This is a genomic window from Albidovulum aestuarii, from assembly GCF_029961185.1.
In the GTDB taxonomy this organism is placed as follows: domain Bacteria; phylum Pseudomonadota; class Alphaproteobacteria; order Rhodobacterales; family Rhodobacteraceae; genus Albidovulum; species Albidovulum aestuarii.
This window is the reverse complement of record NZ_JASBQQ010000005.1, coordinates 57,672-113,610: the sequence shown is the minus strand read 5'-3', so window position 1 is coordinate 113,610 and position 55,939 is coordinate 57,672. Positions and strand designations below refer to the sequence as shown.

Here is a 55,939-nt window from a genome sequence, read left to right as displayed (position 1 = left end):
GTTTGCCCTGCCCGCTCAGGCATTCCTCCAGACCAGTCAGAAAGGCCGGGTGCCGAAGAAAGGCACTGCAACTGCGGCCCTCAATTGCAACGCCAAACAGATCGGACACGGCCCGATTGGCGGCCAGTACCCTCTGATCGGTGCCGACAAGCATCAACGGCATCGGGACCGCTTCCAGAAAATCCCGTGCAAGACCCGCCTGCATGCCAGTGCTCCGTTAATCGTCTGCCAATACAGCCAAACCTGCGACAGCAAATATTAAAAGTAAATCCGTCGGTTGTGCGACTTTTCTCGGCCCGGCCGATGTGCTAAACTTTTAGTAGGACCGAAGATCATACCATGGCACCACCCAACGCAACGGCGTTGACGGCCATAGTTCCACAAAGAAGGCCGAACATGTCGCGCGCCAAGAGCGATCCGATGCAGCCCGCCTGCGCGGAAGTCTTGTCGTCGTTTGAGAATGACAGCGGTCGAATACTCCGGGTGGTCGCTGTTGATCTTCCGCCACGAGTGGCCGACGTGATCCGTGACCGCGCAAATGCCAGTGTGGAAACCATAAAGTTCGGTGAACTCGATCTGGTTTTCCTGGCCCGCGCCACCCCCGACATCGTCATTGGTCCGCTTTTCGAACGCCAGTGGGACGTGCTCGACCTTGCCGCAAGACTGATCCGGCTGGGATTCGGCGGACGTCTTTACGCCGTGACACCGCCCCTTCCCGACGCCGGGGAGGTCATTGCAGAAATCCGCCGTCAAAACCTTGAAATCACGATTGATCTGATCGTGCTAGACGAGACTGACTGACCGTTTCAGACGGGTTTCAGCCCGGTGCGGAACCGGGCCGCATTGGCGCGGTAATGCGCGGCTGAGGCCAAGAGCCGCGCGCGTGCACTATCATCGAGTTCCCTCACTACCTTGCCCGGCGCACCCATGACGAGGCTGCCGTCGGGAATTTCTTTGCCCTCAGTAATGAGCGCGTTCGCCCCGATCAGGCAGCCCTTGCCGATCTTTGCGCCGTTCAGAACGGTCGCCCCCATGCCGATCAGGCTGCCGTCGCCAATCGTGCAGCCGTGGAGCATTGCCTTGTGGCCGATGGTGCAATCCGCACCGATGGTCAGAGGAAACCCCATATCGGTATGCAGAACGCAGTTTTCCTGAATATTGGAGCCGCGCCCCACGCGGATTTCCTCATTGTCGCCGCGCAACGTCGAGCCGAACCAGACATTCGCCCCCGCCTCCAGCACCACTTTGCCGATTACGTTGGCATCGGGGGCAACCCAGGCGTCCTCGGCTATTTCGGGGGCGATCCCTTCCAGTTCATAGATCATCTGTTGTCGAACTCCGAATTGAGGCTGCGCACGAATTCCGTCAGGCCCGGTTGCCGGTCTGCCTTGGCGCGTTCGGCCTTGAGGATGGTTTTCAACTCATCTTCAGCTACGTCCAGATCGCGATTGATGATCACATAGTCATATTCGCCCCAGTGGCTGATCTCATCCCGGCTTTTTGCCATGCGGCCCGCGATGACCTCATCGCTGTCCTGCGCGCGATTGCGTAGGCGCGCCTCAAGATCGGCGATAGAGGGCGGCAGGATGAAGATGGACACCACATCCTTGGCGAGCGACGACCGGCGGATCTGCTGGCCACCCTGCCAGTCAATGTCAAAGAGCGTGTCTCGCCCCTCTTTCATGGCCTGTTCGACCGGTCCCTTTGGCGAACCGTAGAAATTGCCGAAGACCTCGGCATGTTCAAGCATCTCGCCCGCGGCGACCATCGCTTCAAACTCTTCGCGCGACCGGAAATAATAGTCCTTCCCGTCCACCTCCCCATTGCGGGGTTTGCGGGTCGTGGCCGAGACGGAAAATCGCAGCGTCGGGTCCCATTGCATCAGCCTTTTCGCCAGTGACGATTTACCCGCCCCAGAGGGCGAAGAGAGGATGATTAGCAAACCCTTGCGTTTCATTGTCACTCCACGTTCTGAACCTGCTCGCGCATCTGGTCGATGACGGTCTTGAGGTCAAGCCCGATCCGGGTCAGCACCGCATTGCCCGACTTCGAGCAAAGAGTATTCGCCTCGCGCATGAATTCCTGCATCAGAAAATCGAGCTTGCGGCCGACCGCGCCCGGCTCTGCGAGAAGCTCACGGGCGGCGTCGATATGGGCGGACAACCGGTCAAGTTCTTCGGTCACATCAGCCTTAACAGCCAAGAGCGCGAGTTCCTGTGCGACCCTTGCCGGGTCGGCTTCTGCCGCACCGGCGAGCACCTGGGCGAGGTTCTCGCGCAAAGTCCGCTCCATTTCTGGCCGGCGCGCATCGGCAGCGGCCTTTGCCTCGGTCGTCAAGGTCTCAATACGGGCGATCTGGCCGCTGATCACCTCTCCCAGCGCCCTGCCCTCCGCTGCGCGCATGGCCGCGAAATCCGACAGGAGTGGGGTCAGGTCGTTGAGCAGGGCTTTGAGAAGAGGCCCCGTTTCTTCCGTGTCGCCCCCCTGATCGGTGACGCCGCGCAGCGCCAGAATTTCTGCGGTGCTCGGCGTTGCCAGTTCCAATCCGGCCGCCTCTGCCCGGGCCCGAACCGTGGTCAGCGCGGTCAGAACGGCGTCGAGTCCTGCAGCGTTGACGCGCAGCGCCTCGCTGCCCGTATCGCGCGCCAGCTTCAGTGTCAGCGTGATGTTGCCGCGTCCGGCCACTTTGGCGACGGCGGCACGCACGGCGGGCTCCAGCCCGTCGATCCAGTCGGGAAGACGCAGCCGCAGGTCGAACCCCTTGCCGTTCACCGACCGGACGTCCCAAGTCCAACCGAATCCTTCACCCTCTCCGCGGCGCGTAGCGAAACCCGTCATCGAGACCAGACATGCGTTTACCATTTAATACTTTTGCGCCTCCGTTTGCCGCCGGAGCGGGTATATTAAGAATTGAGTAATCATTCTGCTCGTAGAGTTAACAAAAGCTGACCATGGCGACAACGCGATGGTGGGTCGGGGGACTTTGTGCGCAGACGACCGGTCGCCGCGGTCGAGGGGTGAAATCGTTTGTCGGATAGGGCGTCTCCGGCTTTGTGAAAGCTGTCGGTGATGAGATTTCAGTACATCTCGGAAATTCGCGCCTATTGGGAAGCCTTGCGGGACGGACGTGAGGTTCCGTTCCGGTCAGAGATAGATCCGCGTGGCATTGAACACGCGCTGGAATACGCATTCGTTCTTGAACGCATAGCGCCACAGGTGGCCCGGTTCCGTCTGGCGGGTATGCATCTGAACGACCTGATGGGTATGGAGGTGCGCGGCATGCCGCTCACTGCGCTGTTTACACCGAAGTCCAGAACCGAGGTTTCAGATATCCTTCAGGTGGTTTTTTCGGGGCCGAAGACGGTCGAACTTACGCTCAGGGCAGAAACCGGTTTTGGCAAACCTGAAATGCTGGCGAAGCTTCTGATCCTGCCGCTGAAAAGCGACCTAGGAGATATCAGCCGCGCACTGGGCTGTTTCATGGCCGAGGGGCCGATTGGCCGGGCACCTCGCCGGTTTGACTTGATGGATTGCGTGGTCAACCCGATCGAAATCGCGCCGCAAACACAACGGCGGCCGCTTCGTCATCCGTTTCCCGATGGATTCGCCGAACCGCCGACGCCCTATTCCGGCAGCATGTCGACGGTGATCCGCAGCCGGGGACACCTGAAACTCGTCGTGTCGCACTAGACCTGAGAAAAAAGGCGGCCCCATTGGGCCGCCTGATACTGGATCTGTAACGAGTGACTGCGGCGGGCTACATGCCCGCCGCTTTTTGCATTGCCCGCCGGCCCTGAAGTTCTTCAGCCACGAGAAACGCCAGTTCCAGCGATTGCGAGGCGTTCAGGCGCGGATCGCAGGCCGTGTGATACCGGTCGGACAGATCCTCATCCGTCACAGCGCGCACACCGCCGGTGCATTCCGTCACGTCCTTGCCGGTCATTTCGAAATGCACGCCACCGGGGATCGTGCCTTCGGCTTTGTGAACGCCAAAGAACTCATGCACCTCGCGCAGAACGCTGTCAAAGGGCCGGGTCTTGTAACCCGAGGCCGCCTTGATCGTGTTGCCGTGCATCGGATCGCAGGTCCAGACAACCTTCGCCCCTTCTTCCTCGACAGTGCGGATCAGGCGCGGCAGATGATCTCCGACCTTGCCCGCGCCGAAACGTGCGATAAGCGTCAGCCGCCCGGCCTCGTTATCCGGGTTGAGCTTGTTCAGCAGGATCTTCAGGTCGTCGGTGGTCATCGACGGTCCGCATTTCAGGCCAACCGGGTTCTGCACACCGCGCGCGAATTCGACGTGCGCTCCGTCCGGCTGCCGGGTGCGGTCGCCGATCCAGATCATGTGACCAGAGCCAGCGACGGGCAGGCCCGTTGTCGAATCGATGCGGCAGAGCGCCTCTTCGTATTCTAGAAGCAGCGCTTCGTGGCTGGTGTAGAAATCAACCGTCGCCATCGCATGGACAGTGTCCGAGGTGACACCGGCTGCGGCCATGAAATCCATCGCATCCTGAATGCGGGTCGCGACTTCGCGGTATTTCTTGGCCTCGTCTTCATCGGTGAACCCGGCGATCCAGCTTTGGACCCGGTGCATGTCCGCGAAACCACCGGTCGAGAACGCCCGCAACAGGTTCAGTGAGGCCGCCGCCTGCGTGTAGGCCTGCAGCATCCGCGCCGGGTCGGGCACGCGGGCATCCGCGGTAAAGTCGAAGCCGTTGATGATGTCGCCCCTGTAGGAGGGCAATTCAACGCCGCCGATCGTCTCCATCGGGGCCGAGCGCGGTTTGGCGAACTGACCGGCCACCCGGCCGATTTTTACAACCGGAAGCTTGGCGCCCCAGGTCAGTACGATGGCCATCTGAAGAATGACCTTGAACGTGTCGCGGATATTGTCAGCGGAGAATTCCGCGAAGCTTTCCGCACAGTCGCCGCCCTGCAGAAGGAACGCCCTGCCCTCGGCCACCTCACCCAACGTCCGCTTGAGCTTTCGCGTCTCGCCTGCAAAAACCAGGGGTGGCATCTTGGCAAGCTGAGCCTCGACGGCCTGCACAGCCGAAGTGTCCGGATAATCGGGCATCTGCACCCGCGGCTTTACGCGCCAATCGGATTTTTTCCAGCCCTTCGACATCTCAACCTCCTCGCAGGCTTTAGCGATAACGGGCGGCTTATACGCGAAGCGCCCCGGCCCTTGCAAACCGATATCCCCGCAAATGCAACTTGCGGGCAGACAAAAAATAGTGCTTTTGTCCGTAAAACGACAGAATGGGGTCGGATAATGGTGGTCGGTCCCACTAAAGGTACAAAAGACGCCGGTGGAACACCGAAACAGAGAAGGTTTGTATTCGTCCTTCTTGACCAGTTCACCATGCTTTGCTTCGCCTGTGCCATTGAACCTCTGCGCATCGCGAACCGGGTCATGGGCAAGACCGCCTATACGTGGCTTCTGGCTGGCGAGAACGGCTCAGAAGTGCGCTGTTCGAATGGCGCCGCCTTCAAGCTCGACATGGGACTCGAGGAGGTCAACCGCGAGGATACAGTCCTCGTCTGTGGCGGCATCGACGTGCAACTTGCCACCACCAAGGCCGTGGTCAACTGGCTGAGACGCGAGGCGCGGCGTGGCGTCGCCATCGGCGGACTTTGTACAGCGGCCTATTCACTGGCCAAAGCCGGACTCCTCGACGGAAAGCGCGCGACCATTCACTGGGAGAACCAGGACAGTTTCCTTGAAGAGTTTGACGAGGTGAAACTGACCAAGTCGGTATTCGTCGTGGATGGCAACCGCATCTCCACCGCCGGGGGCACAGCCTCCATCGACCTCATGCTGAAACTCATCGCCGATGATCATGGTGAGGATGTAGCCAACGCCGTGGCCGACCAGCTCATCTACTCCTCTATCCGCACCGACCAGGACACTCAGCGCCTGTCGATCCCGACCCGGATCGGCGTCCGGCATCCGAAGCTTTCGCAGGTCATCCAGATGATGGAGCAGAACATCGAGGACCCGATCAGCCCCGCCGACCTTGCCGAAGATGTCGGCATGTCGACGCGACAGCTTGAACGACTGTTCCGCCGCTACCTGAACCGCAGCCCCAAGCGCTATTACATGGAACTGAGGCTGCAAAAGGCGCGCAACCTGCTGATGCAGACCGATATGAGCGTGATCAACGTTGCGCTGGCCTGCGGCTTTGCCAGCCCTTCGCATTTCTCGAAATGCTACCGGGCCCACTATCAGACCACGCCGTATCGCGAGCGCGGGTCGCATGGCACCTCGGCCATCATCACGCCGCGCCTGTCGTTCTGACCGATCCGTTCGGTAAAATGTGACAAATCACCGGTTTGGGCGGCACTTTGCCGGCCCGATACGGAGCTTTGTTAATGTCGGTTCAGAATCGTTGATTTCGCACTAAAACGCCGCGTAAACCGATGCCAACCTGATGCCGGGAGTGGCTTTTCTTTTCCGACAGCCCAAACTAACGTGCCGTCAGGACAAAGGTCCAACAATGGGAGTAATGAAATGAAAAAAATCCTGACCGCCACCGCGATTGCCGCGTTGACCGCCGGTGCCGCCGGTGCCGAAGACATCAAGATCGGCACGATCCTTGGTTTCACCGGCCCGCTGGAATCGATCACCCCGGCGATGGGTGCCGGTGCTGAACTGGCGATGAAGGAAGTATCCGACTCGGGCAAGCTGCTGGGCGGGTCCACCGTGACCTCGATCCGTGGTGACTCGACCTGTGTCGACGCCGCTGCTGCAACTGCCGCCGCCGAGCGTCTGGTGACGACCGACAAGGTCTCTGCGATCATGGGGGCCGACTGTTCGGGCGTGACCGGCGCGATCCTTGCAAACGTCGCCGTGCCGAACGGTATCGTGATGATTTCGCCTTCGGCCACTTCGCCCGGCCTTTCGACGGCCGAGGACAACGGTCTGTTCTTCCGCACAGCGCCGTCCGATGCGCGTCAGGGTGAAATTGTTCGTGACATCCTGAAGGAGAAGGGTGTTTCGTCGATTGCCATCACGTACACCAACAACGACTATGGCAAAGGTCTGGCCGAAGCGATCCAGCGCAACTGGGAAGAGGCCGGAGGCACGGTGACCATTTCGTCTGCGCATGAGGACGGCAAGGCGGATTACTCGGCTGAAGTCGGCGCGCTGGCCTCTGCTGGCGGTGACGTGCTGGTGGTTGCGGGCTATGTCGATCAGGGCGGCTCTGGCATTACCCGCGCGGCGCTCGATACCGGCGCATTCTCGACCTTCTATTTCCCCGACGGGATGGTTGGTGAGAAACTCAACGAGAACTTCGGCGCCGAGATCAACGGCTCCTATGGCGCCTATCCGGGCACCGACAGCGCCGGTGCCGGCATCTTCCAGGAAATGGCGGCGGCCGCTGGGTTCGAGGGTACAGGCCCCTTTGCACCGGAAAGCTACGACGCGGCAGCACTGATCATGTTGTCGATGGCGGCAGCAAATTCGTCCAACTCGGCTGATTTCGCCGGCAAGGTCATGGACATCGCCAACGCACCGGGTACCGAGATCTTCCCGGGTGAACTGGGCAAGGCGCTCGACCTGATCGCTGCCGGTGAGGACATTGACTATGTCGGCGCCTCGGCGGTGGAACTGATCGGACCGGGTGAATCGGCTGGCAACTACCGCGAGATCGAGTTCAAGGACGGCAAGTACGAAACCGTCAAGTTCCGCTGATATCAGTGACACGAACAGGCAGCCCGGCACGTCCGGGCTGCTTTTCCATATAAAGAACAACAACTTCCCGACCGCAACGACGGTCAGGCGAAGATAGGGGAAACGCATGATCATCGTCGAGGATCTGCACAAGCATTTCGGCGGCTTTCAGGCCGTCAGCGGTGCATCCATGGAGATCGCCAAGGGCTCGATCACCGGACTGATCGGACCGAACGGAGCCGGGAAATCCACGCTTTTCAACGTTATCGCGGGTGTTTACCAGCCGACCTCCGGCAAGGTAATCATGGATGGCGAGGACATCACCGGCCTGCCGCCGCATGATCTCTTTCACAAGGGGCTTCTACGCACCTTCCAGATTGCGCATGAGTTTTCGTCGATGACGGTGCGCGAGAACCTGATGATGGTTCCCGCCGCACAATCGGGCGAGACTTTGTGGAATACCTGGTTCCATCGCGGCCGAATCCGCGAGGAAGAGGCCGAACTTGCGAAGAAGGCCGATGATGTCCTCGACTTTCTCACGATTTCTCATTTGGCCGATGAACGTGCCGGCAATCTGTCGGGCGGTCAGAAAAAACTTCTTGAACTTGGCCGCACGATGATGGTCGAAGCCAAGATCGTATTTCTGGACGAGGTTGGCGCAGGCGTGAACCGTACGCTCCTGAATACGATCGGCGACGCGATCGTCCGTTTGAACAAGGAACGCGGCTATACGTTCTGCGTGATCGAACACGACATGGACTTCATCGGTCGCCTCTGCGACCCGGTCATCGTCATGGCCGAGGGCAAGGTGCTGGCCAAGGGCTCGGCAGACAGCATCATGCAGAACGAAGCAGTGATTGAGGCCTATCTGGGCCGCGGTCTGAAGAACAAGGTCAAGGCGGAGGCCGGAGCATGAGCAAGACCTCCAACCCTTATCAGGATGACCGCGGCAACAAGGACCGCTCCATCACCAAGGAAGGTGGTGGCACGCTGGAAATGCCCAAGTCCAAAGGCGCCGCGCGCCCTGCCCCCGGCGGCCCGTTCCTCGCGGCCGAGAACATGACCGGCGGCTATGGTGCAGCCGATATCCTGCATGACTGCACGCTGACCGTCGAAAAGGGCCAGATCGCGGTCATCGTCGGCCCTAACGGCGCGGGCAAATCGACCGCGATGAAGGCGGTCTTCGGAATGCTCAACCTGCGCAGCGGCCATGTGAAGCTGGACGGCGAGGACATTACCGCCCTGTCCCCGCAGGACCGGGTTGCCAAGGGCATGGGTTTCGTGCCGCAGGTCAACAACGTCTTCCCGTCGATGAGCGTCGAGGAAAACCTCGAAATGGGCGCTTTCATCCGCAAAGACGACTTCAAGGGTACGATGGAGCAGGTCTTTGACCTGTTCCCGATCCTGAAGGACAAGCGCCGCCAACCTGCCGGGGAACTGTCCGGTGGCCAGCGCCAGCAAGTCGCCGTCGGCCGGGCGCTCATGACGAAGCCGAAGCTTCTGATGCTCGACGAGCCGACCGCTGGTGTCTCCCCGATCGTCATGGACGAACTTTTCGACAGGATCATCGAAGTCGCCCGCACCGGCATTTCGATCCTCATGGTCGAACAAAACGCCCGTCAGGCGTTGGAGATCGCCGATATGGGCTATGTGCTGGTACAGGGCGCCAACCGCTACACCGATACCGGCGAGGCGCTGCTGGCCGATCCAGAGGTGCGGCGGACCTTCTTGGGAGGGTGAGTGTCAACCCGACGCAAGTAGTTCACCCGAATTTCAGATTTGTCTGACCCGTCGTATCGTGAGTTTAGCGTCCGTCTGTTTGAAAATTGATCAAATAGGTGGCCGAAGGCGATATTGTCTGCTGCTTGAATCCCAGGCGTAATCATTTGGCGGCTTTCTGAGCCTGGCTATGTCAAAGTATTACGAGCGCCAGTCGCGAGTGATCTTTGAGAGCGTCGACGATTCAAGGGGGAGAGGCGATTCTCATTTGCGCTAAATTTTAAGGGAATCTTCTCATGGTTGCGCCACCCTTTGGGGGCTCTCCTGACCAATGATGTTTGAATGCGAACAATCTGATTTCACGTGGAGGAAACGTTCTCAGTTCATGATTAACTACCCATGAATCCCATGTTCGCGACAGAATCCCGACGAAATTCATGATCATATTCATACCTGACCATGTTCGGTCGTGGAGTGTGTGTAATGAGAGTTCTGGTTTCGACGATTGCCCTGCTTATGCCAATACCCGCTTTGGCAGGAGATCTGGTGTTCAACTGCGGCGCGCCCGACGCCGCCCATCCCGAAATGGTTGCCCAACTGACCAAGTACTATGGTGAAAAACGGGGTCACATCATCACCGGTGATGATGTGATCCCTGCCGAGGTCTATTCCGGCCTTGGGACGCTGACTTTCTTGTATATTGGTGAGGGCTATGCACTGCACTATAGCGTTCATCCCCAAAAAGGCACCTACGATTACTCGCTCTCGGGCAGCATGAGTGGTTATGGTCACGGGACCTGCGAACAGATCTCAGGTTAGGTCTGTCGTAAGGCTCCGCCATCTGGCGGGGTGAAAAGAATGGTGGTGGCACAGTGTTGGACCCGCCCCGGGCTTAGCCCGGCGGCGGGTTCGATTTCTTTCCGCCGGACCAAACGACATGGCCTGCGGATCGGGATTCTCGATTCGTCATATCCCGGTCAAAGTCTTGAGTTTGGCGTGTCCCCTGAATGATGGGGGCCTAAGCAGATTTACCTTTTCATTAGCCTAATCGGTTTCGCAACAATGAAGACGGCATAACCCTAACGGTTCGCGTTTTGGAAACGGCAGCGCAACTCTCTCACGATCCCGACAAAGTCCGGCCTCAATAACCTTCTAGAGCCGCCGCGAAACACATCTATGGAGCCTCTCATGAAATTCCTGGCCATCGCCTTTTTGATGCTGCCTTCCATCGGTTTTGCTGCCGACCTCGTCTTCGACTGCGGCACTCCTGATGAAGCGGCGCCGGAAATGGGCGCGCAGCTCATCCAGTTTGATGGCCAGGACAAGGGAACAATCCGGATCGGCGGCAGCGAGAAAGAGGCGATGGTTCTACGCGGCCTCGATACGCTGACCTTTCTGCATGTTGGTAAAGGCTTCACCATGCAATATGCGGTCCACACCGAAGAAGGATTTTACGATTACTCGGCCTCGGGCACCATGCGCGGTGACAAGCGCGGAGACTGCGTGAAAACGGCAGGGTGAAAACAGGGTCGGTATTAAGCTCGGTATTGAAACAATGCGGTGGCGGCTTTTCGGTTGTTCAGAGAAGTCGCCCAATACCCAACCTCACCCGGATTCTGAACAAACTACAGCCCTATTGGATGGCTAGCTGCGATTGAGTGGATTCGGCAGGAGTGATCAGGTTATGAAGGTCTTCAGTGGTATCTTGGCGATTGCTATCGCACTTCCGGCCAGCGTTGGCGCGAAAGAGTTTGCCTATGAATGCCAGATCGAAAATGCCGCAACCCCGGAAATGAGCGCGACGTTGACACAGCCGGACGAGGCGTCGGTTGGGATGATTTCCTTCGGGGATCAGCAAGTCGAAGCGCTTATTTATGACGGCGAAGGGAGCAAGACGTTTCTCTTCCTCGGTGACGACTATTCGCTGAACTATACGGTCAATACCTCAACAGGCGTTTATGAGTTCTTTGCAGATGGCAGCCGCGCGGCGGAAGGAACGGGTATCTGCGTCGTGGTAAGTGAACCGATCCTTGGCGCTGACGGTTCTTCAGCGGGCAGCTGATCCGCCCGCACGTTCAGCGCGTTTCTCTCCCTTGGCCATAGACACATCCCGACGCGGGGAATGCCTTTTATGACTGACCTATTTGCCTGTGCTCGCCGTTTGCGGTGGGTTGCAGAGACCGGCGGTTGTGGTATTCCGGTATCAAAGAAAGAATAGGGCGAACCCATCGCCCGGCGAGGGGAGATTCATGGACATTCTCAATGCGCTCGTTGCGCTTTTGAATTTTGTCGTCATCCCGGCGACATCTTACGGCGCACAGCTTGCGCTCGGTGCCCTCGGGGTTACGCTGATCTACGGAATTCTTCGGTTTTCAAACTTCGCCCATGGCGACACGATGGCCTTTGGCACAGGCATGGTGATCCTCTTCACCTGGTGGTTCCAGTCGATGGGCATCCATTTCGGGCCCCTTCCAACCGCCCTTCTCGCCCTGCCCTTCGGCATCGCCCTGACAGCCGGGCTCGTGCTGGCGACCGACAAGGCGGTCTACCAATTCTACCGCAAGCAAAAGGCGGCCCCGGTGATCCTCGTGATTGTCTCTATGGGTGTGATGTTCGTGATGAACGGGATCACCCGCTTCATCATCGGCGTCGATGAGATCCGCTTTGCGGATGGCGGTCGTTTCCTGGTGAATGCGAACGATTTCAAGAAGTCGACCGGTCTTGCAGAGGGGCTTGCGTTCAAGTCAACGCAGGCGCTGACCATCGTGGCGGCGGTGATCGTTGTGGCACTTCTCTTCTGGTTTCTCAACAAAACCCGGACCGGAAAGTCGATGCGGGCCTATTCCGACAACGAGGATCTGGCTCTGTTGTCGGGCATCAACCCCGAACGGGTGGTGAAGGTCACGTGGATCATTGCGGCAGGCCTCGCGACCATCGCGGGCACGCTTTACGGCCTTGATAAATCCTTCAAGGCTTTCAACTACTTCCAGCTTCTTCTTCCGATCTTTGCCTCTGCAATTGTCGGCGGTCTCGGCAGCCCCATCGGCGCCATCGCAGGCGGGTTTCTGATCGCGTTTTCCGAGGTCGGCTTCACTTATGCCTGGAAGAAGGTCGCGACCTATGTCCTGCCAGAAAGCCTCGCGCCTGACGGGCTCGCCCAGCTTCTCTCGACCGACTACAAGTTCGCGGTTTCATTTGCGATCCTGATCGTGGTCCTGCTCTTCAAGCCCACCGGCCTCTTCAAGGGGAAATCGGTATGAACACGCGCAACATCCTACTCTTCGCTTTCGTCGCCTTCCTCATCATCTTCGAAGGCATGACGGCCAGTTGGAACACTGCGCTCGGCATCCTCAATATGGGGCTGATTTCGGCGATTCTGGCGCTCGGCGTGAACATGCAATGGGGTTATGCGGGGCTCTTCAACGTCGGCATCGTCGGCTTCGTGGCGCTTGGCGGTCTTGCGCCTGTGCTGATCGCCACTCCGCCGGTGACCGAGGTTTGGACCGCCGGTGGCGGGTTCCGTCTGATCCTTGCGCTGCTGATGGGCGTTGCGATCATTGCGCTTGCCATCGCGCTCAATCACCGGCTCAAGGGCCGTCAGCGGGTCTTGGCGCTTCTGGTGACCCTGATCGGAGGGTTCTTTCTATTCCGTGCGGTTTTCGATCCGGCCGTCGAGGTGGTCGAAGCATTTAAACCCGCGACCTATTCCAACCTTGGCGGGCTTGGTTTGCCGGTCCTTGTTGCCTGGCCGGTCGGCGGGCTTCTGGCCGCAGGGGCTGCCTGGGTGATCGGCAAAACCGCGCTTGGCCTTCGCTCCGACTATCTCGCCATCGCGACGCTTGGCATCGGCGAGATTATTATTGCCGTTATGAAGAACGAGGACTGGCTGGCCCGTGGGGTCAAGAACGTCATCTCCATTCCCCGTCCCGTGCCATACGAGGTCGATCTTCAGAACAGCACGAGCTTCGTTGAACGCGCCGCAAGCTTCGGCACCGACCCGGTGACGGCCTCGACCATCGTGGTGAAGCTGCTTTATGCCGCGCTCTTCACCGTCATCCTGCTCGCGCTCATTTGGGCGTCCGAAAAGGCGCTGAACTCGCCATGGGGCCGGATGATGCGGGCGATCCGCGACAATGAGGTTGCGGCCGAGGCGATGGGCAAGGACGTGACCCGCCGCCATTTGCAGATATTCATCCTGGGCTCGGCCATCTGCGGCCTTGCGGGCGCAATGATCGTGACACTGGACAGCCAGCTGACACCCGGCACCTACAACCCCTTGCGCTTCACCTTCCTCATCTGGGTCATGGTGATCGTGGGGGGCTCGGGCAACAACTGGGGCGCTGTCCTTGGTGGCTTCCTGATCTGGTTCCTCTGGATCAAGGTCGAACCCTGGGGCAACGGGCTGATGGACTTCATCACCTCAGGCATGGCCGACGGTGTGATCAAGAGCCACCTTCAGGACAGCGCCGCCCATATGCGGCTTCTGACCATGGGTCTGGTGTTGCTTCTGGTCCTACGATTCAGCCCGAGGGGTCTCATTCCCGAACGTTAGGAGACAGTAGGATCTATTGTTTGTCGTAACCCGGCCTGATCGAATAGTTTGGGCCGGGTTGTTTGCGGATACTCTTATATGTTTGAATTCTCCGATTTCCCGGAATCCTTCAACAATGTGCCTGCCGACGCGACGGCGTTGATCCAACCCGATGGCCGTAGCATTACCTATGGCGGGTTGCGTGAACGCTGCTCTGCCTGGCGAGCCCTGTTGCGCGCGGAAGCCGATCGAATTGGAACGGAACGGCTGTTGTTAGGACTGGCGCTAACGGCGGAGCCTGAGCCGATTGCCGCCTATCTGGCTGCGCTGCAAGATGGCCATGCCATCGTGATTGCTGCCGCCGAAACTCTGGTCGCCGGTCGGAGAATCGACACAATTCATCAACCGAACCTTGTGCTTTCAGGGAGCGGTGGAGGCTTCGGCATTGATCGACGGTCAGACTCTCCGTCGGAATTGCACAACGATCTTCGTATTCTGCTTTCGACATCGGGCACCACAGGTGACCCCAAGCTTGTGCGGCTGTCGGCAACCAATGTTTTCAGCAACGCCGCGGCGATCCGCACCTATCTTGACCTGAACAGTGATGATCGCGGTGCGACCACATTGCCGCTGCACTATTCCTACGGACTGTCGGTGTTGAACTCGCATCTTGATGCCGGCGCTTCACTGGTCTTGATGGAAATGTCGGTCGTCGATCCGGACTTTGGTCCACAGGCCCGGCGTATGGGGGTGACGAGCCTCGCGCTTGTACCCCATCAGGTTGATCTGCTTCTGGGTCGTGGATTCGACTTCGCGACGCTCCCCGCACTTCGCCGCGTTACTCAGGCGGGCGGGAGATTAGCGCCCGCAACAGTACGGCGGATGGCGTCAATCGCGGAAGCCGGAGGATGGAAATTCTTCGTCATGTACGGTCAGACCGAGGCGAGCCCTCGTATGGCCTACCTGCCCCCTGAAGAAGCACTTCACGCCTCTGACACGGTTGGCACCGCTATTCCCGGTGGCAAGTTCTGGCTGACCAACGATGCCGGTCATGAGATCATTGGTACCGGAATACCGGGAGAACTTGTCTATTCCGGACCCAACGTGATGATGGGATACGCGACGAGTCGCGCCGACCTTTCGCTTGGCGATGTGACACCGAACCTGAAGACAGGTGACTTTGCCGAGAGGACTGAGCAGGGATATTACCGGATCGTCGGGCGCGCTTCGCGCTTCGCAAAGCTGTTCGGCCTGCGTATCAGTCTGGACGAGGCAGAGTATTTTCTGGCCGAATCCGGGATAACGGCATGGGCCGAGGCGGTCGACGACCAGATTGTCGTATTGAACGCCAATGGCGATCCGGACGATGTCCGGTCCATTCTCTCGGACCACCTGACCCTGCCGCAGGAAGCGATCCTGGTAGCCCCACTGGCCGACGCCCCCGTTTTGGACAATGGCAAACTAGACCGGCGCCACCTGTTTGCCCTGGCGCGCGCGGCCGCAAATTTAAACCGTGAAAGGCAACACACCGGACCCGGGCTCGTTACCGCGTATCGTGAGGCGACCCGTGCCCGCGATATCTCTCATGAGCATAGTTTCGTCGATCTGGGCGGGGACTCGCTTGGCTACCTTCACGCGCAACTCGCGATTGAGGAACGCCTGGGATTTGTTCCCGACGGATGGGAACACATGTCTCTTGCCAATCTCGAAGCGATTGAGCCACGCCTGCCCGCGCCAACGGCACATGTTGAGCTGGCAACTTGTCTACGTATCTTCGCAATCGGCTGTGTGGTTCTTTATCACCTAACACTCTGGCCGGTTAGCGGTGGAACTTTCGTGCTGCTTCTGCTCATGGGCTATTCCCTTGCCCGCTATCAGAAGAACGCGATGGCAGAGGGTAAAGCAGTACTGCTCGCGCGATCATTGTTGATCCCGATCTTACCGATCTATTATCTGCTGCTCGCCGTGTACGACGTTGTTCGGGGTTACATCCCCGTCGAGATGTATTTGCTTCTCGGAAACATACCGCAACGTCTTGATCATGATCTGTTCGAACCGTTCTGGTTCATCAGCCTCTATGCTCAGATTGTCCTCTCCCTTGTACTACTGACCCGTATGGCAGTAGTGCGACGCGCAATCGCCACATCCCCCTTCAAATTTGGTATTCTGGCGACGTTGATTTCCTCCGGCCTTTCTGTCGTCGTGCAGCTTTTCGGTGCGCATACTTCCCTCTTGGGCAACATGCTGGAAGGCGGCTTGGGGTTGCCGCTGGCACGTACTCTCTTCACGCTATTGCCACTGGTGTTCCTCGGCTGGTCTATTTCACTTGCCCACGATGCCCGGCGCAAGCTTTGGTGCATTGGGGCACTGGTGCTGACATGTATCGTCTTGCCAGTCTGGACGTTGCATGAGCGGGTGATGATCGTCGGCGCTGCATTAACATTGTTGCTTCCTCTGACACCGCAACTGCCCTTCTCGTTCGCTCGCGCTGCACGGCACCTCGGGACCGCCACCATGTTCGTCTATCTCACGCACACCACGGTCATCCACTTCTGGAAATTTTACACCGGTCTTTACCAGTTGGCCGGACCAGTTCTCTCTGCCCTGATCGTTGTGCCCGGCGCATTTGCCATCGGATTGGCCACTCGGTACGCGTTTGCAAGGTTCGAGGCGTTGTTCCAACGGTCGAATTCCGATCTGACCTATCGCAATTGAATGGATGACGGTCTTTCGGCCGCAGTTTCGACGCTAGAAATACCGTCCAATGATCTCTTCTACATCCGAGTTGAAGGCAGATTGAATTACTTGCACGCCGTCATTTCGTTCATGAGTCAGCAGGTAGAGCCAGAGGTAGCCGTCCCCGCGCCACGCCACAAAAACACGCTGTGAAAAACCGCTTTTCAACTGACGCGATTTGACGAGTGAAAACTCGGCAAAGTCATTGCCAAATACACCAAATACTTGGCGCTGAACGGTATCTATCTGCGCATCCGGGTATCATCCGCGCCGCCCAGTTCGCGCAAAAGCGGGCCAATGTCCCTTTTCTTGGCATGCTCCTCGATGAAAGCGATCAGTCCTGCATCGGTTGCAAACAAACCGTCCCGGTTCTGGGCCGCAGCGCCCCCTGCTGCAAGTGCCGGTGTGAAAATCAATGCGGCCAGGTTCCTCATATACCCGTTCCTTCATTTCCCTGGCTTTCGGTGTGCCTTTTCGGATGGGCACGACGACACCAACCAATGAATACAAGGGAACACGCTCACGTACGCTGTTTTCGTTTACGACGATTTCTGTCGCATTTCGGCATGCCACGCGACGGATTCCGAAATTGAGTGGTGAAAATTCCTCGGGAGGAAAACGATGAAGACCCAGGCACAGGTTGTGGTCATCGGCGGCGGCGTCGTCGGTTGCTCGGTGCTCTATCACCTGACGAAATACGGCTGGAAGGATGTGATGCTGATCGAAAGATCGACACTCACCTCTGGTTCCACCTGGCACGCAGCCGGTGGTTTCCACACATTGAACGGCGACACCAATATGGCCGCCCTGCAGGGTTATACGATCCAACTTTACAAAGAACTTGAGAAGATCACCGGCATGTCCTGCGGTCTTCACCATGTCGGCGGTATCACGCTGGCCGACAATCAGGCGCGGTTCGAGATGCTGAAGGCGGAACGCGCAAAGCATCGCTATATGGGACTTCATACCGAACTTTTCGGCCCCGAAGAGATAGAAAAATACACTGATGGCCTTGTAAATACCAAGGGTATTGTCGGTGCTCTTTATGATCCCCTTGACGGCCATCTTGACCCGTCCGGCACCACGCATGCCTATGCCCGCGCGGCGAAGATGGGCGGTGCGGAGATCGTTGAACACAACCGCGTGCTGGAGACCAATCCCCGCTCGGATAGCACGTGGGACTTGGTAACCGAAAAAGGCACCGTCCACGCTGAACATGTCGTTAACGCCGGTGGCCTTTGGGCGCGTGAAGTGGGCGCGATGGCGGGCGTTTACTTCCCGCTTCTGCCGATGGCGCACCAGTATCTCGTCACCGACGAGATCCCCGAAATCATGGACATCCTGAATTCGGGCCGCGAATTTCCGCATGTCATGGACCCCGGCGGCGAAAGCTATCTGCGTCAGGAAGGCCGCGGCCTCTGCATCGGCTTTTATGAAAAGCCCTGTGAAGGTTGGTCGTTGGATGGCACACCCTGGACTTTCGGGCACGAGCTTCTGCCCGACAACCTCGACAAGATCGAGGATTCCGTGGCCTTCGCGTACAAGCGGTTCCCCGTGCTTGAGAAGGCCGGCGTCAAAAATGTCATCCATGGCCCCTTCACCTTCGCCCCGGACGGCAACCCCCTCATTGGACCAGTGCCGGGTCTCAGGAATTACTGGTCTGCCTGTGCGGTCATGGCGGGCTTCAGCCAAGGCGGCGGCATGGGCAAATCTCTCGCCGAATGGATGATCCACGGCGAGACCGAGGTCGACCCGCGCGGCTTTGACGTGGCCCGCTTCGGCAAATGGACGACACCCGGCTACACCGTTCCGAAGGTGATCGAGAACTACCAGATGCGGTTCTCGGTCAGCTATCCGAACGAGGAACGCCCCGCTGCCCGCCCCTTCCGCACCACGCCGATGTACGACATCTTCGACGGCATGGGCGCGGTCTGGGGCCAGCAATACGGTCTTGAGGTCGTAAACTACTTCGCCCTGCCCGGCGAGCCGCGTTACGAGACGCCATCGTTTAAGCGGTCCAACGCATGGGAGGCAACGGCGGCGGAAGTCCGCGCGGTGCGTGAGGCGGTTGGCATCAACGAGGTGCAGAACTTCGGCAAGTTCCGCGTGAAGGGTCCGAATGCGCGCAAATGGCTCGACCGGATCATGGCGGGCGCGATCCCGAAACAGGGCCGACTGTCCCTGACCCCGATGCTCAGCCACAAGGGCAAGATCATCGGCGACTTCACCGTAACGTGCCTTAACGAAACCGAATTCCAGATCACCGGCAGCTATGGCGCGCAGGACCAGCATCTCCGCTGGTTCGAAAAGAACCTTGAAGATGGGGTCACGGTCGAAAACGTCTCGGACCGTGTGACCGGCTTCCAGATCGCGGGTCCGAATGCACGGGAGCTTCTGTCCCGTGTCACCCGATCGGACGTTTCGGCCGACGCGTTCAAGTTCATGGATGCCAAGCGCATGACGATCGGCATGGCGGACTGCCTTGTCCAGCGCGTGAGTTATACCGGCGACCTTGGCTATGAAATCTTCACCGATTTCATGAGTGAACGTAGCCTCTGGCACACGCTCTGGGCCGCAGGACAGGACCTCGGGCTGCGCCCCTTCGGGATGCGGGCGATGATGTCGCTGCGCCTCGACAAGCTCTTCGGGTCCTGGGCACGCGAATTCAGCCCCGATTACTTTCCGGGCGAGACGGGCATTGACCGCTTCATCCGCTGGAACAAGGAAGCCGACTGGATCGGCAAGGCCCCCGCGACCAAGGAAAAGGCCGAAGGGCCCAAGCGCAAACTCTGCGCCTTCATCGTCGATGCGACGGATGCTGATGTCGTGGCCTACGAGCCGATCTGGATCGGCGACAAGGTCTTGGGTTTCTGTACATCGGGCGGCTATTCGCATTGGACCGGGCAATCCGTAGCGCAAGGGTTCGTGCCGACAGAAATGATCCGCGCCGGGCTGGAAGTTGAGATCGAAATCCTCGGCGAAAACCGTAAGGCGCGGCTGATCGACGGCCCGCTTTGGGATGCGGATGGCGCGAGAATGCGGGGCTGACGGCCCCAACCGGTTAACGCATTGACCTTGCGTTAACCGGTCCTCCACTCGTAAAACCGGTTATGCGCTTGATTGGATCAAGTGTTTTTCGAGTTTAGGGGCGACGCCATGCCCGACCTTGCAATTCTCATTCCGGCGGCCGGTGCTTCGCGCCGGATGAGAGGGTCAGACAAACTTCTTGAAGTGGTCGATGGCCAGCCGCAGCTGCGCCGTGTCACCAGGATGGCGATGGATACCGGTGCCAAGGTTCTTGTGACGCTACCTGGAAGCGGCCCACTGCTTTTGGCGCGTCAGTCCGCGCTGTCCGGGCTACGTGTCACACAGATTATGGTCGATGACTGGCATGACGGTATGGCGGCGAGCCTGCGCGCCGGGGCCGGTCAGGCCGGATTGGTTGAGGGACTCATGGTTCTTCTGCCCGACATGCCCGGCATTACCCGCGACGATCTCGACGGCATGATCGCGGATTTTGCGACCGCTCCGTCCCGCCCACTGCGCGCGACAACGCAAGGTGGTCAAGCGGCGGGACATCCGGTCATCTTCCCACGCCATCTGATTCAGGAACTGACAGTTCTGACCGGAGATCGGGGGGCGCAGATTGTTCTTGAGGGGGAAGCGATAAGGGCCCATCCGCTTCCCGGAAACCGTGCCATCGAGGATCTGGACACACCGGAAGACTGGGCGAACTGGCGCCAGCGGACCGGTCGGTGACGGTCAGGCGACCAGTGTCAGTTGTGGTCGGATCGTCAGCCCACCACGGGCCGCAGGATAGGCAACCTGACCAGAATCGGTATCAAGTTCAGGGAATATCCTGAGAATTTCTTCACGCTGCACTGAATGCAGTCCCTCCAGCGCCACCGACTCTGGCAGAAAACTTTCTGACCAGCACCCGTTGGCCCATATGATTTCGTGCGCATCGAACATGATGTGGTAGTAGATCACGCCGTCGACATCAGCCGGTTCGGCTTTCAGCACCGACATCAGGTCAACCGCCGCGGCAAGGATTTCGGTCTCGCCACCGAGTTCAACCGCATCTGCGCCGCTCAGGAGCAGCCGATGCTGGGGACTAACCGTGAGGTCTCGCTGCGGGATACCCCGCGCGAAGGAATTCGCGGCAATACGGATCGGCCGAAGCTCAGGGAAACGCGCGAGGTCCGCCGAATCGAAGCGGCGGCCCCCGATCCAGCGAACCTCACGATATCCGTTGTCCCGCGTCAGAACCCGGTCACCGACCCGAAGGTGCTCAATCGGAACAGCACCGCGATCAGTTGCGATTTCGGTGTCGCCAGTAAAGCAGGGCGTATGGGGGACTTTTGTCGCTGCCCCCCTTTCTGCAACACAGCAAATGGCAGAGGGAGCCAAGGAATCCGCTGCTCTGTCGTCAACAGATACATCGGTCATGACACACATCTCTAAGCCCCGATTCATGCTATCCGGTCCGCCGATATACGGCTTTCGCGAATTGGGATAGAGATTAAATTGGACGCGATTACGGCGTTGGCTGGGCATTTTCACACCCGAACGCGGAGGGGAGATCTAGCCGCTTAATAGCTCTGTGCTGAACACCGCAAATGGCCTTGCCCGTCGGGTCCTTCAGCGCCCGTTCCAGCTAAATCCAACTGGGTCAATCTCGCTCGTGGTCAGTTCAGAAATTGCGGTCCCCGTCTCGGTGTCGGGCTTGGAAAGGTACCGGGACGACGCGCGGCCTTGGCCGCGAGTTCGGGAAAGATCTCCAGAACTTCGTTGCGCTGGGCATTGCCGAGGCCGTTGGGGTTGTTGTCGGCTGGCTGAAAGCTCTCCGACCAGCAGCCGTTTGCCATCATCATCGTTCCCTGAGAACACACGACATGGACATAGGCACCGCCCAGGGCGTCTACCCGACGGATCGTCCGGGAGTTGATAAGGTGCTTTGCCGCGACCAGTGCTTCATGCTGCTCGAGCTTCAGGACTGTACGATCACCGGGCACCAGAAGCCGGTGATTGGGGCTGACCATCATGTCACGTTCCGGCAAACCATTGCCCAGGCTGCCCTTGCTGATCAGCACCGGCCCAAGATGCTCTGCAGAGGCGAGTTCGGTGTGATTGAACCGTCGGCGTCCGGCCCATTTGACTTCCTGCACGCCCCTATCCCGCGTGATGACCCGGTCGCCCGGCCGCATATCCTCAATCGCGCGCTCACCGGTCGGCGTGGCAATAAATGTACCGGGTGTAAAACTTGGCATTCGTTACTCTTGTTGTCTTCTTGTACTGTCTTTTGCCCCTCGCGGGACGGCTACATGACTTCGTTGGATCCGGTCGTCAGGGCGGCGTCAGTGACGCCGCCCCTGCCCGAGCAGCCCCCTTGAGACGATGCAGGAAGGCCTGCGCGCCTCCGCAAGCCGGCCGACGGGTCTTCGAGCCTTTGTCAATTCGAGGATCATTTGAATTGAGAACAGGAATGACAGAAGCAACACCGGGCTGAGACAGGCCTCAAGGAACGAAACCACTGCACCATTTACCATCGCCCCAGCTTCCTTTCGAACATGTGCCGCGCTTTGCTTGCGACACACCGACCACATAACAGATGAAGGGCATTCACCGGCCTCTTGTCGAAACCGTATTGAAGTGTCGTCCGCCGACCGCGTTCCCCCATTGCGACCGACGGACAACACTTGCTTTGCCACCACCATCACGCCTTTTGCGCTGGGATAAGCCTATTTCCGCAACGAGCTCAGCAAAAGAATAAATGTCAGAATTGAGGCAAGACGGCCTTGCCACCACGCCGGTTAGCGATTGTCGCATCGCATGCTGGCAAGGCCGCTGATCCATTTATGTTTCCAAAATGGAAACGTTTGGTGAAGTCGACAATTTTCATATAATATTGTTATGGTTACATAATCCTCCTAAACTAAAGCTCGTAACGTCCCTGAGAGCAAAAATCGGATGAACTATCGGCCCGTTTATGGAAACAATTCCGACAAGCGCGAATGCGGGAATTTCATAAATGCGACAAAATTGTGGCGAACGGCAGTGATGCATCACTCGGCAATCAATCCCGGCAATTGTACGGTAATTGTCGCCGGCACACGGAGTGTCCACGCCGCCACAGGACGATTCGGATAGGGATTGGGATGGTGCCCGAGGCGAGACTCGAACTCGCACGCCTTGCGGCGGCGGATTTTGAATCCGCTGCGTCTACCATTCCGCCACTCGGGCACGCAGGATGCGGTCTAACCTGCCGCCGTGCCGCTTTCAAGCGCTTTGCGCGCGTTCAAAGCCGGTTGCTGGAGAAGGTGTCACAGGCATCTATGCTGCCGGCCTTGTACCCGGTCGCGAACCAGCGCTGGCGCTGTTCCGATGTGCCATGCGTAAAGGTGTGCGGCATAGGGCGTTGCCCCGCATTGCGCTGCAGCGTGTCGTCCCCGATTTGCTTGGCCGCATTCATCGCCTCGGCAATGTCGCCCTGTTCAAGACTGCCGAAACGAGCACCCGCATGACGGGCCCAGACGCCCGACAGGCAATCAGCCTGCAATTCGATACGGACAGAGATCGCATTGGACTGTTCCTGGCTTGCCTGCTGGCGGATTTTATTGGCCTGACCCAGCACACCCAGTTCGTTCTGCACGTGATGCGCGATTTCATGGGCGACAACGTAGGCAGCGGCGAAGTCGCCTTTTGCGCCCATCTTTCGTGACAGGGTCACAAAAAAATCAGTGTCGAGGTAAGCCTTCTTGTCGAGCGGACAGTAGAACGGCCCGGTCGCGCCCGATGCGCCACCGCAGGGCGACCGCGTCGACCCCTTGAAGAGTACGAGAGTCGCAGGTTCGTAACTCTGACCCAGTTCCTGCCGGAAGATGTCGGCCCAGATTTCTTCAGTGTCGGCCAGGGTCACAGAGACGAATTCGCCAGCCTGACGATCCGCCTCCGTGATCTCGCCACCGCCTCCGCCAGATGCGCCCGGATCATTCAGGAGCGGCGTTACGTCAATGCCGAGAAAATATCCAATGGCCAGAACCGCAATGAGACCACCAAGCCCAAGCCCACCTGCCGCGCGGCCACCGCTCATGCGCCGCCGGTCCTCGATATTGCTGCTGCCGCGCCGTCCACGCCATTTCATCGCCACTACCCCGCTTGAAACCATACTACCGATGCGACCAACGATAACGCGGTGCAAGCGGTTCCGAAAGCATGCGTCTTGCTTGACGACACGTTCTTGCCATGGCCTAAGGTGCGCAGGCAGTTCCGGGGCAGGCAGAATGATCCGAGCTTTGTACGACTGGACGATCCGTCTTGCGGATCATCCGAGGGCGCTCTGGGCGCTGGGTGCGGTGTCTTTCGTCGAAAGCTCGTTCTTTCCGATCCCGCCCGATGTCTTGATGATCCCGATGATTATCGCGCGCCCGTCGCGGGCATGGCTGATTGCGACCGTTGCTCTTGTTACATCGGTTCTCGGTGGGCTTTTCGGCTATTTCATTGGTGCGGTCCTTTGGGACGCGGTGGGCCAGCCAATCCTGGAATTTTATGGCAAGACCGATGCCGCCGGAGTATTTTCCGAACGCTTCAATCATTACGGTGCCTGGGCGGTGCTGATAGCGGGCATCACGCCTTTCCCCTTCAAGGTCATCACGATCGTCTCCGGCTGGACCGGGCTTTCGCTGCCAGTCTTTATCATCTCGGCCATCGTCGCCCGCGGGTTCCGGTTCTTCATCGTCGCAGGGCTTCTGTGGAAATTCGGCGCACCAATCCGTGATTTCATCGAACGTCGTCTCGGCCTTATGTTCACGGTGTTCATGTTGCTGCTGATCGGCGGCTTTGCTTTGGTGAAATACCTGTGACCCGGACCCGACTTTGCCTCTTAGCCGCCGCTGGCTCAGCCGCTCTCCTGCTTGGAGCGTTCTTTTTCCAGTGGCTTGGATATGCACCTTGTAAATTGTGCCTCTGGCAGCGCTGGCCACATGGCGCCGCGATTGCCATCGGTGGAATCGCGCTGGTCGCCGGATGGCGGTGGCTCCCCTTCACCGGTGCTGCAGCGGCCGCACTGACAGGTGTGATCGGCGTCTATCATACCGGTGTCGAGATGCGTTGGTGGCAGGGACCGACCACCTGTACGTCGGGCGGTGACTTGTCGGGTTCCGCTGATGACCTGCTCAACCAAATCATGGAGGCCCCGCTTATACGCTGCGATGAGGTCGCCTGGGCTTTTGCAGGTCTGTCAATGGCGACATGGAATGCAATCCTTTCCTTCGCACTGGCAGCAATATGGATTGCGGCTGCCCGCAGGGCGAACGCTTAATAGTAAATCGTTCCAGACTTCGTCGCGCAATCCAACCGGTTCTACCTTCGCCCCGCCCTTCTCGTTGTAAGCAGCAGGCTCGTCTCGCTGCCGGTCACGCCTTCGTAGTTGCGAACCTTGGCCAGCACGGCATCAAGCTCCTCCAGCGTCCGGGTGCAGATCTCGGCAATCAGGTCCCAGCGACCGTTCGTGGAATGAACGGCCGCAACCTCAGGTTGGCCAACCAGCCGGGCGGTGATCCTTTCTGTACCCCTACCCTCGATGGAGATCATCATCAGGCCCCGCACCGGCATCGCGCTGACGTCGCCACGGGTGACCACGGTAAAGCCCTGAATCTCACCGCGCCGCTGCAGACGCTCCATTCGCGTTGTTACCGTACCGCGCGCCAATCCGAGCTGCGCGGCAAGGTCTGAAAGCGACGCCCGGCCATCTCGCCTCAGCGCGGCAATCAGGGCCTGATCAGTGTCATCCAGATCGTTCAATTGTGTGATCACTTTGTACAGATGTATGTGCAAAGCGATCATAACATCTCTTTTCACTGACGCAATCTGGCAGAAAACTGTCGGCAACCGATTCCTGACATTTGGACCTGCCCATGAAATCGACCTGCATCCTGATCGGCGCTCCGATTGATACCGGCCAGAAACGCGAAGGCTGCCTGATGGGGCCTTCCGCCTATCGAGTGGCCGGGCTTGCCCGCAGCCTCGAGGAGCTTGGCCATCCCGTCATCGACCGGGGCGATGTCGCGTTGCCCGCACTTGCCCCCGCCAGCTGTGCCAATCCCGCCGTCCATCATCTCGCCGAAACGATCGGCTGGACCATGTCGCTTGCCGAAGCTGCCGAAACCGCCATGGCCGAGGGAATTCCGATCTTCCTTGGCGGCGACCATTCTCTATCCCTTGGCTCTGTCGCCGGTGCCGCCACCTATGCGGAAAAGGCCGGACGACCGCTTTTCGTTCTCTGGCTTGATGCGCACAGCGACTATCACACGCCGCTCACGACCCAGTCCGGCAACCTGCACGGCACGCCCGTGGCCTATATCGCCGGGCGCGAAGGGTTCGACGCCTTCCCGCCCTTCCCGTCCCCGGTCCCGGCCGAACGCATCTGCCTTTATGGCATCCGATCGGTTGACCGCGCTGAACATGCCGGTCTTCTTGAAACCGATATGACCGTCTGCGACATGCGCGTGCTGGATGAGTGCGGAATCGTCGCCCCCCTGCGCGAATTTCTCGACAAGGTACGCGCGGAAAATGGCCTGCTGCATGTCTCGCTCGATGTTGATTTCCTCGATCCCGATATCGCGCCAGCCGTAGGCACCACCGTTCCGGGTGGCACCACCTTCCGCGAGGCGCATCTGGTGATGGAGCATCTGCATGAAAGCGGGCTCGTCACCTCGCTCGACCTCGTCGAACTCAACCCCTTCCTCGATGAACGCGGGCGGACCGCGAAACTCATGGTGGAGCTTGTGGGTTCTCTCATGGGGCGCAAGGTCTTCGACCGCCCGACACGGAGCTTTGGATAATGTCCCTCAACATCGTACCTTTTGTCAGCGTTGACAATATGATGAAGCTGGTTCTTCATCTTGGCCCCGAACGCGTGATGACCGAGATTGCCGCCTATATCGAGGCTGATTTCAAACGTTGGGAAAGCTTCGACAAGACCCCGCGCGTGGCCTCGCACAGCGATGTCGGCGTCATCGAGCTCATGCCCACCTCGGATGGCGAGATGTACGGGTTCAAATATGTCAACGGCCACCCGAAGAACACCAAGGAAGGCCTTCAAACCGTCACCGCCTTCGGCCTTCTGGCCGAGGTCAATACCGGTTATCCGATCCTTCTGACCGAGATGACGATCCTGACGGCGCTTCGTACAGCGGCCATGTCTGCGCTCGCGGCAAAGCATCTTGCTCCAAAGGGTGCGACAACGATGGCGATGATCGGCAACGGCGCGCAAGCCGAGTTTCAGGCGCTTGCGTTCAAGGCGATTTGCGGCGTTGGCCATGTCCGGCTTTATGACCTCGACCCCGCCGCCACCGCCAAATGCGGCCGAAACCTTGCGGGGTCTGGCCTGACAATTACCGCCTGCACAAGTGCGGAAGAGTCGATGGAAGGCGCGGGCATCATCACCACCTGCACCGCCGACAAGCAACTCGCCACGATCCTGACCGACAACATGGTGGGCAGCGGTGTTCACATTAACGCGGTCGGGGGAGATTGCCCCGGCAAGACTGAACTGCACAAGGATATTCTGCTGCGCTCGCAGATCTTCGTCGAATATCCGCCCCAGACGAGGATCGAAGGCGAGATTCAGCAACTGGACCCCGATCATCCGGTGACAGAGCTCTGGCAGGTGATGACCGGCGCTGCCGCCGGCCGCACCGATCCGCGCCAGATCACGCTCTTCGACTCGGTCGGCTTCGCGATCGAGGATTTCTCGGCGCTTCGCTACATCCACGACCAGTTGCAGACCCTGCCCTACAGCGAGCCGCTGGACATGATCGCAGACCCCGACGACCCGCGCGATCTATACGGAATGCTGCTCAGGGCGCAGGCAAAAGCCGCCTGATCTCACTTTCTGTCCGAAAATACTCCGGGGGTCATTCTTCAGTCCGCCATTGGTTCAAGAATTGGAGAATGACGGGGCTGGCCCCCGCTCCTGCCCTTGCACCCTGCCGGAACTGGCGATAATTCCCGGCCATGACACATGCGCATCAACGTCTTCTGATCATCGACTTCGGCTCTCAGGTCACGCAGCTTATTGCCCGCCGCCTGCGCGAGTTGAGCGTCTATTGCGAAATCCATCCCTACAACCGGGTGGATGAGGCTTTCCTCAAGAACTTCGCGCCGAAGGCCGTGATCTTCTCCGGCGGTCCTTCCTCGGTCTTCGCGACAGGCGCGCCGATGCCGCCTACGGGCGTTTTCGACCTCGGCGTGCCGATCCTCGGCATCTGTTACGGCCAGCAGGTGATGATGCATTGCCTTGGCGGCAAGGTTGAACGCGGCCACGGCACCGCCGAGTTCGGCCGCGCCTATGTCACGCCGAAGGACGCCAAGCTGCCACTGCTCGACGGCTGGTTCGATGAGGGCCGCGAGCAAGTCTGGATGAGCCACGGCGATCATGTGTCAAAGATCGCGCCGGGCTTTGAGGTCTACGGCACCTCGCCCAACGCGCCCTTTGCCATTACCGCCGACGTGTCGCGCAGTTTTTACGCCGTGCAGTTCCACCCCGAAGTGCACCACACGCCGAAAGGCGCGAAGCTTTACGAAAACTTTGTGCGCCTGGCCGGCTTCATCGGCGACTGGACGATGGCCTCTTACAAGGACGACGCCATCGAGAAGATCCGCGCGCAGGTCGGCGACAAGCGCGTCATCTGCGGGCTCTCCGGCGGGGTCGACTCCTCGGTCGCCGCGATCCTTATTCATGAGGCGATCGGCGACCAGCTGACCTGTGTTTTCGTCGATCACGGACTTCTGCGGCTCAACGAGGCCGAAGAAGTAGTGACCATGTTCCGCGACAACTACAATATCCCGCTCGTTCATGCCGATGAGGCCGATCTTTTCCTCGGCGCACTCGAAGGCGTGTCGGACCCCGAGGTCAAGCGCAAGACCATCGGCAAGCTCTTCATCGACGTTTTCCAGCGCGAGGCGAACAAGATCGAAGGCGCGGAGTTCCTGGCGCAGGGCACGCTTTACCCCGACGTGATCGAAAGCGTCAGCTTCTCAGGCGGACCCTCTGTTACGATCAAGAGCCATCACAATGTCGGCGGCCTGCCGGAAAAGATGGGGCTGAAGCTCGTCGAACCCCTGCGCGAGCTTTTCAAGGACGAGGTCCGCGCGCTTGGCCGCGAACTGGGCCTGCCCGACAAGTTCATCGGCCGCCACCCCTTCCCCGGCCCCGGCCTGGCCATCCGTTGCCCGGGCGAGATCACCCGCGAAAAGCTCGACATCCTGCGCCAGGCCGATGCGGTCTATATCGACCAGATCCGCAAGCACGGGCTTTACGACGAGATCTGGCAGGCCTTTGCCGCTATCCTGCCCTTGAAGACCGTGGGCGTGATGGGTGACGGGCGAACCTATGACTACGCGCTTTCCCTGCGCGCAGTGACGTCAGTCGACGGCATGACCGCCGACTACTACCCCTTCACCCACGATTTCCTCGGCGAAACCGCAACGCGGATCATCAATGAGGTGCAGGGTGTCAACCGGGTCATGTACGACGTGACCTCCAAGCCGCCCGGCACGATTGAGATGGAGTGATCTGGCGGACTTGCCCGATGCGCGATGCATTGTCAGGGTGAATTTCACCAATTAGGGTCGCGTCATGTCACGCGTCCATCTCACAGGGTTCCTGATCTGCCGCAGCCTTGATGAGGCGGAGCGGATTGCGCCCTATCTTGATGAACACATCCGCCTGACAAGGGCAGAACCCGGTTGCCTGCGCTTTGAGGTCCTACGCTCGCACGCAGATCCGGTCAGGTTTGCTGTGAGCGAAAGTTATGTGGACCGTACCGCGTTCGAGGCGCACCAATCCCGTGCGGCGGGTACGGTATGGGCCAGGGTGACCAAGGGCATTCCGCGCGAATACGAGATCACCGAAGATAAAGGTTAGCTGCCGAGGATCGCCCGAACATACCCCTTGGTTTCGCGGTAGGGCGGCACACCGCCGTATTTCTCCACCGCTTCCGGCCCGGCATTATAGGCCGCCAGTGCCAGTTTCCAGTCGCCGAACCGGTCATACATCATCCGCAGATAGCGTGCGCCGCCGTTCAGATTGTCATGAGGGTCATTCATGTTGACACCCATCCGTCGCGCAGTCGCCGGCATGAGCTGTGCCAAACCGGTTGCCCCTTTGTGTGAGACCGCTTTCGGGTTCCAGCCGGATTCCTGCTGGACAAGCCGCAGGAACAAATCCTCTGGCACGCCATGGCGCTGAGCGGCCGCTTTGGCCGCGTCGAGATAAAGCCCGCGGTATCGGCCGGAATAATTGGGAATCGCGGTGGCAACCTCGACAGCTTTCCCGTTCGGTGACAACCGTCCGGAAGACGAATATTGCGACGCGGCCCTTGTGTCGAGAATCTGAGTTTGCTTGCGGAACATGGCGAGACGCGAGGTCGTCGGCGTGCCGGGTTTGACAAAGGTCAGACCCTCGGCCCGCGCGATATTGCCCTCCGCACACAGACCCGCGACGGCCACCACTGCCAGCGTGATCTTCCGCATCAGCCCCTCGTCCACCTTTTAGCCGCCGCGACTATACCGAAAAAACCGCCTGTGGCCAGTCCTTACGGTGTTCGGTCTGTCAGGCCCGCTGTGTTCTTGCCCCCTCAGCAAGCAGTTCTCCACCCAAGATTTCGTCTATGAGTAGGTTGATAAGATCGCCCCGACCGCTCACCCCTGCCTTGCGGTAAATCGCATTGAGATGGGTCTTGACCGTACCTTCGGCTGATCCGCGCAATTGCGCTATCTCGGCAATGGAACAGCCCTTGATGGTAAAGCTGGCCACATCGGCTTCGGCCGGGGTCAGGCGCCACTCCTCGAAATACCCCTCCATCACCTCGTGAAGGGCCCCCGAAGCCACCGAAAGCGCCCTGTCCGCATGGGCCTGGCGACGCAGAAGGCGCATCAGATACGCGCCTTCAAAGACAACGCCGGCGACAAGACCCAGATTGGCCAATACCTCCATCGCGAAATGGGGACGCAAAAGCTCTGCCTTCGGCTCCTCGTAGAAATCGATGATCAGGTCGCCCAGAAAGAAGGCGGCGCAAAACCCCTGGACAAGCATCAAGAGAACGATAGCCGCGCCCTTGGTCCGCGCCGGTGCCGCTGTCTTGGTCATCCGTTCTCCCTTGCTTACGGAATGTGCTTGTATCCGGTCAGCATGGATTTCGGAAGGTTGATCCCGAGCCTGCGGCTTTCAAGGAATACTGCTGCGATATGCGCGACCACCAAAAACTCTGCCCAACTGACCGCGACTTCGTGGGCTTCCTCCACCCAGCCCACGCCAAAAAAGGCGAGTGTGGTCATCATGTAGCCCGTCGCGCCGATGACGATCATCGTGGCCAGCAAGTTGTAGATCATCAACGCGCCGAGTGGTGAATGACCTTTATGGATGTGTTTGCGCCCGGTCGCCATTTCGCCGAGTTGGCCGAGAGACGCCGGGACCGAGGGTGGGAAATCTGCAAACCGTGCGTGTCGTGTTCCGACGAAGCCCCAGAGTATGCGGACCGCGACGAGCCCCAGCACGAACAGGCCAATCACCTCGTGTGCTTTGCCCTCCGGGTCATTGAACAGCGCATTGGCGGTGAAACCTGCCACCAGAGACCAGTGGAATATCCGCACCAGCGGATCCCAGACACGAACTGCCGTCATCCTTATCCCTCCTGCTATTGCGCCGGGCGGCGGCAATACGCCGCCCGGATCACTTTCGATCAGCTTTCTTCCTTGGTTTTCACCACTTTCAGATCCGCATCGAGATAGATTTCGTACATCTTGCCATCCTTCACCGCATAGACCTCGATCATGCCGTCCTCGGAGTCGATCTTGCGGACTTCATAGCCGTCAGCAGTGAGTTGTTCGGTGATCTTCGCCTGCGTCGCCGCATCGGGCGCGTCGCTTGCAAAGGAGGGGAGCGCGAGCCCGAGGCCGATCAGCGCGGCAAGGGCTGTGGTGGTGAGTTTGGACATGGTCATCTCCTGTCTCAGACGCAGCGGTGTACCGCGACTTGTAACGCTGATCTGGAACGGGAGGCTTTGCATAACCATTGTCCTGAAGACATAGAGACCGGTCCCCACCGCTTCTCTAACCGGAGTTATACGCGGTCTTTTGCCGAAGAAGCCGTGCGCTAAATAATGGTTTCTTAACCATGAGTGCTTTTCTTGTCGGGCACCGGATGGTCTAACGGGGCAAACAAGAATCGCGGAGGAGGAACCCGGAATGTCGGGATCGGTGAACAAGGTCATTCTGATCGGAAATCTCGGGCGCGATCCGGAAGTCCGGTCGTTCCAGAATGGCGGCAAGGTCTGCAATCTCAGAATCGCGACCTCGGAAAACTGGCGCGACCGCAATACAGGCGAACGTCGGGAACGTACTGAGTGGCATTCGGTCGCGATCTTTTCCGAGGGTCTTGTAAAGGTGGCCGAGCAGTATCTGCGCAAAGGCTCCAAGGTCTACATCGAGGGCCAGCTGGAAACCCGCAAATGGCAGGACCAGTCCGGGGCTGACCGCTATACGACCGAGGTTGTGCTGAGAAACTTCTCCTCGACGCTGGTCATGCTCGACGGGCGTGGCGAGGGTGGCGGCGGCGGTGGCGGCTACGATGATGACCGCGGCGGTTATAGTGGCGGATCGTCCGGCGGCTTCGGCGGTGGCGGTCAGGGTGGCGGATCGTCAGGCGGCGGCGGTGGCAGCCGGGCCGATCTCGACGACGAAATACCGTTCTGATCCGGCGTGGCGGCGGCAATCCAGACCGGATGTGTTCGCCGCCTGGCGCCGGAGGACATCACGGCGGCTCTGAATCTCTACGCAGTTCTTGAGGAAGTGAGCGAGCCGGGTGATCCGGATGCGTTCTTGGCCGTCCTCAATCATCCCGGCACAGATGTCTATGGCATGTTTGAAGGGGACGAATTGCGCGCCATGGCAACCTTACACCTACTGCCAAACGTCACGCGGAATGCACGTCCCTATGCGCTGATCGAAAATGTCGTGACGGCGACCGCGCATCGCAGGCGCGGGTTTGCACGCGCCGTATTGGAAACCTGCATTCAGGTTTCCCGCGACGGCGGCGCCTACAAGATTATGCTTCTGACGGGGCAGGCCAGAGGCGCAATCGGATTTTACAAGAAGGTCGGGTTTCGTGAAGATGACAAGTTCGGTCTAACGATCCGGTTTCCTTGACGCTTTTCAGACCGTCAGGTCGGCGATCACGCCATTGCAGATATCTCAACCGCGCAAAGCATCTGACAGCAGGCCGAGAACCGCATCAGACGGCACATCCGAGGTGACAAATGCCTCGCCGATCCCGCGCGCAAGAATGAAGCGCAGCTTGCCGTCGACGACTTTCTTGTCCTGCCCCATGAGCGCGACCAGCGCCTCGGCCCCCGGCAGATCGCCCGGAATGTCGGACAGGTCGACCTTCATTCCCATCGCCTTCAGATGCGCCCGGACCCGGCTCGGCGCTTCCTGACTGCACAGGCCAAGCCGCTGGCTGAGTTCAAAGGCAAGGGCACAGCCGATCGCCACCCCTTCGCCATGTAAAAGGCGGTCGGAATAGCCCGTAGCCTTTTCCAGCGCGTGGCAGAAAGTATGGCCAAGGTTCAGAAGTGCGCGGTCGCCCTGTTCGGTCTCGTCCCGTTCGACGATCCGCGCCTTCATCTCGACCGACCGGCGGACGGCATATTGCCGCGCGACGGAATCCCCCGCCGCCAATGCCGGGCCATTCACCTCCAACCAGTCGAAAAAGTCGGCATCACCCAGAAGGCCGTACTTTACCACTTCGCCGTAGCCCGACAGGAAATCGCGGGCCGGAAGCGTGCCTAGTACATCAATGTCGGCCAGAACGAGCGAGGGCTGATGAAACGCGCCGATCAGGTTCTTGCCATGGGTGGAGTTGATGCCGGTCTTGCCGCCCACCGAACTGTCGACCTGCGCCAGAAGTGACGTGGGGATCTGCACGAAACGGACCCCCCGGCGCAGGACCGCCGCCGCAAAACCCGCCAGATCGCCAATCACGCCGCCGCCAAGGGCGATGACGATGTCGCGCCGCTCGACCTTTTCGGCCAGAAGCCAGTCAACCGCGCGGGAAAACTGCTCCCATCCCTTCGTCGCCTCACCGGCAGGTAGCGCGAGCGCGGTCATCGCCACGTCGCCGAGACCGGCGCGCAGGCTGTCCAGATGCATGGCGGAAACCGTTTCATCGGTCAGGACGGCTACCCGACGGCGCGCAAGTAAGGGCGCAATCTCCTCCCCCGCGCGCGCCAGAAGGCCGGCGCCAATGCGAACGTCATAGCTGCGGCTTCCAAGAGCCACATGCACCGTTTCCCGTTCCGTCATTCCAACTCCAATACGTCCTGCCGTGCGGCCAGTGCGTCGATAACCTTGCGCGCCATATCCTCGACCGAATAGTCAGCATGCGCCTCGACCACAATTCCGGCCTCGGCATAAACCGGACTGCGCGCCTCCAGCAACGTGGCGAGCGTTTTCTTCGGGTCGGCCGTCCGCAGGAGTGGGCGGGTATTTTTGTGCCGAACCCTTTGCCAGAGCAGCTCAAGATCGGCCTTCAGCCAGACCGCAACGCCACGTTTTGCAATAGCTACGCGATTGCCTTGGGCCAGAAAAGCTCCGCCCCCGGTGGACAGGATACAGGGGTCGCCGGACAGCAGCCGGCTTAGAACTTCGGATTCGCGAGCCCGGAAAAACGGCTCGCCGTCGCGCGCGAATATCTCGGCCACGGTCATATTCGCAGCGCGTTCAATTTCCTCGTCGGAATCAAGAAAGGGAACGCCAAGCAGCCGTGCGAGGGCATTTCCCACGGCGGTCTTACCGGCCCCCATCATGCCGATCAGAACTACCGTCTTCTTCAGACTTCCCGTCACGTTCCGATTCCATTCCTGCCCCAGGACGGGCACCGTTACCACCAGATGCACCAGTGGCATGCTTCTGCCCAGTGTAAAACTTTCTGCCCTGAATGGCGTGAACTCGCCGAAAATGCCATATATAATCCGCGCATCCGTGCCGGTAAGCGTAAAGCACACCGGATGGGCGGGACGAACCGGAGCGAAAACAGGCGCGTGATCAACTTCGGACAACGACAGTAAACAAACGACGGCAGGACCAAATGCTCCGACTTCTGAAGCTGATCATCTTTTTGGCACTCGTCGCCTTCATTGGCCTGACGGGATACGCCTATCTTGGCGATATGACACCCGACCGCGCCGAGATCAGCGAACCGGTTGAGTTGAATGTGGTCAAGTAGAGCCGGACTTCTCGCGCTGCTGCTTTTGAGTGGTGCATCGGCGCTTGGCGCCGAAACCCAAGACGATCCGCCATTGTCGGCGATTGATTGGTTGTCGAAGTCGGTGACTGGACCCGCGGCTTCATTGCCATCCACGACCAACGAACCTGCGGTTGCCATCGGCGCAGCTCCGCGTCCGATCACGGTTGCACCGATCGACGGATTGTCGCTCGATGGTCTCGGTCTACTTTCGGTATCGAAGACCGGTCTGCCACGCGATCTCTGGGGCACGACATCCTCAATCGAGCTGGCCCGCATGATCCGGGCCGAACGGATCGACACGCTGCCAGCAATTCAGTCGCTGTTGTATACACTGCTGCTGGCCGAGGTCGCGCCGCCGGCCGATTCAGACGGCCAGGGTGCGATATTTCTCGCCCGTGTTGACAAACTCCTTGATCTCGGCGCGCTCGACCCGGCGCTGGCGCTGCTGGAGATGATTGAGAACCCGCAGCCGGAACCCTTTCGGCGCTGGTTCGACGTGGCACTCTTGACCGGTGAAGAGGACCGAGCGTGCGACATGATGCGAGAGAACCCGCAGATTGCACCGACTTTCCCGGCACGGGTCTTCTGCCTTGCACGGGGTGGCGACTGGAATGCGGCGGCACTGTCGCTTCGGACCGGGGAAACGCTTGGTTATGTCGATGACGACACGGCACGGTTGCTGGAACGGTTTCTGGACCCGGAACTTAGTGAAGGAGAGCCCGACCTTCCGCTGCCGACGCGACCTTCGCCACTGGTTCTGAGGCTGATGGAGGCCATCGGCCAGCCCCTGTCGACGACCACCCTTCCGGTGGCCTTCGCGCAATCCGACCTCCGCTCAAATACCGGCTGGAAGACCCGGCTTGAGGCCGCCGAGCGGCTTGCGAAAAATGGTGCAATCTCCCCCGCACTGCTTTGGGAGTTGTACAGCGAACGCAAACCCGCAGCCTCCGGTGGCGTCTGGGAACGGGTCAGGGCGGTTCAGGACCTTACCCGTGCACTGGACCGTCAGGACAGCGCAGCGGTGGCCGGAATTCTTCCCGTCGTCTGGCGTCACATACAGGCGATGGAAATTGAAGTGCCATTCGCCTCAGAATATGGGCAAAAACTCACAGAACTGGAACTCGACGGCGAGGCGGGAACGCTTGCCTTTCACATCGGCCTCCTGTCCGAAAATTACGAAAACATCGCGCGTCGGCGGAACTCGAACCACCCGCTCGACCGTTTTCTGGTCGGTCTTGCAACAGGGTCGGTTGCCGGTCTCAACGCGCCTGACCAGATGGGCTCCGCGGTCAAGCTTGCCTTCAGTCAAGGTGTCGGGCCCTCGGCAGGTTACTCGGCATTGCTTACCGAAAAGCGGTTGGGCGAGGCACTGATCCTCGCCATCGATCAGATCACCGAGGGGGCGCGCGGCGATCTGAGGGATGTCACCGACGGTCTCGTTCTTTTGCGCCATGTCGGATTGGAAAGCACGGCGCGGCGGGCCGCGATCGAACTCATGCTTTTGGATCGGCGAGGCTAGCAATGGCCGGAATGGAACGATGGATTTCCGCCTTTCTCGATGCGCAGGCGGCCGAGTTGGGTGCAGCGCAGAACACGCTTCTCGGCTATGGCCGTGACCTTAAGGATTTCTCAGGTTGGTTGGCGCGACGTGGGAAGAGTTTTGAAAACGCCGAACGCGCCGACATCGAAGCTTATCTGGTTTTCTGCGATGCCGAAGGCCTTTCGCGGGCAACCCGCGCGCGCCGTCTGTCTTCTATCCGCCAGCTCTTCCGCTTTGCATATGAAGAAGGCAGACGCGTCGACAACCCAGCTATCCAGATCACCGGCCCTGGCCGTGCCAAGAGCCTGCCGAAGATTCTGACCGAAGCCGAAGTCGAGGCACTGCTGGAGGCCACGCGGCAATCCGGTCGCAATCCGGTCGAGCGGGTGCGCAATACCTGTCTGATGGAACTGCTATATGCGACCGGCATGCGGGTAAGCGAACTTGTGAGCCTGCCCGTCTCGGCCGCACGTGGCGATCCCCGCATGCTGCTGGTTAAGGGCAAGGGTGGAAAGGAGCGTATGGTGCCGCTTTCGACCCCCGCGCGCGAAACGCTTGCGGCGTGGCTCAAGCTTCGCGACGAGGCTGAGGACTTGGCGCGCTGCGAGGCGGGTACGCCACCGGGAAAGCACCTATTTCCGGCGCGGGGTCGTGCTGGTCACATGACTCGGCAGGCCTTCCACGGGCTCTTGAAGGATATCTCGTTGACAGCGGGCATCGCGCCCGCGCGAGTGACGCCGCATGTACTACGCCACGCTTTCGCGACGCATCTTCTTGCCGGAGGAGCCGACCTGCGCGCAATCCAGACGATGCTCGGCCATGCCGATATCTCAACGACCGAGATCTATACCCACGTGCTGGATGAACGCCTGAAGAAGCTTGTTCTGGACCATCACCCGCTTGCCCGCAACGCCGAGTGAGTGGGTGACCGGGCTGGATTCGGGCCCGCAAGCTTTGCGTCCCTTGCCGCACATCTTGCAGCCTGACCGTCGCGCCCCCATAACGGGTGCAATCAAAGGGAAATCTACAAAATGACCTCCGACGTGATCCTCGATAGCAGTTTCTGGCTGACAGCCGGGGCAATCCTCGTCCTGTTGCTGCTGTCTGCCTTCTTCTCCGGCTCCGAGACCGCGTTGACTGCGGCATCGCGCGGCAAGCTTCGGGCGCAGGCCGACAAGGGCAATCTTGGCGCCGAGACCGCGCTTGACGTCAAGGAGGACAGTGAGAAGCTGATCGGCGCGATCCTGCTGGGCAACAATGTCGCCAACATCCTGTCGGCCGCACTTGCGACCGCGCTTTTTTCGCGGCTCTTCGGCGCGAACGGCGTTGCGGTCGCGACGCTGGTGATGACAGCGCTCGTCCTTGTCTTCGCCGAGGTCTTGCCAAAAACCTACGCGATCACCGCGCCTGAAACCGCCGCATCCCGTGTTGCACGGCCGATCCGATTGCTCATCCTTGTCCTCAGCCCGGTCGTTACGCTTGTGCGTTTTATCGTCCGGGGCCTTTTGATGCTCTTTGGCGTCCGCACGGACCCTGACAGCCACATCCTGTCCTTCCGCGACGAGATTGTCGGTGCGCTGGCGATCGGTCATTCCGAAGGGGCCGTGCACAAAGAGGCACGTGACCGGCTGCTCGGTGCGCTCGACCTCAATGACCGTACCGTCGAAGAGATCATGCTCCACCGCAGCCAGATCATGATGATCGACGCGGATGCCGGGTCCGAACGCATCCTTTCGACCGTACTTGCCTCACCCCACACCCGCCTGCCGCTTTACAAGGGCGAACGAGAGAACATCGTTGGCGTTATCCATTCAAAAGACCTGCTTCGCGCCGTCGAGAAGACGGTGCGCGGCGAGGATGGCAACCTGTCCTCGGTCCGGGACCTAGACATCATGTCGGTGGCTAAACCTGCCTATTTCGTGCCCGAGACGACGCCGCTCGACGAGCAGATGCGCGAGTTCCTGAAACGCCGCACTCATTTCGCGCTGGTGGTGGACGAATACGGAGACCTGCGCGGGTTGCTTACGCTTGAGGACATCATCGAGGAGATTGTCGGCGAGATCACCGACGAGTTCGACATCGATGCCGAGCATCCGCTGAAAATGACCGAAGCGGGTGACTGCATCATCGATGGCGCGATGACGATCCGCGACCTCAATCGCGCGACGGACTGGTCGCTGCCCGATGACGAAGCCAATACGATCGCCGGCCTTGTCATCCACGAAGCGCAGATGATCCCCGCCGAAGGTCAGGTCTTTTCCTTCCACGGCTTCCGCTTTGAGGTTCTGACCCGCAAAGAGAACCGCATCACACGGTTGAAGATCCGTCCGCTGTGATACAGATCGTGCGAAACAACTTCGATCTGGTCTGCGCATTTGTTTCATGGGGCGCACCGCACCAGCCACCGTGGGCGAATTGACGTTGCCAGTGCGTTGTCACGAGACCTAAAGTCAGGCCTGAACGCCTGAAAGGAATTTCGTTTGCGCCAGTTTCAAGGTTCGATTTCGATTTGGTTGGTTGTCCTGGCTACGGCAGTCGTACTTGTTATGCTGCTCGGCTATACTGGCCGTGATGACAGCCACATCACCTACTTCGTTGCCGATGCGTTGGCCAAGGGCGACGGAATAGTCAATTACAACGGCCGAGATCTGGAACAATCGAGCAGTCTGGCGTTCACCGCCCTTCTGGCTGCGATTTCGACCGTGACAGGACTGAGTGCCGCCGATACCGGACCATTCGTCAGCTTTATCATTCTGATCGCAATTGGCCTTGTCCTTCTGCCCGTGTTCCGCTCGTGGCAACTCCCGCGCTATGGACTCATGGCCATTTGTCTTTTGCCGCCGGTTCTCTACTGGTCCCTGTCGGGGATGGAGAACTCGCTGTATCTTCTCACGCTTACGTTTGTTGTGCTGTTCACGCTGTCGAGCGAGCATAGGCCAAGGTTGCCCGGCCTCATCCCGTTGTTCGGTGTTGCGGTCGCGGCTGTCCTGACCCGCCCCGAGGCGCTTCTTGTCATCCTCTGTTTCGCGGTCGGGATCGCGATCCTGGACCGTGGCCCCGCCAGGAACCTGCCGATTCTGACCGTGTTGGTCCTTGCCGTTGTTGCCGCGATCGGGTTCCGCCTGGCCATCGGCCTCGATTTCTTTCCCAATCCCGTCCACGCAAAGCAGGATCTTGGCCTCAGGCAGCGCTTTTTCGCTGGCATGATGTATTTTGTGAATACCATGCGACAGATGCCGGCAACATCGGCCCTGTTGATCGCGGCGTCAGTATTTTGCGTCTACAAAATTGCCACTGGGGACCAGCAAGACCGAAAGACCAGGGCCGCATCCCTGTTCTTCCTCCTCGGGTTCGTGGTGGCTTGTTTTGCATTCACCGCCGGGGGTGACTGGATGGAAATGGGGCGGTTCCTTGTGCCGGTCTTTGCATTTGTGATCCTGTCCGCACTGATCTTTCTGCCAGCGGGTTATACGACCTGGGTCATCTTCGCCACGGTCAGTCTCTCGACCGCGGAACTGGTCTTCACCTCAAGACTTCCATCGGGTGGGTTACCCCTGTGGGTGCGCGCCGAAGTAGAGACGAAATCCTTCCGTGCCGCCTTGGCAGACCGGTTCAACGTCATCCACATCCGCGACCTCAGTTTCACGGACAGAATGATCAAGGAAATCGAGGCCGCCCCCCGGGACCACCTGACGATTGCTTCGGGTCAGGCGGGAATGGTGCCCTATTATCTGATCCAGAATACACACAAGAGCATCGAATTTGTCGATCTTTTGGGATTGTCCACGCGCCATACCGACGAATGCGCCGGTCAACTCAAGGCATACGGTTCCTACGACATACGCTCACTCACGGATACAGCCACTCCGTACGACAAACTGAAGGCCCTGCAGGATTGTATCGGCGCTCCTATTGACTATGTGTTCGACCTCGACTTTGGAAACTGGAACCTCCTCGATGCGCTGACCGATGCCGGGTGCGAAGAAGTTTTTCGCGAAAAACTGGTGATCTCGGACAGCACTTGGAAGGAACCGAGCGAACACCGCCAGTTCCTGTTCCGATGTGCGTTGTGACATAGGGCTACCCCGGCTGCCGACACGTCCCGATCAGTCAAGGAATGGTGCGGCCAGCATGGTGCCCGGCACCGGAACGCCCAAGCGTTTAAGAACTGTCGGGGCAAGCTGGCACTGATCCAGAAGGGCATCCGGAGCCGGACCATCTGCAGGGCCGAAATAGTAAAGCGCAAAGTCGCGTTGCATGTCTTCTGCCCCACCATGGTGGCCGCGTTTGGATTGGCCGTGATCCGCGGTGACGACAACCTCGTATCCAGCGTTCCGCCAACGCGTGATGTACGGTGCAAGCTGCCCATCAAGTTTGAAGCAGGCCAGATCCATCTGGATACAGTCATGGGTGAAGCGGTGGCCCATGCTGTCGAGCGTGCAGGTATGGAGCATGCCGTAATCGATCCCATGCCGCTCGGCCAGCATGGTCAGCGTGGCGAAAAGGTCCGCATCGCAAGGCGTCATCTGGTTGTCGTGGCCGTAACCGGTCATCGTATGAAAGCGGCCATGGCTGATCGGGCTCTGGCCCTGCTCATCGTATTCGATGTCGCGCACGGGGTCGAACGGGGACCGGTTGAAAAACTCCGACCAGAAGCTGTGGGCGACCGCACCGGTCTTGCCGCCGGCCTTCGTGACCTCGGAAAAGACGTCCGGTTCGGCCACGCGGAAGATAGACTCATTCGACGTGACACGGTGAACTTGCGGCGTCACCCCGGTGTGGATTGAGGCATAGCAAGAGGCCGAGGTCGATGGCAAGACCGAACGCATGCGCCAGACCCGTGCCTCTCCCTCCTCCACCCAGCCTTCAAGATTACCAAAGAAACCGCGCCAGTTGGCATAGGGCACACCGTCGATGATGATGAGAAGAAGCTTGTTCTGCATGGGTCCCTTGCCGCGCATCAGAATCACGCTTCGCACGGTCTGCGAGGCAGCAGAGGAACGCAAGAACCCGTTGGTCAAATTTGCGCCGCTTGGGCCATCCAGTCATGAACGCTGCGGGCCGCCTCGCTCGCCTGGGCATTTCCAAGCCGCAGGAAGTAGCCTCGGTCGCTCTCGGCCATGTCCGGCACCGCGCGGACGAGATCGCCCCGGTCGAGCATCGGGTCCACCAACCCATGCCAGCCGAGCGCAACGCCGTGACCGTCAACCGCTGCCTGCATGACAAGATCATAGGTATTGAAGCTGGTTTTCATCAGCCGATCAGGTGGTACGATTCCGAAATGCCGGAACCACCCATCCCAGTCGAACCAGTTACCCACCCCAGAAAGGCTGAGAAGCGGCATCGCTGACAAGTCTGACGGCCCTGTTATCGCGGGATGGTTCCGGAGGAACCTCGGACTGCAGACCGCACAGACCTTTTCGCCAATGAGCTTGGTCTCACCGCCCTGCCCCGGCCGTCCCATCCTGACGACAAGGTCGGGAGTAACACCGGCCATCGCACCCGGATTCTGTGAGGCGAGCACCGAGATGTCGGCCGCCTCTATCGTTTCCCGCAGCTTGGCCAGCCGCGGCATCAACCAGAATGACGCAAAGGCATAATCGACGGCGATCAATACCTTGGGCGCGTGGTCACGTAGGGTGAAATCGGCGAAAGCCCCTGCAAGTGCGCCCAGATGCGGTTCGATCCGGGCCATGAGGTCGGCGCCCGACGGCGACAGCCGCACCCCACGCGGACCGCGTTCGAAAAGCTGAGTACCAAGGGCTTCTTCCAGAAGCCGGACACGCTGGCTTAGACCCGGCTGCGACATATGGAGCGCATCCGCGGCTGAACTGACCTGGCCATGGCGCGCAACCATCGCGAAGGCGATGATCCCGCCTGCATGACGACGTAGATAGCTATAATTTTTACTTATGTCCGCCATTGCATGTTTTCTCTGGAAACCAGTTACGTGGAACGTCACGATATTCAGAATCATTAAGACGACTCAACAAGGAATGGACAAGCCATGACGGCAGACCGCGAACGGGCGACCGGCAATCAGCCGAACATTCTCATCCTCATGGTCGATCAGTTGAACGGAACCCTGTTTCCAGACGGCCCGGCCGATTGGCTTCATGCACCGACGCTGAAGGCGCTCGCTGCACGTTCGGTGCGGTTCCGCAACGCCTATACCGGCTCGCCCCTCTGCGCTCCCGGACGCGCCTCGTTCATGTCCGGGCAACTGCCCTCGCGCACCGGGGTCTACGACAATGCGGCGGAATTTGCCTCCGATATCCCGACCTATGCCCATCACCTGCGCCGCGCGGGCTACCAAACCTGTCTTTCTGGCAAGATGCATTTCGTTGGCCCTGACCAGCTTCATGGCTTTGAGGAACGGCTGACGACCGACATCTACCCTGCCGACTTCGGCTGGACGCCGGACTATCGCAAACCGGGCGAACGGATCGACTGGTGGTACCACAACATGGGATCGGTCACCGGCGCAGGCGTGGCCGAGATTTCCAACCAGATGGAATATGACGATGAGGTCGCCTATAACGCGACCGCCAAAGTCTATGACCTGGCACGGGGCAACGACGCGCGCCCCTGGTGCCTGACTGTCAGCTTCACCCATCCCCACGACCCCTACGTCGCGCGGAAGAAGTATTGGGACCTTTATGAGGATTGCGAGCACCTGCTGCCAGAAATCCCCGCTATGGCGTACGAGGACCACGACCCCCATGCCAAACGCATCTTCGACGCGAATGACTGGCGCAACTTCAATATCACTGAAGAGAATATCCGCCGGTCCCGCCGGGCTTACTTCGCCAATATCTCCTATCTCGATGACAAGATCGCGGGGATATTGGAGGCGCTGGAGACGACGGGGCAGGAGGCGGTGATCCTCTTCGTCTCCGACCATGGCGACATGCTTGGGGAACGCGGGCTGTGGTTCAAGATGAACTTCTACGAAGGTTCGGCCCGGGTCCCCTTGATGATCTCCGCGCCGGGGTTGGAGCCGCACCGTATCGACACGCCCGTCTCGACGATCGACGTGACGCCAACGCTCTGCGATCTGGCGGGTGTCAGCATGGAGGAGGTTATGCCCTGGACCGACGGCGAAAGCCTTGTACCGACGGCCAAGGGCACCGAGCGCACCGCGCCGGTTATGATCGAATACGCCGCCGAGGCGTCCTATGCGCCCTTGGTCTCGCTGCGTTACGGCAAGTGGAAATACAACCGATGCGCGCTCGACCCCGATCAGCTTTTCGACCTTGAGGCTGATCCGCACGAACTGACAAACCTCGCCCCGGATCCGGCCCATGCGGGCACGCTCAATTTTTTGCGCGCCAAATCCGAAGCCCGCTGGGACCTTGCTCGTTTTGACGCCGAAGTGAGGAAAAGTCAGGCGCGGCGCTGGGTGGTCTATGAAGCGCTTCGCAACGGCGACTATTTTCCCTGGGACTACCAGCCGCTGCAGAAGGCTTCCGAACGCTACATGCGCAATCACATGGATCTGAATGTTCTGGAAGATAGCAAACGCTTCCCGCGTGGGGAATAAGCCTATTTGATCTTGGACAAGGTTCGCTGACCGTCTGCGTGCTTTCCTGCACCCATTCAACAGGAAAGGGCGCGACATGTTGGAAATCACACCTGCATCGGTGGTTCAGGTCATCTTTCTGGCCCGCGAAGGGGCGATTGCCGAGGCGCAGCTTCGCGACTTCATCGCGGGACTGAACGAGGACGACAAGGCGGAGCTTACGGCGATCGCCTGGATCGGGCGTGGCAGTTTCGAGGCAGAGGACATTTCTGAGGCCGTCGAAACGGCGCGCGCCGAAGCCACAATCCCAACCGAGGACTACCTGATGGGCATGCCCCATCTGGCGGAGAACCTTGAAGCGGGACTGGAGGCTTTGGATATCGATGTCACCGGCGAGGAAGAGGACCTGCTCTGACCCTTGTGAAACGCCCGGACGCACCCGATATATTCCGAAACCGGAATGAGAGGCCGAAATGTCCGAGAGCCTGAAACTGACCTGCGCTGCCTGCGGGCAGATGAACCGCTTTCCCACCGGGCGGCTGAACGAAGCGCCCAAATGCGCGGTTTGCGGTGCCGGACTTGTCTCCGGCAAGGTGGCAGAGCTTGATCTTGCGATGCATGACAAGGCCACGCGCGGCGACGATCTGCCGATCCTGATCGATTACTGGGCACCGTGGTGCGGACCCTGCCGCATGATGGCGCCGGAATTCGCCAAGGCGGCCCAGTCGCTGAAAGGTCGCGTGCGGTTCGCCAAGATCAACACACAGGATTTTCCCGCCGTTTCCCAACGGCTCGGTATCCGCGGCATCCCGCTTCTGATCCTCTGGCACCGGGGCCGCGAACTGGCCCGCCTTCCGGGCGCCCGCCCCGCTGCCGAAATCGAGACCTTTGCCCGGACTAACACGGCAACGCCGGTCTGAACGCGATCAGCGCCCCTTCCAGACCGGGTCACGTTTTTCAGCGAACGCCCGCGCGCCCTCGAGCTGGTCCTCGGACGAATAAAGCCGGTCTACGGTCGCCATCTGTCGCTTGGTGATGCGGTTCAGCGCGTCCTGGAACCGCATGTTCTCGGCCTCGCGCACCACTTCCTTGATCGCGGCATAGACCAGTGGCGGACCGCTTTCGAGAAGCCGCGCAAGGTCCCATGCCTTGGACAGAAGGTCCGCCTGGGTCGTGATCTCCTTCAGGATCCCCCAACGCAAAGCTTCCTCGGCATCAAACCAGCGCCCGGTCAACAGAAGGTCCATGGCCACATGATAGGGAATGCGCTTTGGCAACTTGATCGAGGCGGCATCGGCCACCGTGCCCGACCGGATTTCGGGCAGCGCGAATGTGGCGTTGTCCGAGGCAAGAATCAGGTCAGCAGAAAGCGCAAGCTCCAGACCTCCGCCACAACAGATGCCGTTGACTGCCGCGATCACTGGCTTGTTTAGGTTCGGCAGTTCCTGCAAACCGCCGAACCCCCCTACGCCGTAGTCGCCATCGACCGCGTCACCGTCATTGGCGGCCTTCAGGTCCCATCCGGGGCAGAAGAACTTTTCGCCCTCGGCCCGGATGATAGCGACACGCAAGCTGTCGTCGTCGCGGAAATCACGGAAGGTGAGCCCCATGATCCGGCTGGTGACGAGGTCGATTGCATTGGCCTTGGGCCGGTCGAGTGTCACCTCCAGAATACCGCCCTCGCGGCGGGTCCGGATCGGTCCCCCGGTCCTCATCTGCATCTCAGCCATCACACTGCCTCCCGTATCAATGCATCCACCGCCACCGCGCCCTCTTCCCGGACAAGGATGGGGTTGATTTCGATCTCTTCCAGTTCCGGTTTCGCGAGCATCAGCGCGCCAAGCCGGACCGCTATGCCCGCCACTGCTGCCATGTCGGCCTTTGACCGCCCGCGATAGCCGTCAAGCAAGGGCCAGAGCTTCAGCCGCCGCATCGCATCCAGCACCTCGTCCTCGCCAACTGGCAAAACGAGCGTAACCGTATCGGCCAGAAGCTCGGCCGTCACCCCGCCGAGCCCGAGCGTGAGGGTGACCCCGTAGACCGGATCACGCCGAAGGCCGAGGAGGACTTCCGCTATGGGTGCCCCAACCATCTCTTCCACCAGATACCCGGTCGCGCCCGGCGTCTCAGCCTGACCGTCGAGCGTCGACAAACCCAATCGGACTGCCCCCGCCTCGGTCTTGTGGGCAAAGCCCAGTCCCTTGAGGACCAAAGGTGGCGTCAGTGCCTGCGACTTGCTCTGCGCCTCAGAGAGCGTTTTGCCGATGACGCCCTTCGGTATCGGCACGGCAGCAGCATCGAGAAGCGCCTTACCATCGGCCTCATCGAGCATGCGCGTCGCGCGCGGGGCGAGTACGGTTGCAGGCCGCCAGCCCGGTCGTCCCGGCGCGGTCTGCGCCGCCCTGATCGCCCCAAGTGCCGTCTCGAGCCCCATTAAAGGCGCGATGCCGACATCAATCATTCCGATCGCCCGTTCCTCGTCAAAATTTTCCGGCAGCGATGCGACAGGAAAGGCGGGTTTGCCCGTGTTCTTTCCCGCCGCGACAATCGCGTCGAGCGCGGGCTGGAACGAGGACGGATCGCAGCGGTCGGGCCGTGGCGGGTCGATGATGAACATCCCCGCATCATATCCTTTCAGCATCTCGGTAAAGACCGCCTCGGTTCGCGGACCATCGCCCCAGATGAAGGTGTGATAGTCGAGCGGATTGGCAATCGTGACAATGGGTCCAAGGATGTCGCCGAGCGCCGTGCGCTGCGCATCGGTCGGCGGCGGGAAGTCGATCGCAAGCGGTGCCGCGAGGTCGGAGACAAGTCCCGCCTCACCGCCTGAGCAGGACAGCGAACAAAGACGGGCACCGATCTGCGGTCCATGAACGTGAAAAATCTTAAGTGTTTCAATCAGTTCAGGGAGGGTATTCACTTCAGCCACGCCCGCCTGCCTGAGGAAAGCCGACGATGCCGCGCCGCCACCCGCAAGCGAGGCAGTATGCGAGGCGGCCGCCGTTTGCGAGGCCTCGGTCTTGCCTGACTTTACGCAAACCACGCCCTTGCCCGCCGCCCGCGCCGCTTCAGCAAGGCCCGCGAAAGCCGGCGCATCGTCGATCCCCTCGACATACATTCCGATTGCGGTCACGCGGTCATCGGCCAGAAGAGCGCCCGCCAGTTCCGCAAGCCCGATCTGGGCGGCATTGCCCAGGCAGGCGACATAGGCCACGGGCAGGCCGCGCGCCTGCATCGTCAGGTTGATGACGATGTTCGAGGACTGCGAGAGGAGCGCCACCCCCTTTTTCACCCGCCGCCCGCCATGCTGGTCAGGCCAGAGGAGGGCACCGTCGAGGTAGTTGATGACGCCGTAGCAGTTGGGCCCAAGGATCGCCATATCGCCCGCCGCCCGGACGAGATCGGCCTGCAGGCCGGCCTCCCCCGCCTCGGTCCAGCCCGACGCGAAGCAGATCGCACCACCCGCCCGCATTTCGGCAAGGTGCCGCACGACTTGTACCGTCGCATGGCGATTGACGCCAATGAAGGTGGCATCGGGCGCCGCCGGCAGGTCGGACAGCGCCGGATAGGCTTTGAGCCCGCCAATCTCGGGTTTCGAAGGGTGAACCGGCCAGACCGGTCCTTCGAACCCCATCTTGCGGCACTGTTCGATGACGTTCCCGGCCCAGACCGACCCCATAACCGCGATGGACCGCGGTCTGAGCAAGCGGGAAAGATCGCGGCTCATGCCCGACCTCCGCGCCTGCGGCAGCATCCGGGGGCTGTCTGCCCCCGGCCCCCCGAGGATACTTGGAAACAGGTGAAGGGGAAAAGAAGACCCCCGAAGGCGGCGGACCGCAGCCGGAGGCCTTCACCTGTTGCGGTCATCGGCTTCCCAGCCTGTACCGCAAAGCCACTCTTGACCATCAGGGTTAACATTTCCTTGCTTCACCTGTTCGAAAATATCCTCAGGGGGTCCGGGGGGCAGACAGCCCCCCGGGGAGTATGGTCAGGCACCAAGCGGTCGCAAAAGCTCTCGGCTGATGATGTGGCGCTGGATCTCAGAGGTGCCTTCCCAGATGCGTTCGACGCGCGCATCACGCCAGATGCGTTCCAGGGGCAGTTCGTCCATCAGCCCCATGCCGCCATGAATCTGGATCGCCTCGTCGGCGATGAAAGCGAGCGTTTCGGTCGCCTTCAGCTTTGCCATCGACATGTCGGTTTCCGTCACCGTGCCCTGATCGTATTTCCACGCCGCCTCCCGAGTGAGAAGTTCAGCGGCCTTAAGTTCCATTGCCATATCCGCGAGTTTAAAGGAAATTCCCTGAAACTTTCCGATCTTCTGGCCGAACTGTTCGCGCTCGGCGGCATATTCGACCGCATGGCCAAGCGCCCGTTCGGCGCGGCCGAGGCAGGTCGAGGCGACCTGAAGCCGTGTGGCGCCGAGCCAAGAATTTGCAACCTCGAACCCCTTGTGGACCTCGCCGAGAATCTGGCGCTTGTTCACCCGGCAATCGTCGAATTCCAAGACGGCGTTGGTGTAGCCGCGATGGCTGACATTACGGTAGCCGTCGCGGACCGTGAAACCCTTCATGCCCTTGTCGACGAAGAATGCGGTGATCTTCTTCTTCGGCCCACGCGGCGTCATCTCCTCGCCCGTCGCCATGAAGGCGATGGTGAAACCCGCGATATCGGCGTGGCTGATGAAATGCTTGGTGCCGTTCAGTATCCAGTCATCGCCATCTTCTTTCGCCGAGGCCTTCATGCCGCGCAGATCGGACCCTGCGCCGGGTTCGGTCATGGCGAGGCAATCCCAAGTCTCGCCCCGGATACAGGGATACAGGTATTTCTCGCGCTGTTCCGCGTTGCCTGCCAGAAGGATGTTCGACGGTCGCGCGACGCAGGTCCAATGGAGTGCATAATTGGCGCGGCCCAGTTCCTTTTCGTAAAGCAGCCATGTGAGCGTATCGAGCCCCGCGCCACCGACCTCTTCCGGCATGTTCGCTGCATAAAGACCGGCCTCTATTGCCTTGGCCTGTATATCTTTAATCAGGTCAAGGGAAAGGTGGCCGGTACGTTCGACCTCCAGCTCATGCGGGTAAAGCTCATTCTCGACGAAGGCGCGCGTCGTTTCGACGATCATCCTCTGTTCGTCCGTCAGTCCGAAATCCATGTCTCACACCTTCGGGTCGGGGTTGATGGTGAAGCCATCCACGGTCAGGACCTGGCCCGAGACCATGCGGGCGGCGTCGGAGGCCAGGAAGACGGCCATATTGGCGATGTCTTCGGGGTCAGAGAGCTGACCAAGGGCGGTGCCCGACGCATAGCCGTCGCGGACCTGTTCGTAAGTCATGCCCTTGGCCTCCGCCTCGGCTTCGAAAACGCGGTCAATGCGGGGTCCGGTGACCGAGCCGGGAGCTATGGCGTTGGCGCGGATGCCGTGGGGGCCAAGCTCCATCGCCACGGTTTTCATCAGGCCAATGACGGCCCATTTTGCCGCCGCATAGGGCGCGCGGTAGGGAAAGCCGTAGAGCCCGGCGGTAGAAGACGTGAACAGCATCACGCCATTGCCCTGCGTTTTCATCAGGGGAGCGGAATATTTCGCGGCCAGCATCGCACCGTCAAGATTGACCGCGATGCAGTCTCGCCATTCGCGGAGCGGCATGTCCTCGACCGAAGCGGTCGGCCCCTTGATTCCGGCATTGGCGCAGAGCACGTCAATTCCGCCCCATACTTTATTTACTTCGTTGAAGAAAGCAGCCATCTCCTGTTCATCCGAGGCATTGATGCGAGAGGCACGGATACCTTCTGGCACGGCCTTGATTGCGGCAGGGTCAACATCCGTCACCCAAACTTCCGCCCCCGTCTCGGCGAAAGCCTTCGCCATGACGAGGCCGATACCATTCGCACCGGCGGTGATAAGGACGCGCCGGCTCATTTCCGGCGCTCGCCTGTGTAACGGCCCGCCGCTTCGGGGCGTGGCAGCGTCTTGTGGGCCTCGGCGATGGGGACAAGTTTTGCCAGCACCTCGGGGGCCGCCGGACAGGCGCGGCCGGCCTTCATATCGACATGCAGGAACATTTGTTCGAGGCTGGCGACGACCTCACCCCCCCGCTGGATGCGGATGAAGGCGTGGATGCGCTTTTCGTCCGAGGACAGGATCTGGATCGTCCCGGTCAGCCGGTCGCCGAGCTTCGCCTCGCCCAGATGCATGATATGGGTTTCGGCGGTGTAATAGCTGTGGCCGGCTGCGACATAGTCCATATCGGCACCGATGAGCCGCAGGAACGCATCCGAAGTCTCTGAAGCAGCGAACAAATAGCGGCTTTCTGTCATATGGCCGTTATAGTCAATCCAACCCGGCAGGACCTGCATGTGGGCCATGACCATCGGTGCGCCCTGACCCGTCTCACCGGTCTCATGGAAGCTGGCGCGGCGGCGTTTGTCGTGATCGAGCAGCACCTTGCCCGCGCCCCAGTTGCGGTCCTTGAGCGCCCGCATGAAGCCGATGAGGTTTGAATCGCGGATGCGTTCCAACTCGCGGATCGTGTATTGCCCCGATTGTTCGTCAGATTGACCAGCGATCAGATCGACCAGTTCATCCGTGAATTCAGGTACATCGGTCAGTTTCGTCCAGGGCCACTGGAGGCAGGGGCCAAACTGGGCCATGAAGTGCTTCATGCCCGCCTCGCCGCCCGCCACGCGGTAGGTCTCAAAGAGGCCCATCTGGCCCCAGCGCAGGCCAAAGCCCATGCGGATCGCCTCGTCGATCTCTTCGGTCGTGGCGATGCCGTCCTTGACCAGCCACAGTGCCTCGCGCCACACCGCCTCAAGGAAACGGTCGGCGATATGGGCGTCGATTTCCTTGCGGACATGCAGCGGAAACATGCCGATCTCGCGCAGGATTTCCTTCGCGTTTTCAATGAGTTTCTGATCGGACTTCGCGCTTGGTACGATCTCGGCCAGCGGCAGCAGATAGACCGGGTTGAAGGGGTGAGCGACGAAGATCGTCGATGGGTCGGCGGCTCCTTCCTGCAGTTCCGACGGCTTGAAGCCGGAGGTGGAGGAGCCGATTGGCACGCCATGTGATGCCTGCTGGATCTGGGCGAAGACGCGGTGTTTCAGATCAAGTCGTTCGGAGACGGATTCCTGAATATAATCAGCGCCTTCCACGGCCTCGGTGATGCTGGCAGCGAAGATCAAGCGCCCTTCGGCGGGCATCGGCACGTCAGACAAGGCAGGCAATGACCGGCGGGCATTGGACAGCACTTCACTGATCTTGCGCTCTGCCTCCGGGTCCGGGTCGAAGACCGAAACATTCCAGCCATTCAGGAGGAACCGGGCGGCCCAGCCGCCGCCGATCACGCCCCCGCCGATGATACATGCCTTGCGCGTCATGGGATGGTCATTCCTTCATTCGGGCCGGTCTGCCATCTGTCGGCAAAACGTCGGCAAAGTGTATGGCAAGTTGAACCGTCAAACTGTCCGCTTAACGCGCCCTTGGCGCCCGCTTTGTCAGACCAAGCTTCACCCGCACCTCATCCGGTCCGATCACCCGCGCGCCCATATTCTCGATGATCGTCACCGCGCGTTCGACGAGCTGGGCGTTGGTGGCCAGTTGTCCCTTGCCGAGCCAGAGATTGTCCTCCAGCCCCACCCGGACGTTGCCGCCCGCCAGAACGGAGGCCGCGACATAGGGCATTTGATCGCGGCCGAGCGAGAAGGCCGACCAGTTCCAGTCTGACGGCACGTTGTTGACCATCGCCATGAAGGTGTTGAGGTCATTGGGCGCACCCCAGGGCACGCCCATGCAGAGCTGCACCAGCGCCGGGCTTTTTAACACGCCCTCCTTCACCAGTTCCTTGGCGAACCAGAGATGGCCGGTATCGAAAGCCTCGATCTCCGGGCACACCCCCAGATCGGTCATCATCTGGCCCATCGCCCTGAGCATGCCGGGCGTGTTTGTCATCACATAATCGGCCTCGGCAAAATTCATCGTGCCGCAGTCGAGCGTGCAGATCTCGGGCAGGCAGTCGGCGACATGCTCCATCCGGTTCGTCGCGCCGCCCATATCGGTCCCTGCCTGCAGGGGCAGCGGGCTTTCGACCGGGCCGAAGACCATGTCACCGCCCATCCCGGCGGTGAGGTTCAGGACCGCATCGACCGAGGCGTCGCGGATACGCTCGGTCACTTCGCGGTAGAGCTTCGGGTCGCGCGAGGGCTTGCCGGTTTCGGGATCGCGCACATGGCAATGCACGATGGCAGCACCCGCCTTGGCGGCATCGATCGCGCTTTCGGCGATCTGCTGGGGCGAGCGCGGCACATGCGGGCTGCGGTCCTGGGTGCCGCCCGATCCGGTCACGGCGCAGGTGATGAAGACGTCTTTGTTCATGGTAAGCGGCATCGGGGGTCCTCCTGGGATTTCACCGACTATAGCCGTTGGTGGAGGCCACATTTACCGCATTACGAAGCAAACATTGCCAAATGCGAACACGCCGAGTGGGTGGTGCCGGTCTGCGCTCGCTGGATTCATTGTTTACCAAATCAGAACAATAAGTCTGCAATCCCACCATTTTCGGGATTGCGCGCCGTTGCTAAAGTCGAAGCACAGTGGATTTCGCTGTTGCTTTAGCTCGTTACAGGAAAGTGCTACGACTTCGAGTCAGGATTGCCGCAACGTCAATGGCTGCCATCCCAAACGTCTGCGCGCAAGAAATGGTAGTTGAGTGATGAAAAAGATCTCCATCATGTCCCCGTGTTTCAACGAGGAAGACAATGTCGAGACCTGCTACGAGACGGTCAAGGCGATCTTCGACCGCGAACTGCCCGGATACGAACGCGAACATATCTTCGTCGACAACTGTTCGTCCGACCGGACAGTCGACATCCTGCGCGACATTGCGGCCAAGGATCCTTGTGTCAAGGTCGTGGTGAACGCCCGCAATTTCGGGGTCTTCCGGTCATCGTTCAACGGGCTGCGGCACTGTACCGGCGATGCGACCGTCTGCATCCTGCCGGTCGATCTGCAGGACCCGCCGGAACATATCCCGGAATTCGTGAAGCTGTGGGAAAGCGGCTATGACGTCGTGGCGGGCGCGCGCTCGACCCGGGAAGAGGGCTTTTTCCTGCGCACCGCGCGCAAGGCCTTTTACCGTATCGTCAATGCGCTGTCGGATTTTGAACTTTCACCGGATGTCGGTGAGTTCCAGCTGATCGACCGCAAGGTGCTGAAGGCGGTACTGAGCCACAATGACCACTACCCCTATATCCGCGGCATCATCGCCTCGGTCGGGTTCAAGCGGGTGATCATCCCTTATACGTGGAAGGCGCGGAAACGCGGGGTGTCGAAGCACAACCTTATGATCATGATCGATCAGGCGCTGAACGCGATCTTTGCCTTCACCCGCGCGCCGATGCGGGCCTGCACCTTCGCGGGGTTCGGCATCGCGATCTTTTCGATCCTGTTTTCGATATTTTCGGTCTTTGCCTGGTTCATGGGGATCGGCGATGCGCCGCGCGGCACGACGACGATCATCGTGGCGTTGTTTTTCCTGTCGGGGATCCAGCTTCTGTTTATCGGGATGCTCGGTGAATACATCACCTCGATCCACAATCAGGTTCGCGGCGGGCCGATGGTGATTGAAAAGGAACTGATCAATATCGAGGACGAAACGCCGATAAAGGCCGTTGGGGGCAAAGGTTCGGTGGCTTCGCTGGCGGCGCACAAGGCATGAGCCCGACCGGACCGGACAGGATGCGAGCCTGGGGCAGTATCGCGGCGCTGGCAGCGCCGCTCGTTCTGGCCGCAGCGCTGCTGCCGGTCGTCGGACTGGTCCCGCTCGACCGCTGGGCCTTGTCGGTTCTGGCCGTCGCGCTGCTTGCGTTTGGCTTTTCGATGCGGCGCGGGGCGGCGGAATTTGCGGCGCTTGCGTTTGTTTTCATCACCGGCGCCGGGGCCCAGCTTTATATGACTGAGCCTTTGTGGTTTCCGACACTACGGCTCAGGCCGCAGGGGCTGAGTGACGGGATCATGATCGCACTGATGGCGCTGGAAGTGGCCGTCGCCGTTGCCATCCTGCGAAGGATGGCGCCTGGCGCCTTGCTGTCCGATGCGATGCGCCGCTTCGGTGCGGGCCGGATTGCCGTGCTGCTGGCACTCAGCTTTGCGTTCACCGTGCCGGTGACCTTCTATGTCGGCCGGGGCGCGATGGGTGCCTATCTCGCGCATGTCGTCGTCGGTGCCTTGCTGATCCTCCTGCATATGACGGTTCTTCTGGCCATGGCCCGGGTGCCCAGTCCGGTGAGCGGTCTGCACCGCGTCTCACCCTTCGCCCATGCAATGCTCGCGGTCGCGGCGAGCCTTGCCTTGGGGATCTTTGCCTTCGAGGCCATCCCGCATGTGGAGGATGAGGTAGCCTATGTGTTTCAGGCGCGCACCCTCGCAGGCGGCGCACTGAGCGTGCCTGCGCCGCCCGAGGCCGCGCAGGCGGGGTTGGACTACTACCTACTGGAGGTGAAGGACGGGCGCTGGTTCTCGGCCACATTGCCGGGCTGGCCCGCCGCTCTGGCAGCGGCGATTGTGGCCGGTGTGCCGTGGTTGCTCAATCCGCTGCTCGCGGGATCAGCGGTCCTGCTGGCCTATACCATCACGGCGCGGATGGCCGGGCGGGACGAGGCCGACATCGTCGCGATGATGATGGCGTTCTCGCCCTGGCTGATGGCGGCGGCGGCGACGATGATGCCACATGTCCTGACGCTTGCGCTGACGCTGCTGGCCTGGTGGCTGATCCTCAAGTCCAGGGACCTGACCAGGCGCGACAGCATTCGGTTGGGCGTCGCCGGACTGGCGATGGGCTGGATCTTCTGCACCCGTCCGCTGGACGGGGTAATCCTCGGTGGACTGACAGGACTTTGGGTGCTGTTCGGGCCGGCGGGGTCGCTGCGCCGCGCCCTGCCCTATGCGTTGGGCTGCATTCTGGCGGGCGGGCTCCTGCTGGTCTTCAACTGGCACCTTGCCGGGTCGCCTTTCACACTGCCGCTTTCGGCCTATATCGACCGTTTCTGGGCGCCCGGCGCCAATGCGTTCGGTTTCGGGCCGGATATCGGGCCGGAAAACCAATGGGGTGCACTCGACCTCTGGCGCGGTCATAGTCCGGCCGAAGCGGTGCTGAACACGATCAATCTCTTCGCCAGCCTGCAACTGGAATTCATGGGTTGGCCCATCGGTTCGGTCGCCCTGCTCGTCGGGTATTTCCTCTGGCACCGGGGGCGCAGCCGGTTTGACCTGGCCATGATCGTCTTGCTCGTGACGGTCGTTCTCACCATGGCGCTCTACTGGTTCGCTGAAATCTACTATATCGGACCGCGCTACTGGTTCCTCGCGATTTTCCCCATGTTCTACCTGTCGGCACGCGGCTATGTCGCGATCCGAGACCGGTTGCCCGAGAGCACGGGCCAAGGCGGATTGAGGTTCGAGGCCATGCTGTGGCTTCTGTGCGCCTTTGGTCTTCTGGTGTTCACGCCGTGGCGGGGCGTCGCGAAATACTACGAGTACAACGGATTTCGCGCGGATATCCGCGATGTCGCCGTTTCGGGTGCGTTTGGGAATGATGTCGTGATCTTTGGCGGAGGCGGGGATGAGGGGGCGGCCCTTTACCTCAACGATCCATGGCTCAGGCCGGACCGTCCGCTCTTCCTGCACGATAGCGGTGAACTGGATCGAGCGGCTTTGGCGGAGGCTTTCCCGGACCGAAAGATAAACAGTTTCACCCGTCCAACGGCGCAAGAGGATGCAGGCGGACAGGATTGACACTACCCCGCTTCGCGAATTTCCATCGCGGCTGAAGGACGGAAGAGGCATTAATCAGGCAATTGTCTATGCGCAGGAACCGATACTGGACGACTATCGCGCGCCAATCATGCGCCAG

At 60.1% G+C, this 55,939-nt stretch carries 56 protein-coding genes and 1 tRNA gene (1 of these 57 running past the window's edge); 32 read left to right on the top strand and 25 right to left on the bottom strand.

From position 1 onward, the window contains the following. On the bottom strand, positions 1-205 hold the 5' end (the start) of the coding sequence (locus QKW60_RS12790) for an ATP-binding protein (RefSeq protein ID WP_282369228.1). The gene continues 836 nt to the left of window position 1, outside the view; the window shows 205 of its 1,041 coding nt (coding positions 1-205); it begins with the start codon at positions 203-205; the stop codon falls past the left edge of the window. Positions 206-396: 191 nt separating this feature from the next. Here QKW60_RS12790 and QKW60_RS12785 point away from each other — a divergent pair, with 191 nt between their 5' ends. Then, positions 397-801: a hypothetical protein gene (locus QKW60_RS12785; RefSeq protein WP_282369227.1), complete on the top strand. Its 405-nt coding sequence runs from the start codon at positions 397-399 to the stop codon at positions 799-801. Between the two features lie 5 nt (positions 802-806). Here QKW60_RS12785 and QKW60_RS12780 read toward each other — a convergent pair whose 3' ends face one another. The 3 genes from QKW60_RS12780 to QKW60_RS12770 are packed head-to-tail and all read right to left on the bottom strand — an operon-like array spanning position 807 to position 2,862. After that, the gene (locus tag QKW60_RS12780) at positions 807-1,325 is read right to left on the bottom strand and encodes a gamma carbonic anhydrase family protein (RefSeq protein WP_282369225.1); all 519 of its coding nucleotides are present in this window, start codon (positions 1,323-1,325) and stop codon (positions 807-809) included. After that, positions 1,322-1,957 (bottom strand): guanylate kinase, encoded by a 636-nt coding sequence (gmk, locus tag QKW60_RS12775; protein WP_282369223.1) that lies wholly within the window; start codon positions 1,955-1,957, stop codon positions 1,322-1,324. The genes QKW60_RS12780 and gmk overlap by 4 nt, the downstream gene beginning before the upstream one ends. Positions 1,958-1,959: 2 nt before the next feature. Beyond that, a complete protein-coding gene (locus tag QKW60_RS12770) occupies positions 1,960-2,862 on the bottom strand; it encodes a YicC/YloC family endoribonuclease (protein ID WP_282369221.1) in 903 nt (300 codons plus the stop codon). 207 nt (positions 2,863-3,069) lie between these two features. Between QKW60_RS12770 and QKW60_RS12765 the strand changes: the two genes are divergently transcribed. Further along, positions 3,070-3,690 (top strand): PAS domain-containing protein, encoded by a 621-nt coding sequence (locus QKW60_RS12765; protein WP_282369219.1) that lies wholly within the window; start codon positions 3,070-3,072, stop codon positions 3,688-3,690. Positions 3,691-3,757: 67 nt separating this feature from the next. Here the strand turns inward: QKW60_RS12765 and QKW60_RS12760 are convergent, their stop codons facing one another. Next, positions 3,758-5,128, bottom strand: coding sequence for a class II 3-deoxy-7-phosphoheptulonate synthase (locus QKW60_RS12760; RefSeq protein ID WP_282369217.1), 1,371 nt, complete (start codon positions 5,126-5,128; stop codon positions 3,758-3,760). 147 nt (positions 5,129-5,275) lie between these two features. Between QKW60_RS12760 and QKW60_RS12755 the strand changes: the two genes are divergently transcribed. From QKW60_RS12755 to QKW60_RS12710, 10 genes are all read left to right on the top strand, one after another. Continuing rightward, positions 5,276-6,301, top strand: coding sequence for a GlxA family transcriptional regulator (locus QKW60_RS12755; protein WP_282369215.1), 1,026 nt, complete (start codon positions 5,276-5,278; stop codon positions 6,299-6,301). Positions 6,302-6,514: 213 nt separating this feature from the next. Continuing rightward, positions 6,515-7,699: an ABC transporter substrate-binding protein gene (locus tag QKW60_RS12750; RefSeq protein WP_282369213.1), complete on the top strand. Its 1,185-nt coding sequence runs from the start codon at positions 6,515-6,517 to the stop codon at positions 7,697-7,699. 106 nt (positions 7,700-7,805) lie between these two features. Next, positions 7,806-8,594 carry an ABC transporter ATP-binding protein gene (locus QKW60_RS12745; RefSeq protein WP_282369212.1) on the top strand — a complete coding sequence of 263 codons (789 nt, stop codon included), beginning with the start codon at positions 7,806-7,808 and terminating at the stop codon, positions 8,592-8,594. After that, positions 8,591-9,418 (top strand): ABC transporter ATP-binding protein, encoded by an 828-nt coding sequence (locus QKW60_RS12740; RefSeq protein ID WP_282369210.1) that lies wholly within the window; start codon positions 8,591-8,593, stop codon positions 9,416-9,418. The genes QKW60_RS12745 and QKW60_RS12740 overlap by 4 nt, the downstream gene beginning before the upstream one ends. A 462-nt stretch (positions 9,419-9,880) precedes the next feature. Next, entirely contained in the window at positions 9,881-10,216 is a 336-nt protein-coding gene (locus QKW60_RS12735; protein WP_282369208.1) for a hypothetical protein, read from the top strand. A gap of 369 nt (positions 10,217-10,585) precedes the next feature. Beyond that, on the top strand, positions 10,586-10,918 hold the full coding sequence (locus QKW60_RS12730; protein ID WP_282369207.1) for a hypothetical protein: 333 nt from the start codon (positions 10,586-10,588) through the stop codon (positions 10,916-10,918). Between the two features lie 163 nt (positions 10,919-11,081). Continuing rightward, positions 11,082-11,459, top strand: coding sequence for a hypothetical protein (locus tag QKW60_RS12725; RefSeq protein ID WP_282369206.1), 378 nt, complete (start codon positions 11,082-11,084; stop codon positions 11,457-11,459). A gap of 187 nt (positions 11,460-11,646) precedes the next feature. Then, positions 11,647-12,657 carry a branched-chain amino acid ABC transporter permease gene (locus tag QKW60_RS12720; protein WP_282369204.1) on the top strand — a complete coding sequence of 337 codons (1,011 nt, stop codon included), beginning with the start codon at positions 11,647-11,649 and terminating at the stop codon, positions 12,655-12,657. Beyond that, positions 12,654-13,949 (top strand): branched-chain amino acid ABC transporter permease, encoded by a 1,296-nt coding sequence (locus QKW60_RS12715; RefSeq protein WP_282369202.1) that lies wholly within the window; start codon positions 12,654-12,656, stop codon positions 13,947-13,949. The genes QKW60_RS12720 and QKW60_RS12715 overlap by 4 nt, the downstream gene beginning before the upstream one ends. Before the next feature lie 78 nt (positions 13,950-14,027). Continuing rightward, the gene (locus QKW60_RS12710; protein ID WP_282369201.1) at positions 14,028-16,643 is read left to right on the top strand and encodes an AMP-binding protein; all 2,616 of its coding nucleotides are present in this window, start codon (positions 14,028-14,030) and stop codon (positions 16,641-16,643) included. A gap of 263 nt (positions 16,644-16,906) precedes the next feature. On the opposite strand, the gene QKW60_RS12705 is transcribed toward QKW60_RS12710, so the two are convergent. Further along, positions 16,907-17,098 carry a hypothetical protein gene (locus tag QKW60_RS12705; RefSeq protein ID WP_282369200.1) on the bottom strand — a complete coding sequence of 64 codons (192 nt, stop codon included), beginning with the start codon at positions 17,096-17,098 and terminating at the stop codon, positions 16,907-16,909. A 187-nt stretch (positions 17,099-17,285) separates the two neighbouring features. Here QKW60_RS12705 and QKW60_RS12700 point away from each other — a divergent pair, with 187 nt between their 5' ends. Together QKW60_RS12700 and QKW60_RS12695 are read left to right on the top strand one after the other, a co-directional pair. Further along, the gene (locus tag QKW60_RS12700) at positions 17,286-19,712 is read left to right on the top strand and encodes a GcvT family protein (protein ID WP_282369199.1); all 2,427 of its coding nucleotides are present in this window, start codon (positions 17,286-17,288) and stop codon (positions 19,710-19,712) included. A 108-nt stretch (positions 19,713-19,820) separates the two neighbouring features. Continuing rightward, positions 19,821-20,423 (top strand): nucleotidyltransferase family protein, encoded by a 603-nt coding sequence (locus QKW60_RS12695; protein ID WP_282369198.1) that lies wholly within the window; start codon positions 19,821-19,823, stop codon positions 20,421-20,423. 3 nt (positions 20,424-20,426) lie between these two features. Here QKW60_RS12695 and QKW60_RS12690 read toward each other — a convergent pair whose 3' ends face one another. The 4 genes from QKW60_RS12690 to ypfJ all read right to left on the bottom strand — a co-directional run bounded on the left by QKW60_RS12690 (position 20,427) and on the right by ypfJ (position 23,808). Further along, positions 20,427-21,113 carry a Hint domain-containing protein gene (locus QKW60_RS12690; RefSeq protein ID WP_282369197.1) on the bottom strand — a complete coding sequence of 229 codons (687 nt, stop codon included), beginning with the start codon at positions 21,111-21,113 and terminating at the stop codon, positions 20,427-20,429. Positions 21,114-21,352: 239 nt separating this feature from the next. Beyond that, positions 21,353-21,934 (bottom strand): Hint domain-containing protein, encoded by a 582-nt coding sequence (locus QKW60_RS12685; RefSeq protein WP_282369196.1) that lies wholly within the window; start codon positions 21,932-21,934, stop codon positions 21,353-21,355. 889 nt (positions 21,935-22,823) lie between these two features. After that, a tRNA-Leu gene (locus QKW60_RS12680) sits at positions 22,824-22,907 on the bottom strand. Between the two features lie 55 nt (positions 22,908-22,962). Further along, positions 22,963-23,808 carry a KPN_02809 family neutral zinc metallopeptidase gene (gene ypfJ, locus QKW60_RS12675; RefSeq protein ID WP_282369195.1) on the bottom strand — a complete coding sequence of 282 codons (846 nt, stop codon included), beginning with the start codon at positions 23,806-23,808 and terminating at the stop codon, positions 22,963-22,965. Between the two features lie 139 nt (positions 23,809-23,947). Between ypfJ and QKW60_RS12670 the strand changes: the two genes are divergently transcribed. Then, positions 23,948-24,526, top strand: a complete 579-nt coding sequence (locus QKW60_RS12670) for a YqaA family protein (protein WP_282369194.1) — start codon at positions 23,948-23,950, stop codon at positions 24,524-24,526. Continuing rightward, a complete protein-coding gene (locus QKW60_RS12665; protein WP_282369193.1) occupies positions 24,523-24,984 on the top strand; it encodes a disulfide bond formation protein B in 462 nt (153 codons plus the stop codon). The genes QKW60_RS12670 and QKW60_RS12665 overlap by 4 nt, the downstream gene beginning before the upstream one ends. A 41-nt stretch (positions 24,985-25,025) precedes the next feature. Here QKW60_RS12665 and QKW60_RS12660 read toward each other — a convergent pair whose 3' ends face one another. Continuing rightward, entirely contained in the window at positions 25,026-25,457 is a 432-nt protein-coding gene (locus tag QKW60_RS12660; protein WP_282369476.1) for an Lrp/AsnC family transcriptional regulator, read from the bottom strand. A 122-nt stretch (positions 25,458-25,579) separates the two neighbouring features. On the opposite strand from QKW60_RS12660, the gene rocF reads away from it, so the two are divergent. The 4 genes from rocF to QKW60_RS12640 all read left to right on the top strand — a co-directional run bounded on the left by rocF (position 25,580) and on the right by QKW60_RS12640 (position 29,592). Further along, positions 25,580-26,506 (top strand): arginase, encoded by a 927-nt coding sequence (rocF, locus tag QKW60_RS12655; protein WP_282369192.1) that lies wholly within the window; start codon positions 25,580-25,582, stop codon positions 26,504-26,506. Beyond that, positions 26,506-27,549 carry an ornithine cyclodeaminase gene (locus QKW60_RS12650; protein WP_282369191.1) on the top strand — a complete coding sequence of 348 codons (1,044 nt, stop codon included), beginning with the start codon at positions 26,506-26,508 and terminating at the stop codon, positions 27,547-27,549. The genes rocF and QKW60_RS12650 overlap by 1 nt, the downstream gene beginning before the upstream one ends. A 131-nt stretch (positions 27,550-27,680) precedes the next feature. Further along, positions 27,681-29,240, top strand: a complete 1,560-nt coding sequence (gene guaA / locus QKW60_RS12645) for a glutamine-hydrolyzing GMP synthase (RefSeq protein ID WP_282369190.1) — start codon at positions 27,681-27,683, stop codon at positions 29,238-29,240. Positions 29,241-29,304: 64 nt separating this feature from the next. Beyond that, positions 29,305-29,592, top strand: a complete 288-nt coding sequence (locus QKW60_RS12640; RefSeq protein WP_282369189.1) for a putative quinol monooxygenase — start codon at positions 29,305-29,307, stop codon at positions 29,590-29,592. Here QKW60_RS12640 and QKW60_RS12635 read toward each other — a convergent pair. From QKW60_RS12635 to QKW60_RS12620, 4 genes are all read right to left on the bottom strand, one after another. Continuing rightward, positions 29,589-30,200 carry a lytic transglycosylase domain-containing protein gene (locus QKW60_RS12635; RefSeq protein ID WP_282369187.1) on the bottom strand — a complete coding sequence of 204 codons (612 nt, stop codon included), beginning with the start codon at positions 30,198-30,200 and terminating at the stop codon, positions 29,589-29,591. The two genes, QKW60_RS12640 and QKW60_RS12635, sit on opposite strands and share 4 nt — an antisense overlap. A 79-nt stretch (positions 30,201-30,279) precedes the next feature. Further along, the gene (locus QKW60_RS12630) at positions 30,280-30,816 is read right to left on the bottom strand and encodes a helix-turn-helix transcriptional regulator (protein ID WP_282369185.1); all 537 of its coding nucleotides are present in this window, start codon (positions 30,814-30,816) and stop codon (positions 30,280-30,282) included. A 14-nt stretch (positions 30,817-30,830) separates the two neighbouring features. Next, positions 30,831-31,349, bottom strand: a complete 519-nt coding sequence (locus tag QKW60_RS12625; protein ID WP_282369183.1) for a cytochrome b/b6 domain-containing protein — start codon at positions 31,347-31,349, stop codon at positions 30,831-30,833. A gap of 59 nt (positions 31,350-31,408) precedes the next feature. Next, positions 31,409-31,663, bottom strand: a complete 255-nt coding sequence (locus QKW60_RS12620; RefSeq protein ID WP_282369181.1) for a PepSY domain-containing protein — start codon at positions 31,661-31,663, stop codon at positions 31,409-31,411. Between the two features lie 250 nt (positions 31,664-31,913). Here QKW60_RS12620 and QKW60_RS12615 point away from each other — a divergent pair, with 250 nt between their 5' ends. Together QKW60_RS12615 and QKW60_RS12610 are read left to right on the top strand one after the other, a co-directional pair. After that, on the top strand, positions 31,914-32,420 hold the full coding sequence (locus QKW60_RS12615; RefSeq protein ID WP_282369180.1) for a single-stranded DNA-binding protein: 507 nt from the start codon (positions 31,914-31,916) through the stop codon (positions 32,418-32,420). Positions 32,421-32,426: 6 nt separating this feature from the next. After that, on the top strand, positions 32,427-32,873 hold the full coding sequence (locus QKW60_RS12610; protein ID WP_282369179.1) for a GNAT family N-acetyltransferase: 447 nt from the start codon (positions 32,427-32,429) through the stop codon (positions 32,871-32,873). A gap of 45 nt (positions 32,874-32,918) precedes the next feature. On the opposite strand, the gene aroB is transcribed toward QKW60_RS12610, so the two are convergent. Both aroB and QKW60_RS12600 read right to left on the bottom strand, forming a co-directional pair. After that, positions 32,919-34,028, bottom strand: coding sequence for a 3-dehydroquinate synthase (gene aroB, locus QKW60_RS12605; protein WP_282369177.1), 1,110 nt, complete (start codon positions 34,026-34,028; stop codon positions 32,919-32,921). Further along, on the bottom strand, positions 34,025-34,570 hold the full coding sequence (locus tag QKW60_RS12600; RefSeq protein WP_282369474.1) for a shikimate kinase: 546 nt from the start codon (positions 34,568-34,570) through the stop codon (positions 34,025-34,027). The genes aroB and QKW60_RS12600 overlap by 4 nt, the downstream gene beginning before the upstream one ends. Before the next feature lie 242 nt (positions 34,571-34,812). Here QKW60_RS12600 and QKW60_RS12595 point away from each other — a divergent pair, with 242 nt between their 5' ends. From QKW60_RS12595 to QKW60_RS12575, 5 genes are all read left to right on the top strand, one after another. Further along, complete coding sequence (locus QKW60_RS12595; RefSeq protein ID WP_263737929.1) at positions 34,813-34,950, top strand: hypothetical protein; 138 nt, start codon at positions 34,813-34,815, stop codon at positions 34,948-34,950. Beyond that, the gene (locus QKW60_RS12590) at positions 34,937-36,490 is read left to right on the top strand and encodes a hypothetical protein (protein WP_282369175.1); all 1,554 of its coding nucleotides are present in this window, start codon (positions 34,937-34,939) and stop codon (positions 36,488-36,490) included. The genes QKW60_RS12595 and QKW60_RS12590 overlap by 14 nt, the downstream gene beginning before the upstream one ends. Positions 36,491-36,492: 2 nt before the next feature. Continuing rightward, the gene (locus tag QKW60_RS12585; protein ID WP_419762679.1) at positions 36,493-37,431 is read left to right on the top strand and encodes a site-specific tyrosine recombinase XerD; all 939 of its coding nucleotides are present in this window, start codon (positions 36,493-36,495) and stop codon (positions 37,429-37,431) included. Between the two features lie 111 nt (positions 37,432-37,542). Beyond that, on the top strand, positions 37,543-38,847 hold the full coding sequence (locus QKW60_RS12580; RefSeq protein WP_282369171.1) for an HlyC/CorC family transporter: 1,305 nt from the start codon (positions 37,543-37,545) through the stop codon (positions 38,845-38,847). Between the two features lie 144 nt (positions 38,848-38,991). Beyond that, a complete protein-coding gene (locus QKW60_RS12575; protein ID WP_282369170.1) occupies positions 38,992-40,584 on the top strand; it encodes a hypothetical protein in 1,593 nt (530 codons plus the stop codon). Between the two features lie 33 nt (positions 40,585-40,617). Here the strand turns inward: QKW60_RS12575 and QKW60_RS12570 are convergent, their stop codons facing one another. Together QKW60_RS12570 and QKW60_RS12565 are read right to left on the bottom strand one after the other, a co-directional pair. After that, positions 40,618-41,454 carry an alkaline phosphatase family protein gene (locus QKW60_RS12570; protein WP_282369169.1) on the bottom strand — a complete coding sequence of 279 codons (837 nt, stop codon included), beginning with the start codon at positions 41,452-41,454 and terminating at the stop codon, positions 40,618-40,620. 74 nt (positions 41,455-41,528) lie between these two features. Next, positions 41,529-42,434: a LysR family transcriptional regulator gene (locus tag QKW60_RS12565; protein ID WP_282369168.1), complete on the bottom strand. Its 906-nt coding sequence runs from the start codon at positions 42,432-42,434 to the stop codon at positions 41,529-41,531. Positions 42,435-42,518: 84 nt separating this feature from the next. Between QKW60_RS12565 and betC the strand changes: the two genes are divergently transcribed. The 3 genes from betC to QKW60_RS12550 all read left to right on the top strand — a co-directional run bounded on the left by betC (position 42,519) and on the right by QKW60_RS12550 (position 44,953). Next, on the top strand, positions 42,519-44,054 hold the full coding sequence (gene betC, locus QKW60_RS12560; RefSeq protein ID WP_282369167.1) for a choline-sulfatase: 1,536 nt from the start codon (positions 42,519-42,521) through the stop codon (positions 44,052-44,054). 76 nt (positions 44,055-44,130) lie between these two features. Then, entirely contained in the window at positions 44,131-44,448 is a 318-nt protein-coding gene (locus QKW60_RS12555; RefSeq protein WP_282369166.1) for a DUF3775 domain-containing protein, read from the top strand. 58 nt (positions 44,449-44,506) lie between these two features. Then, positions 44,507-44,953, top strand: a complete 447-nt coding sequence (locus QKW60_RS12550; protein WP_282369164.1) for a thioredoxin domain-containing protein — start codon at positions 44,507-44,509, stop codon at positions 44,951-44,953. Between the two features lie 6 nt (positions 44,954-44,959). Here the strand turns inward: QKW60_RS12550 and QKW60_RS12545 are convergent, their stop codons facing one another. From QKW60_RS12545 to bcoG, 6 genes are all read right to left on the bottom strand, one after another. Beyond that, on the bottom strand, positions 44,960-45,763 hold the full coding sequence (locus QKW60_RS12545; RefSeq protein WP_419762678.1) for a carnitinyl-CoA dehydratase: 804 nt from the start codon (positions 45,761-45,763) through the stop codon (positions 44,960-44,962). Then, positions 45,763-47,760, bottom strand: coding sequence for an acetate--CoA ligase family protein (locus tag QKW60_RS12540; RefSeq protein ID WP_282369163.1), 1,998 nt, complete (start codon positions 47,758-47,760; stop codon positions 45,763-45,765). Before QKW60_RS12540 ends, QKW60_RS12545 begins: the two co-directional genes overlap by 1 nt. A gap of 261 nt (positions 47,761-48,021) precedes the next feature. Continuing rightward, positions 48,022-49,185: an acyl-CoA dehydrogenase family protein gene (locus QKW60_RS12535; protein ID WP_282369162.1), complete on the bottom strand. Its 1,164-nt coding sequence runs from the start codon at positions 49,183-49,185 to the stop codon at positions 48,022-48,024. Between the two features lie 3 nt (positions 49,186-49,188). Further along, entirely contained in the window at positions 49,189-49,950 is a 762-nt protein-coding gene (locus QKW60_RS12530; RefSeq protein ID WP_282369161.1) for an SDR family oxidoreductase, read from the bottom strand. Then, positions 49,947-51,410 carry a carnitine 3-dehydrogenase gene (locus tag QKW60_RS12525; RefSeq protein ID WP_282369160.1) on the bottom strand — a complete coding sequence of 488 codons (1,464 nt, stop codon included), beginning with the start codon at positions 51,408-51,410 and terminating at the stop codon, positions 49,947-49,949. The genes QKW60_RS12530 and QKW60_RS12525 overlap by 4 nt, the downstream gene beginning before the upstream one ends. A 91-nt stretch (positions 51,411-51,501) precedes the next feature. Beyond that, positions 51,502-52,416 (bottom strand): 3-dehydrocarnitine:acetyl-CoA trimethylamine transferase BcoG, encoded by a 915-nt coding sequence (gene bcoG, locus QKW60_RS12520; RefSeq protein ID WP_282369159.1) that lies wholly within the window; start codon positions 52,414-52,416, stop codon positions 51,502-51,504. 325 nt (positions 52,417-52,741) lie between these two features. Between bcoG and QKW60_RS12515 the strand changes: the two genes are divergently transcribed. Beyond that, positions 52,742-53,746: a glycosyltransferase family 2 protein gene (locus QKW60_RS12515; RefSeq protein ID WP_282369158.1), complete on the top strand. Its 1,005-nt coding sequence runs from the start codon at positions 52,742-52,744 to the stop codon at positions 53,744-53,746. Then, positions 53,743-55,821, top strand: a complete 2,079-nt coding sequence (locus QKW60_RS12510; protein ID WP_282369157.1) for a hypothetical protein — start codon at positions 53,743-53,745, stop codon at positions 55,819-55,821. Before QKW60_RS12515 ends, QKW60_RS12510 begins: the two co-directional genes overlap by 4 nt. Positions 55,822-55,939: the final 118 nt, after the last annotated feature.

Excerpts from the sequence above, each read along its gene's own strand:
- QKW60_RS12785 (WP_282369227.1), top strand. The coding sequence starts at position 397 with ATGTCGCGCGCCAAGAGCGATCCGATGCAGCCCGCCTGCGCGGAAGTC.
- QKW60_RS12780 (WP_282369225.1), bottom strand. The coding sequence starts at position 1,325 with ATGATCTATGAACTGGAAGGGATCGCCCCCGAAATAGCCGAGGACGCC.
- gmk (WP_282369223.1), bottom strand. The coding sequence starts at position 1,957 with ATGAAACGCAAGGGTTTGCTAATCATCCTCTCTTCGCCCTCTGGGGCG.
- QKW60_RS12770 (WP_282369221.1), bottom strand. The coding sequence starts at position 2,862 with ATGGTAAACGCATGTCTGGTCTCGATGACGGGTTTCGCTACGCGCCGC.
- QKW60_RS12765 (WP_282369219.1), top strand. The coding sequence starts at position 3,070 with ATGAGATTTCAGTACATCTCGGAAATTCGCGCCTATTGGGAAGCCTTG.
- QKW60_RS12760 (WP_282369217.1), bottom strand. The coding sequence starts at position 5,128 with ATGTCGAAGGGCTGGAAAAAATCCGATTGGCGCGTAAAGCCGCGGGTG.
- QKW60_RS12755 (WP_282369215.1), top strand. The coding sequence starts at position 5,276 with ATGGTGGTCGGTCCCACTAAAGGTACAAAAGACGCCGGTGGAACACCG.
- QKW60_RS12750 (WP_282369213.1), top strand. The coding sequence starts at position 6,515 with ATGAAAAAAATCCTGACCGCCACCGCGATTGCCGCGTTGACCGCCGGT.
- QKW60_RS12745 (WP_282369212.1), top strand. The coding sequence starts at position 7,806 with ATGATCATCGTCGAGGATCTGCACAAGCATTTCGGCGGCTTTCAGGCC.
- QKW60_RS12740 (WP_282369210.1), top strand. The coding sequence starts at position 8,591 with ATGAGCAAGACCTCCAACCCTTATCAGGATGACCGCGGCAACAAGGAC.
- QKW60_RS12735 (WP_282369208.1), top strand. The coding sequence starts at position 9,881 with ATGAGAGTTCTGGTTTCGACGATTGCCCTGCTTATGCCAATACCCGCT.
- QKW60_RS12730 (WP_282369207.1), top strand. The coding sequence starts at position 10,586 with ATGAAATTCCTGGCCATCGCCTTTTTGATGCTGCCTTCCATCGGTTTT.
- QKW60_RS12725 (WP_282369206.1), top strand. The coding sequence starts at position 11,082 with ATGAAGGTCTTCAGTGGTATCTTGGCGATTGCTATCGCACTTCCGGCC.
- QKW60_RS12720 (WP_282369204.1), top strand. The coding sequence starts at position 11,647 with ATGGACATTCTCAATGCGCTCGTTGCGCTTTTGAATTTTGTCGTCATC.
- QKW60_RS12715 (WP_282369202.1), top strand. The coding sequence starts at position 12,654 with ATGAACACGCGCAACATCCTACTCTTCGCTTTCGTCGCCTTCCTCATC.
- QKW60_RS12710 (WP_282369201.1), top strand. The coding sequence starts at position 14,028 with ATGTTTGAATTCTCCGATTTCCCGGAATCCTTCAACAATGTGCCTGCC.
- QKW60_RS12705 (WP_282369200.1), bottom strand. The coding sequence starts at position 17,098 with ATGAGGAACCTGGCCGCATTGATTTTCACACCGGCACTTGCAGCAGGG.
- QKW60_RS12700 (WP_282369199.1), top strand. The coding sequence starts at position 17,286 with ATGAAGACCCAGGCACAGGTTGTGGTCATCGGCGGCGGCGTCGTCGGT.
- QKW60_RS12695 (WP_282369198.1), top strand. The coding sequence starts at position 19,821 with ATGCCCGACCTTGCAATTCTCATTCCGGCGGCCGGTGCTTCGCGCCGG.
- QKW60_RS12690 (WP_282369197.1), bottom strand. The coding sequence starts at position 21,113 with ATGACCGATGTATCTGTTGACGACAGAGCAGCGGATTCCTTGGCTCCC.
- QKW60_RS12685 (WP_282369196.1), bottom strand. The coding sequence starts at position 21,934 with ATGCCAAGTTTTACACCCGGTACATTTATTGCCACGCCGACCGGTGAG.
- ypfJ (WP_282369195.1), bottom strand. The coding sequence starts at position 23,808 with ATGAAATGGCGTGGACGGCGCGGCAGCAGCAATATCGAGGACCGGCGG.
- QKW60_RS12670 (WP_282369194.1), top strand. The coding sequence starts at position 23,948 with ATGATCCGAGCTTTGTACGACTGGACGATCCGTCTTGCGGATCATCCG.
- rocF (WP_282369192.1), top strand. The coding sequence starts at position 25,580 with ATGAAATCGACCTGCATCCTGATCGGCGCTCCGATTGATACCGGCCAG.
- QKW60_RS12650 (WP_282369191.1), top strand. The coding sequence starts at position 26,506 with ATGTCCCTCAACATCGTACCTTTTGTCAGCGTTGACAATATGATGAAG.
- guaA (WP_282369190.1), top strand. The coding sequence starts at position 27,681 with ATGACACATGCGCATCAACGTCTTCTGATCATCGACTTCGGCTCTCAG.
- QKW60_RS12640 (WP_282369189.1), top strand. The coding sequence starts at position 29,305 with ATGTCACGCGTCCATCTCACAGGGTTCCTGATCTGCCGCAGCCTTGAT.
- QKW60_RS12635 (WP_282369187.1), bottom strand. The coding sequence starts at position 30,200 with ATGCGGAAGATCACGCTGGCAGTGGTGGCCGTCGCGGGTCTGTGTGCG.
- QKW60_RS12630 (WP_282369185.1), bottom strand. The coding sequence starts at position 30,816 with ATGACCAAGACAGCGGCACCGGCGCGGACCAAGGGCGCGGCTATCGTT.
- QKW60_RS12625 (WP_282369183.1), bottom strand. The coding sequence starts at position 31,349 with ATGACGGCAGTTCGTGTCTGGGATCCGCTGGTGCGGATATTCCACTGG.
- QKW60_RS12620 (WP_282369181.1), bottom strand. The coding sequence starts at position 31,663 with ATGTCCAAACTCACCACCACAGCCCTTGCCGCGCTGATCGGCCTCGGG.
- QKW60_RS12615 (WP_282369180.1), top strand. The coding sequence starts at position 31,914 with ATGTCGGGATCGGTGAACAAGGTCATTCTGATCGGAAATCTCGGGCGC.
- aroB (WP_282369177.1), bottom strand. The coding sequence starts at position 34,028 with ATGACGGAACGGGAAACGGTGCATGTGGCTCTTGGAAGCCGCAGCTAT.
- QKW60_RS12595 (WP_263737929.1), top strand. The coding sequence starts at position 34,813 with ATGCTCCGACTTCTGAAGCTGATCATCTTTTTGGCACTCGTCGCCTTC.
- QKW60_RS12590 (WP_282369175.1), top strand. The coding sequence starts at position 34,937 with ATGTGGTCAAGTAGAGCCGGACTTCTCGCGCTGCTGCTTTTGAGTGGT.
- QKW60_RS12585 (WP_419762679.1), top strand. The coding sequence starts at position 36,493 with ATGGCCGGAATGGAACGATGGATTTCCGCCTTTCTCGATGCGCAGGCG.
- QKW60_RS12580 (WP_282369171.1), top strand. The coding sequence starts at position 37,543 with ATGACCTCCGACGTGATCCTCGATAGCAGTTTCTGGCTGACAGCCGGG.
- QKW60_RS12570 (WP_282369169.1), bottom strand. The coding sequence starts at position 41,454 with ATGCAGAACAAGCTTCTTCTCATCATCATCGACGGTGTGCCCTATGCC.
- QKW60_RS12565 (WP_282369168.1), bottom strand. The coding sequence starts at position 42,434 with ATGGCGGACATAAGTAAAAATTATAGCTATCTACGTCGTCATGCAGGC.
- betC (WP_282369167.1), top strand. The coding sequence starts at position 42,519 with ATGACGGCAGACCGCGAACGGGCGACCGGCAATCAGCCGAACATTCTC.
- QKW60_RS12555 (WP_282369166.1), top strand. The coding sequence starts at position 44,131 with ATGTTGGAAATCACACCTGCATCGGTGGTTCAGGTCATCTTTCTGGCC.
- QKW60_RS12550 (WP_282369164.1), top strand. The coding sequence starts at position 44,507 with ATGTCCGAGAGCCTGAAACTGACCTGCGCTGCCTGCGGGCAGATGAAC.
- QKW60_RS12545 (WP_419762678.1), bottom strand. The coding sequence starts at position 45,763 with ATGGCTGAGATGCAGATGAGGACCGGGGGACCGATCCGGACCCGCCGC.
- QKW60_RS12540 (WP_282369163.1), bottom strand. The coding sequence starts at position 47,760 with ATGAGCCGCGATCTTTCCCGCTTGCTCAGACCGCGGTCCATCGCGGTT.
- QKW60_RS12535 (WP_282369162.1), bottom strand. The coding sequence starts at position 49,185 with ATGGATTTCGGACTGACGGACGAACAGAGGATGATCGTCGAAACGACG.
- QKW60_RS12530 (WP_282369161.1), bottom strand. The coding sequence starts at position 49,950 with ATGAGCCGGCGCGTCCTTATCACCGCCGGTGCGAATGGTATCGGCCTC.
- QKW60_RS12525 (WP_282369160.1), bottom strand. The coding sequence starts at position 51,410 with ATGACGCGCAAGGCATGTATCATCGGCGGGGGCGTGATCGGCGGCGGC.
- bcoG (WP_282369159.1), bottom strand. The coding sequence starts at position 52,416 with ATGCCGCTTACCATGAACAAAGACGTCTTCATCACCTGCGCCGTGACC.
- QKW60_RS12515 (WP_282369158.1), top strand. The coding sequence starts at position 52,742 with ATGAAAAAGATCTCCATCATGTCCCCGTGTTTCAACGAGGAAGACAAT.
- QKW60_RS12510 (WP_282369157.1), top strand. The coding sequence starts at position 53,743 with ATGAGCCCGACCGGACCGGACAGGATGCGAGCCTGGGGCAGTATCGCG.